Here is a 57,671-nt window from a genome sequence, read left to right on the forward strand (position 1 = left end):
AAAAGAAAGATCCGTAGGAACATCACATGACGGAGGTGCGGCACAAGTTACATTTGCTTCCCATCCATCTCTCTGACTTGAACCATCAGATGACCATACGAAAGTTAAACATCCTGATGTGCTCGTACCGATTAAAGTTTCTAATGTTAAATCACCAGTACCAGATCCATCGTCCCAACACCACTCGTTATCTCCATTTGGTGTTGTAATAATTGGGAAAGTAGCATCTGGACCATCATAGATAGTTAGACCATCGTAACAGCTACCAGAAAAAGAATTATCTTCCATTTGATTAGAAATGAAATCAACATAAACTACATCACCAGCATTATCAGGACAAATATTGTAAGTGATTGTTTCATTATTTTGGTATTGACCTGATGCTCCACCAGAATCTAAAAATAAATCGCCACCACAATAATCTGGCGTGGTAGAAATAGTACCGCATACTTGCATAGACAAATCATTTGCAGCAAGATCACAAACAGCAGTTACACATACTTCATACTCAGTACTTGAAAGTAATGAAGAAATAGTTACACTATTTGTTGTAGGGTTAGGAGTTATGGTTGTAAAAGCCATCGCACCTGTTTCTCTGTACTCCACTATAAACTCTGATGCACTTGCATTATCCGTCCACGTAAAGTCAAAAGAAGAAGAATTGACTGCACTAAAAGAAAGATCCGTAGGAACATCACATGACGGAGGTGCGGCACAAGTTACATTTGCTTCCCATCCATCTCTCTGACTTGAACCATCAGATGACCATACGAAAGTTAAACATCCTGATGTGCTCGTACCGATTAAAGTTTCTAATGTTAAATCACCAGTACCAGATCCATCGTCCCAACACCACTCGTTATCTCCATTTGGTGTTGTAATAATTGGGAAAGTAGCATCTGGACCATCATAGATAGTTAGACCATCGTAACAGCTACCAGAAAAAGAATTATCTTCCATTTGATTAGAAATGAAATCAACATAAACTACATCACCAGCATTATCAGGACAAATATTGTAAGTGATTGTTTCATTATTTTGGTATTGACCTGATGCTCCACCAGAATCTAAAAATAAATCGCCACCACAATAATCTGGCGTGGTAGAAATAGTACCGCATACTTGCATAGACAAATCATTTGCAGCAAGATCACAAACAGCAGTTACACATACTTCATACTCAGTATTTGAAGGTAATGAAGAAATAGTTACACTATTTGTTGTAGGGTTAGGAGTTATGGTTGTAAAAGCCATCGCACCTGTTTCTCTGTACTCCACTATAAACTCTGATGCACTTGCATTATCCGTCCACGTAAAGTCAAAAGAAGAAGAATTGACTGCACTAAAAGTAAGATCCGTAGGTACATCACATGACGGTGGCGCAGCACACGTCACGTTTGCTTCCCATCCATCTCTCTGACCTGAACCATCAGAAGACCATTCAAAAGTTAAACATCCTGATGTGCTCGTACCGATTAAAATTTCTAATGTTAAATCACCAGTACCAGATCCATCGTCCCAACACCATTCCGTGGCTCCATTTGGAGTCGTAATAATAGGAGATGTATTGTCTGGACCATCATAAATAGTTAAACCATCCCAACATCCTGCAAATGAATCTTCCATTTGATTAGAAATGAAATCTACATAAACCACATCACCAGCATTATCAGGACAAATATTATAAGTGATTGTTTCATTATTTTGATACTGACCTGATGCTCCACCAGAATCTAAAAATAAATCTCCTGCACAATAATCTGGTACTGTAGAAAAACTAAAAGGACCTGTGTATAGACTCACATCACCATTTCCACAATTTGCTCTTACATACACCTCGTAAAAAGTACCACTAGATAAGGAAGAAGTGGTGTAAGGGTTTGTAGTTGCCGATTCTGTAGGTGTTCCCGTAGGTGTACTTCCTTGTTCAACAAATTCAACATCCCATAACATTTCTGTACCATTAGATGTCCATGCGATATCTGCAGTTGTAGTGGTAACATTTGTTACATCTATATCTGTCACTTCAAAACAGGTAGGTGGCGCAGCACATGTATAGTTAGCTTCCCATCCATCACCTGTAGTAAAACCATTAGAAATAAATTGTATGGTAAGCGCACCGTCTGGGTTGGTAGCTCTATATAATCCTGTAGCCCTAACATCAGCATCTAAAACAGGTGCTGCTGTGTCTAACCCATCATACACAGAAAGTATATCTGTAGTAGGTAAATCTAAAGCAGTAAATGTCAAGGTCACAACGTCACCAGCATTTTCTGGCAGGTATGTGATAGAATAGTTTTCATTATTGGAAAAGTCTCCAGTAGCACCACCTGTGTCAAACACAACATCGCCACAAGCGGCATCTGTGGTCACAGAAAGAGGACCTATCCACACACTTTCATCTCCAGCAGCACAAACCGCTCTTAAATATAGATCATAAGTAGTGCTTGATGTAAGTCCGGTTACCGTAAATGGATTTGTTGCAGCTGCAACTATCGTTCCTGTTCCTTGAGCTTCACCGGCATCAACATATTCAATCTCCCAAGCAGTTTCTGTACCTCCATTAGTCCAAGATAAATCTAAGGTAGTTGCTGTTGAAGCATCTAGAGTTAAACCTAAAGGTGAAGGGCACGTCGGAGCCTCTGCTATCGTAACGTTATCAATAGCAATATCAGAGGCAAAATCTGCTCCTCTTGTTGCTCTAAATATAATTTGAAAAGTTTCCCCTGCAAATGCATTTAAGGCGATATTTAAATTTACATAAGGGTCTGTATCTAGCACTTGTTGCGTTCCTGTAATAGTCCCAACAACGGTATCCACACCAGATGCTCTCACTATAACTTCTAAAGAACCTATATCAACACCAGCCATGTGGTAGTCAAAACCTACAGATGGGATTGTCAACGAACTTGAATCAAAAAGAGGAGTTATTAGATCAGCAATATCATTTTCCGTACCGTTAGATCCTTCCGCATAAAAATAATTCCCTGTTGTAACTGAAGGGGCTGGACCTGTTCCACCAGAAGCAGTCAGAGTTCCAGGAGCGAGTACCCATGCATAATTTGAGTTATCAGTAGAATAGCAGTTTTCAGAAACAAAAGCATCGGCAGCACCAGGGAAACCAGATGTTGTAGGGGTAAAACCAACTTCAAAATCTTCACTATATGGCGTGGTTTCAGCATCACATTGTGTTATACCACTTATAGGCCCAACAACTGAACTTTCATCACCAGAACCGCAAACTGCGGTAATATAAAAATCATAAGTAGTGTTTTGAGTCAAGCCTGGAACACTAAATGGATTAGTCATTGCATTAACAACTGTCCCGTCACCAGGAAGAAATCCAGTTGCACCATATTCAATATCCCATTCGGTTTCAGTTCCACCAGCTTCCCAAGATAAATCTACAGTAGTAGGTGTAGATCCATCAACAACAACATCAAAAGGTGTTGGACAAGCAGGAGGCGCAGCACAAGTAACATCTGCGATAAAACCAGCTCGTTGACCAGAACCATCAGAATCAAAAACAAAAGTCAAACAACCAGAAGGAAGCTTTCCAATAAGTGTTTCTCCTGTCAAATCTCCCGTACCAGAAGTGACATCCCAGCACCAGCCTTCATCACCACCTGGAGTTAAGATGATTGGAGAATTAGTATCAGGACCATCATAAATAGTTAAATCATCCCAACATCCTGCAAATGAATCTTCCAGAATAAATTCTAAAAATTCTACATAGACTACATCTCCTGTGTTATCAGGACACACTGTATAGGTAACTAGTTCGTTTGCTGAATAATTCCCTGTTGGACCACCACTATCTACTAATTGATCACCGTTACAATAATCTGCTGGTGTCAATACTTCTGCACAAACTGGGGTTGATCTATCTGTAGGTGCACAAACCGCAGTTACACAAATATCATAAGATGTCCCAGACATTAAACCTGTAAGTGTAAAAGGATTAGTGTTAGCGATTACAGTTGTACCTGTACCAGCAGTTAAAGGTGCTGGACCATATTCAATTTCCCATTCAGTTTCTGTTCCTCCATTATCCCATGCGATATCTACAGAGGTCTGATCGATATTACTAAAAACGATATTCTCAATATCTGGACATGATTGTAAAGTTGAGGCTGTGTAAGGACCTGACCAGCTACTAAAATCACTCATACCGCAATCGTACCTAACGTAGAAAGAATATTCAGTATTAGAAGTTAATCCAGTTATCTGTGCAAACGTCCCAAAGAAACCTTGAACAGTTTGACCACCTGCATCTCCTTGATTGAAAGGAGCCACACCATAATTAACTTCATAGTTTGTGCTACTATTACCATTATCATCCCAAATAAATTGAATTTCAGATGCAGTTTCATCTTGAGAAGCAAAGTTAGTAGGTGCCGGACAAGATTCTGTAGTTGTAAAATTAATAGGACCTTGATTACTGCTTATATCGCCCATTCCACAATCTGCTCTTACATAGACATCATATGCTGTTTCTGACATTAATCCATCGATAGTCCATGGATTAGAAGTTGCATTATCCGTAATTCCTGTACCAGGAGTAAATCCTACAGGACCATACTCTACTTCCCAGGCTGATTCTGTACCTGTTGCTGTCCAACCAATATCAGCACCGGTAGCCGTAATATTATTAGTAGTTAACGTAGTAACTGCAAAACAAGTAGGACAAGTTGCAGTACCAACAAAAAGGTCCATCGCAGATGCTTGATTTATAGGAGAAGCATAAACCTCTATACCTTCTGAATCAAGAAGCCTGAAACCAGCGTCACCAGGAAAGAATGTCGCACGATAATCAATTTCAATCGCATCGCCATCATTAACAGTAATGGTATAATTCTCTACAACTGTTGTTGCTGGTGTGTTTGGAGAAGAGTTTAATACTAAATAGGTAGTTACAACTCCGTTTATACTTACATCTACACCTGCATTTGCAGCTAAGTTGTCACCTGAATCCCATTCATTACCGAAATTATCGGTGAGCTCTAGCGTGTAGTCACATTGCGCTATGGACAATGAGGAGACTAAAAACGCTACGATTAGTAGTAATTTTGTTTTCATTTCGTTTTGGATTTAATTTTAAAAGCACCAATATAGGATTATTGTTATAATTAACATTACTTTATAGGTAATATTTACATCTAATCATTACAATTTAACATAATTCGCTTTCGCGAAAGCGAAAAAACAAAAAAGCCTTGTCACAATAACAAGGCTTTAAATTAATTATTATTGATGTATTTGATTAAAACTTTTCAATCACTTCTTGGCTTACGCCGGTATTAGAAAAACCACCATCATGGAAGAGGTTTTGCATAGTGACTTTTTTAGTATAATCAGAAAATAAAGTCATAGTATACTCTGCACAGTCTTGAGCAGTAGCATTCCCCAAAGGACTCATTTTTTCTGCATAATTAATAAAACCATCAAAACCTTTAACACCACTACCAGCAGTTGTAGGCGTAGGAGATTGCGATATGGTATTTACTCTTACTTTTTTATCCTTTCCAAAGAAGTAGCCAAAACTACGTGCGATAGATTCTAAATATGCTTTATTATCTGCCATATCATTATAATCAGGAAAAGTTCTCTGTGCAGCCATATAAGTTAGTGCTACAATACTACCCCATTCATTCATGGCGTCATTTTTATGAAGCGTTTGCATCACCTTATGAAAAGACACTGCACTAACGTCCCAACCCTTTTCTGTGTATTTATAATTTTGATCTGTATAAGCATTTCCTTTACGCACATTAACACTCATACCTATAGAATGCAGTACAAAATCTAATTTACCACCTAAAATCTCTACAGATTTAGTCACTAAGTTTTCAAGATCTTCTACACTAGTTGCATCGGCAGGTATGATCTGACTTCCTGTCTTTTCTGCAAGCTCATTGATTTGCCCCATACGCATCGCTACAGGAGCATTAGTTAATACAAAGGTTGCTCCTTCATCGTGAGCAAGTTGTGCTGTTTTCCAAGCAATAGAATTTTCATCCAACGCGCCAAATATTATACCACGTTTTCCTTTTAATAGATTGTAAGCCATAGTTCTTGATTAGAATAGCAAATATATAAAACTAATTGAGTAGCGCACGTGCATTTTCCCTTGCAGCATCAGAAATTGTTCCACCACTTAACATCTGGGCAATTTCCTCTAGCCTATCGTCTCCATCAAGACGCTGTATAGTACTGTAAGTCATTTTTTCATCGGTTTGCTTTTTCACAATTAAATGATCATCTCCAGCTGCTGCGATTTGTGGTAAGTGCGTTATTGCCATCACTTGCATTTCTTTACTCATTACCGTCATTATATCTGCCATTTTAGTAGCGATAGCACCACTTACTCCAGTGTCAATTTCGTCAAAAATGATAGTTGGTAATTTTTTACATCTAGAAAGTATCGATTTAATAGCTAACATAAGTCTAGAAAGCTCTCCGCCAGAAGCAGCTTTGTCCAGTGGTAATAATTGAGAACCTTTATTTGCTGTAAACGTAAACTGAATTATATCCTTACCAGAATCACCAAAATGATCCAACGGTAGCAACTCAATTTTAAATTGAGCGTTGGGCATACCTAATTCAATTACTACTTGGATTATTTCTTGTTCCAAGGATACTTTATGTTTTATCCTTAAGTCGTGTAGTACCTTACTTATTTTAAGTAATGACTTTTCTGACTCTTGTAATAGCTTTTCTTGTGTTTTAATCTTCTTTTCTAATCCTTGGGAAACAAAAACCTTATCAGCAAGCTCATCTCTCAATTGAATCAATGATGGTACATCAACCGCTTGATGCTTTCTGTATAGATTCTCAAGAATAGTTAATGATGTATTTATTTGCAACAATCTTTCTGGGTCTGCCTCTACTTTGTCAGCTTCTCGTGAAGATTCTTCATAGACATCTTCTAATTCTAATAATACTGAGGATAGCCTCTCTCTTATGGATGTATAATTAGTTGAATAACTACTTATGCTTTGTAACTTATTTTGCAGCTGCCTCAATTGATCCAGGATTCCATGATCATCTTCACTCAACGACGTATTAAATTCTGTAAAAACTTCTGTAATAGTTTCTACATTACTTAATTGCTCATTTTCTTCTTCTAAAGCAGTTTGATCAATTTTATCAAGGTGCACCGATTCTAATTCTTCTAATAAAAAGTTATTATAATCTAGTTCTTTAGACAATAAGGCTTCTTGAGATTGTAATTTTTTAAGCTCTTTTTGAGCATTTTTAAAAACAACCAACTCTCTCTTATAATTATCAAGTATTAATAAAGCAGGTTCTTTAGAATTCTTTGTAGCCTCGATAATATAAGCATTCAAAACCTCTGCTTGAAAAGTATCTTTAGAAAGCTGTAATGTTTGATGTTGAGAATGTATATCTACAAGACGCTTACCTATGTTATTCATAACAGCAAGCGTTACTGGCGTATCGTTTATAAAAGCCCTACTTTTTCCAGAAGGCAAGATCTCTCTTCTTAAAAAACTTACATTTTCATAATCTAGATCAAACTCTTGAAAAAGATCCTTTAAACCTAAGGACGTTATTTCAAATTGAGCTTCTACTATACATTTACGAGATGTATCCCTAATGGCACTTAAATCTGCCCTATTACCCAGAATCAATACTAATGCACCTAATAAAATAGACTTTCCAGCACCGGTTTCACCAGTAATCATGGTCAGATTTTTTTGAAGATCTAATTCTAGTGAATCGATCAATGCAAAATTTTCTATTTGAATTTTTTTAAGCAACTTGTTTCCAGTATTTAAGCAGCAATAAGGCTGCTAGATTATAAAGTATAAAGCTAGGTAAAAACTAGATACAAAAAAAGAAGCTAAACTTTAATATTACGCCATTTTGAGGACTGATTAGGCGCTAATTTTTGCAGAGACGCCTTTAAGTCTCTAATATCTACCGAAGGACCAGACGAATAAATACTCATAATTTCATCTGCCTTAGCATCAAAAAAAGAGCGTTGTAATAAGCTATTAGGCCTACGGTCGTTGAGAGCCTCAAATTGTTGTATATATTTCTTTAGAATAATCTTACCAGATTTTGGGTCCTTTGCAAAAACATCAAGCCCCTTTAAATGATAGGCATACATGATTTCGCGATACTCTTTATAAGTTTCAGAAAGCATGTCGTCGTTAAGTCTAAATCTAGAGATAAGACCATCGCTCGCTTTCCACCCAACAGTTCCCTGAGAGCCTTGAGCCAGGTTCACTATGTTTTGCGCCTCTTCATGAAACTCTTGTCCACCTCTTAGTTCAAAAGTATCTGCGTCGATGCCTAAGATGGTATAGGCATAGAAAGATATGAGAGAAATCAAGTTATTCTCATACTGATTCTCATTGTAAAAAAAAGGAGCAAACTCTACATATTCAAACGCAATGTCATTATCCTTAAAATTAAAGATAGAAGAGGAATAAGAAGAATTAAAAATAGGTCTAGAAGCTGATATTTGAAAATTCCCTCTAAAACGGTCATTATCAAAAGTGGTTACCACAAATACTAAAGACGCATTGATCTTTTCTTCATCCTTAAACTTTTGATCAGTCCATTTTGTATTATTCAAAAATTCTTGCAATGAAGTTTCTAAGGTTTTAAAAATGGTCTGATCCGGTTGCGCAACGTTTTGAGCATTGACTTGAACCGAAAAATTAAATTCTTGAGCGCTTACAACACAAACTGTCAATAGTGCTATTAACAGACTATAAAATCCTTTTGATAATTTCATTAATTATATCTTTTGCTACCTCTGTTTTGGGTTTAGTTTCAAATGTAGAGGTGTTTTTATCCTTATCTATAATCGTAATTTTATTGGTATCAACACCAAAACCAGCACCTTTATCTCGCATAGAATTTAAAATAAGTAAATCGGTCTGTTTTTTCTCTACTTTCGCGAAAGCGTGCTCCAATTCATTATCTGTTTCTAAAGCAAAGCCTACTAAAAACGGCTTCTTTTCCATTGCTCCTACACTTGCTAATATATCGGGATTTTTTACCAACTTTATAGTTAACGTATCTGACTTCTTTTTTATTTTCTGGTCAGCAGGATTTGACGGTCTATAATCTGCAACCGCTGCGCTAAAGATAGCAACATCTACCACATTAATGATTTCATGAACTGCATCATACATTTGCTGTGCACTTTTTATATTGACTCGATCAATCAATTCATGCTGACAAACAACATGGCTGGGACCCATGATTAAATGAACTCTAGCTCCTTGAGTTGCTAACTCCATTGCAATTGCAGCACCCATTTTACCGCTACTATGATTTCCTATAAAACGCACAGGATCAATAGCCTCGTACGTTGGTCCTGCCGTTATGAGACAGGTTTTCCCTCGTAAGGGAAGCTGACTTTCTATATGCTGTTCTATAAATTGAATAATCTCTTCTGGCTCTGCCATACGACCTTTACCAGAAAGCCCACTTGCTAATTCTCCATCTCCTGCAGGAATCATAAGATTGCCGTATGAAGCTAGTTTATCGAAGTTTGCTGTTGTGGATGGATGTTTGTACATGTCTAGGTCCATCGCTGGAGCAAAATAGACAGAACATTTTGCGCTACAATAAGTGGCTAGAAGTAGATTATCAATCGTACCATTCACCATTTTACTGATGGTGTTTGCCGTTGCAGGGGCAATAATTATTAAATCTGCCCAAAGACCTAATTCTACATGATTGTTCCATGTATCATTTTCATCTTCTTCATTAGTGAAATGAGTAAGAACTGGGTGCTTAGAAAGTGTGGATAATGTGAGTGGCGTAACAAAATCCCTTGCAGCAGGAGTCATTACCACTTTAACAGTTGCGCCTGCTTTAATAAGCAGGCGCACAAGATAAGTTGTTTTGTAAGCAGCAATACCACCGGTTACACCTAGCAATATTTTCTTACCACTTAAAACTGATATCATTTTATAAGATTTACTCTTCAGCAGCGCCAGTGTCTCTGAAGTATATTTTACCTTGTAACCATTCTTCAACAGCAATTGCTGCAGGCTTAGGTAAACGCTCGTAAAATTTAGAAACCTCAATTTGCTCTTTGTTCTCAAAAATTTCTTCAAGAGAATCATTATAAGTAGCAAATTCTTCTAGCTTTTCTATAAGCTCTTCTTTAACGTCTGTATTAATTTGCTCAGCACGTTTTGCTATAATAGAAATTGCTTCATACATGTTTCCTGTAGGAGCAGTTAAAGCATCTCTATTATACGTAATAGTCGTGTTAGGAGCTGTAAGATTTTTAGTATCCATTGTTCTTATTTACTTGTATTCTTAGAATTATAATCCTCTATTTTAGCGAGTATGTAGTCTGCATCTTCTTTATATTCACTATTAGGATATCGTTTTGCAAAGGTATCATAATATTCTTTAGCTTTTGCTAGTCTTTCAGCAACTAATTGAGGAAAGCTATTGATACCGTATTCATATTGAGATTCTAATAAATAAAATTGCGCGTCATCTTGATAATCAGATCCTGGATGATCTAAAATAAAGTTCTCAAAGGCACTTATCGCATTAATATATCCACCTCTAAAGTTTCCAAAGTGATGGTATTGTTTTGCAATCTCGTATGACTTTTTATCTAACTTATCTCGCAACTCTTCTACCATTATGTTAGCCTCTGGAGCATAATCCCCAGAAGGGTACACATCAATATATTCTTGTAATTTTGTTAGGGCGATCTTTGTATCTGTTTGATCTTTGGAGTAAATAGGAGACATTTGATAATGACTCTTTGCCGCCATAAACAAAGCTAGCTGTGCATTCTCATTTTGTGGATGCGATTGAATAAATCGCTCATATTGATAGGCACTATTGATATAGCTTTCGTCTTCATACAAAGCTTTAGCATATTTAATTGCCATAGGCGCGGCGCTATCCGTACCTCTATACACAGGTATGATCTGATCAAATAAAGCTAGACTTTTGCCATATTTTCCTTTTTCAAAAAGCGTATCTATCATAGCAACTTTTGTAGCATTATCCTCAGATTTTAAAGCCTTTTGATAAGGACCACAACTTGTAAGGGTAAGAACTAAAATAAATACAATAAGAAGGTTTTTCATAAATAATTGTAATGAAGGGCAAAGGTAACTTTTTCTATGGAAAAAGAAAGAACGTTCACACTGCTTAACGTAAGGATTCTAATTCTCGTATTGATCTATAAAAGTTTTTAATCTATCATTAAGATTATCATCTATCTTTACTAAAGGTAATCTAACTTCATTGCTGCACAAACCTAGATGATTCAACAATGATTTTATTCCTGCAGGATTTCCTTGCTCAAAAATCATATCAATACTCGCAGCAATTTTATAATGCAACTCATACGACTCTCCTACATCGCCATTTAACGCATAACGAATCATATCAGAAAAATCTTGCGCTATCGCTTGACCTATAACTGATATCACTCCGGCTCCACCTGCTAGTGTCATCGCGTTTGCAATCATATCATCTCCCGAAATTACTAGAAAATCCTTTGGAGTGTATTGAATCATTTTCATGGCTTGAACTAAATCACCAGCAGCTTCTTTGATCCCTACTACATTATCAAATGCCGCAAGCCTTACAACGGTTTCAACAGACATATTTGATGCCGTTCTTCCTGGAACATTGTATAGAATCACAGGTAAAGGACTCGCTTCAGAAACTGCTTTAAAATGCTGATAAATTCCTTCTTGAGAAGGTTTGTTATATGAAGGTGAAACAGACAAAATAGCTGTGAAACCAGATAAATCTGATGTTTTAAGCTCATTAACTACTACTGCCGTATCATTCCCGCCTACTCCTATTACCATAGGTAAACGGTCACTGTTAGCTATTTTAATAGTCTGGATGACCTCTTGTTTTTCCTGTTTAGTAAGCGTCACACTTTCTCCAGTCGTACCTAGCACAACTAAATAGTCAATACCATTTTCAACTTGATGGTGCACTACTTTTGTTAACGCATCATGATCAACTACTCCTTGAGCGTTGAAAGGAGTTACCAGAGCAACACCAGTACCGATTAATTCTTGCATTTTATGGATTAAAGATTTTTAAATATTTGGCAATTTCGGAGATAAATAACTCCTGCTTTGTTAATGGAACGTTAACTGCGAGATCGTAAGTGATTTCTTCATGACTAGCATATCCTACCTTAAGATTGCTGTCCATCTTCATCATCACATATTTTATTACCTTACTAGGTTTATCAAGGTAGTTAATTTGTAAATCATACTTTTTTCCCAATATGGCAGATAGCTTTGGATCTTTTAATCCACCAGCCCATCTTATTGAGTGATTATCAAATAAAGTTACACCTTCTATCGCCTTTTTCTTAACATCCTTAGTAAAAGCTACCAACGTCAGACAGTTAAAAGGTATATTTAACTTTTGACACCATTCCTCAAAAATAGTTAGATCTATCCATCGATCTGCATCAAAAATGATTACTAGTGATTTAGGCCAGCATTGTTGATGATCTCTAGAACTATTTTCTAAATTACGAAACTCTTTGCGCAACCATCGCTGCTTTAAAACGTCAAAAATCATGTACTTTTACTACTTAAATGGTTTCACAAAAATAGCACAATAACAAGAGGCTTTATGAAAAAATATACGATAGAAAAAAGGAAAGGCTTTTTGGGTTATTCCGCTTTCGCGAAAGCGGCAGTAATAACAACCATCCTGCTCGTTTCCTGTAATCAAAAAGATTACCGACTAGCTAAGGTTACTGGTAGCAAAACAGAGATAGACACCACTATTCAAAGCATCCACGAAATCGATGAATTTATCGCGCCATTCAAAAAATCATTAGACGTTCAAATGGACGAAGAATTAAGTTTCAATCCTGTTTCCATGAATAAAAACGATTATAAGTACAATACTCCTTTGGGTAACATGCTGGCCGCAATTGTACTCGAACAAGGAGAACCTATTTATACATCTAGAACTGGCAAAAACATAGATGTAGTTTTATTGAACCATGGTGGCATAAGAGCAGGATTGCCTGCTGGACCAGTTACCATGAGAAGAGCTTATGAAATCATGCCGTTTGACAATGAAATTATTATCGTTGAACTTACTGGCGAAAAGATGAATGAATTGATCAATTACCTTATCGATCGTAAAAGTGCTCACCCATTTAACGGTATGCAAATCATTTTAAATGCAGATAACAGCATTAACAAAGTTTCTATACAAAATAAGCCGCTGGATAAAAGTAAAACCTATACCGTAGCAACTAGTGATTATCTATACAGTGGTGGTGATAACATGAGCTTTTTTAAGGAAGCACCGATGGTAAAAATAGATTATAAAATACGTAATGCAACAATCGATTATTTTAAGAAAGTAGATACTATTAGATTTGAACGCGACAACCGATTTGAGGTTCTAGATTAAAAAGCAAGAAAATGGAAAGAAGAAAATTTATACGCAATACAAGTACTGGCATCATGGCTGGTGCGGCTTTATGGTCCAACTATGCTCTCGCTAATGGTATTTTCACTGGACCAGAACTAGCACCTGGAACTAAGAAAATTACCATTTTACATACTAATGACACACACTCACACATCGAACCTATTTCTGGAGGTCGTAATGATGGTCGTGGTGGCGTTGCTCGCAGGGCTGCCATAATTAATAAAGTGCGTTCTGAAAACCCCAGTACTTTATTACTAGATTGTGGCGATATCTTTCAAGGTACACCATATTTTAACTTCTATGGCGGTGAGCTTGAGATTAAATTAATGTCTATGATGGGATATGATGCTGCGACTATAGGAAATCACGATTTTGATAACAGTATAGAAGGCCTGTATAAGCAGTTACCTAATGCAGATTTTGACTTTGTTATATCCAATTATGATTTTTCAAATACAATAATGGATGGACATACTAAGCCTTACAAGGTTATGGTTAAAGATGGTGTACGTATCGGACTTTTTGGTGTAGGAATAAAACTTGATGGATTGGTTGACCCAAAAATGTATAAAGAAACTATTTACAACGATCCAATAGAGGTAGCAAAAGATCAAATTAAAACACTACGGGAGACTGAAAGATGTGATATCGTTATTTGCATGTCACATTTAGGCTATTCCTATAGAAGTGATAAACCATCTGACTTATCGCTTGCGGCAGCAACATCTGGGATAGACCTTATTATAGGTGGGCATACACATACGTTTTTAGATGAACCTGTAATTGTTAAAAACGCCTTGGATAAAGAAGTGATGGTAAATCAAGTAGGTTGCTATGGTATCAACCTAGGTCGTATAGATTTTTACCTTAAAGATGGCAAATTGGATAAAGGTATAGATGTTGTGTATGAAGTTTAACCCATATTTATTAAGGGTGTTTTTTAAATTAAAACACCTAAATAATCAATCAATCCCTATAAAAAATAGGGTTGTTTATAAAATAAATTAGTTTTTTACCGATCATACCCTATATTTGAAAAACAATCAAATAGAATCACAATGGGTAAAAAACTAAACTTTCTTGTTCTCGCTTTTTTAGTATTTATCAGTCTTATTTTTAATTCGCCATACACAGAAAATGGTGATATGAGTGCCATAGATAGTGGTGATACGGCGTGGATGCTTATCGCATCTGCTTTTGTATTGTTGATGACACCAGGACTTGCCTTTTTCTATGGTGGTATGGTGAATAAAAAATCCATGATATCTACTATGTTGCAAAGTTTTGTAGCCCTAGGGGTCGTAAGTATTTTATGGGTAATTGTTGGGTTCTCACTAGCCTTTGGAGAAAGCTATTATGGAATCATTGGAAATCCCATGACTTATTTTAATTTTAAAGATGTAGGTCTTGCTCCTAATCCAGATTTTGCTGGAACGGTACCTTTTTTAGTATTTGCTTTATTTCAATTAAAATTTGCCATCATAACGCCGGCACTGATCTCTGGAAGTTTTGCAGAACGCGTACGTTTTAGAAGTTACATTCTTTTCATGGTTTTATTTACCATATTTATCTACACACCACTTGCCCACATGACCTGGCATCCAGATGGATTGCTACGCAATCTAGGTGTACTAGATTTTGCTGGTGGAACTGTAGTTCATATGAGTGCTGGTTTTGCAGCGCTCGCAGGAGCAGTTTATCTAGGAAAACGTAAAAAAATCACACATGATCCCGCAAATGTTCCTTATATCATTTTAGGAACTGGACTGCTGTGGTTTGGATGGTTCGGTTTTAATGCAGGAAGTGCGCTCGCTGCAAATGCAGATGCCGCTATCGCTTTTGCAAATACTAATATCGCCAGTGCTACCGCCATGATCACTTGGATGTTCTACGAACGATTTAGAAATCGTAAAATGAGCGCATTAGGAGCTTGTATAGGCGCCATTGTGGGATTAGTTGCCATCACGCCAGCTGCTGGGTTTGTAACCATTTCAGAAAGTATATTTATAGGATTTATAGCAGCCATCACTAGTAATCTTGCAATCTCATGGTTTTCTAAAACAGGTATCGATGATACGCTAGATGTGTTCCCTAGTCATGGTGTAGGCGGCATGGTAGGTATGATATTAACCGCTGTTTTTGCAAAAGATGTAGGACTCGTAGCTGGTGAAACAGAAACATTTATGTGGCATATTATTGCGCTAGTTGCGGTAGCCATGTTCACCTTTGGCGGAAGCATACTGTTTTATAAAATCGTAGATGTATTGATTCCTGTTCGAGTGCGACAAGATCAGGAGGAACGTGGTCTGGATGCTAGTCAGCATGGTGAAGAAGTGAATTAACAAAAATATAATTTTCCGCTTTCGCGAAAGCGGAAAATCACGACCCTACCATTAAAATATTATTACAACATTGCTAAAAACTCTTGCTGACTGATCATCGTAACACCCAATTTCTCTGCTTTTTCAAGTTTAGATGGCCCCATTTTATCACCACGGATCAGATAATCTGTTTTACTAGAAATCGAACTCGAAATTTTACCACCGTTATCTTCTACCAGTTTCTTTAAATCATTTCTGGACATTTCAAAAACACCTGAAATCACAAAACTTTTACCAGATAACCTATCGGTCTGGCCTTCTAATTGTTCTTCACTTAAAGCAAATTGTAATCCTGCTTCTTTAAGTCTATGAACCAATCGCATTTGATCTTCACTTTGTATAAACTCCACAATGGATTGTGCGATGCTTATTCCTATTTCTGGAACTGCGGTAAGCTCTTCTATTTTTTTATCTGATGCACTTGTAGTATCAGCAAATAAGTCTAGATTTTCTTTTAGTGGTTCATCAGGCAAGGCTAATAACGCATCTATATTTTTATAATGCTTAGCGAGCTTTTTTGCCACAGTTTCTCCTACGTAACGTATTCCTAGGGCAAACAATACTCTTTCAAAAGGAACATTTTTACTAGCTTCAATGCCTTGCACCATATTTTCAGCACTTTTTTGTGCCATACGCTCTAGCGGTAATACTTGCTCTACGGTAAGATCGTATAAATCTGCATAGTTAGTGATCAATCCTGCTTCTACTAATTGGCCTACAGTTTCTGCTCCTATGCCATCGATATCCATGGCTTTACGAGAAATAAAATGCTCAATTCTACCTTTTACTTGTGGTGGACAGGACATTTCATTAGGACAGTAATGCTTTGCATCTCCTTCTTTTCGTACCAGGGTGGTTTCACATTCTGGACACTGTGTCGCATATACGGTAGGAACAGAATCTGCTGGGCGTTTAGCTAAATCTACAGCAACTATTTTAGGGATGATCTCACCACCTTTTTCTACATAGACCTCATCGCCTACTCTAATGTCTAGTTTTTCTATTTGGTCTGCGTTGTGCAAACTTGCACGGCGCACTGTTGTTCCTGATATCTCTACAGGTTCTAGATTTGCTACCGGCGTTATAGAACCTGTTCTTCCTACTTGATAAGTGATTTCTTCTAATCGTGTGGAAACTTGCTCTGCTGCAAATTTGTATGCCATGGCCCATTTAGGAGCTTTGGCAGTAAAACCTAGTTCCTCTTGCTGTCTTAGAGAATTGACCTTTACCACTACTCCATCAGTTTCATAAGGCAAGTCTTTGCGTGCGGTATCCCAATGATTAATAAACTCAAAAACTTCTTCTATCGAGTTCAATAATTTAGATTCTTTGGGAGCTTTGAAACCCCATTTTCGCGCAAGCGTTAAACTGTCATATTGATTTTTAACTGGTAAATCATCTCCAGCAAGTTGGTATAATAAACAGTCCAGCGGTCTTGTGGCAACAACAGCACTATCTTGTAACTTCAAGCTACCACTAGCTGTATTACGCGGATTGCGATACAATTCGAGTCCTTGCGCAGCGCGTTCTTCATTCATTTTATGAAATCCATCCCATGGCAATACAATCTCACCACGTATTTCAAACTTAGCAGGAATATCATCGCCTTTTAATTGTAATGGCACTGATTTTATAGTGCGCACATTTGCGGTTACATCATCACCTTGATTTCCATCACCACGAGTTACCGCCTGCACAAACTTGCCATTTTCGTAATGGAGTGAGATACTTGCTCCGTCATATTTCAATTCACAGGTATATTGAATATCGCCATCCACTATTTTCTTGATACGCGTTTCCCAATCCTGTAAATCCTCAATAGAATAAGAATTATCAAGCGAGTACATACGGTTGATATGCTTTACCGTATTGAAATTCTTTGTGATCTCACCACCTACACGCACTGATGGACTAGTCGCATCATAAAACTCTGGATGCGCAGCTTCTAAAGATTTTAATTGCTCCAGCTTTTTATCAAATTCAAAATCTGATATCGTGGGATTATCGTTTACGTAGTAATTATAATTATGCTCACGCAATTCATCGCGTAAGGAATTGATTTGGGATTGAACGTCCATTAGTTTTCTTGAAATGGGTTGATGATTTGAAGGCCTTCGATGGATTGACCGTTATTGAGATCTTCTGAGTATAATCGTGAACAGTTATTTTCAATTGCGGTAGCTACTATTAAAGAATCATAAAAAGACAATTGATATCTGAATTTAATTCTGATGGCTTCTTTAATTATATTCTCATTAATAACAGCTACTTCTAGATTAGTTAATCGATTGACATAATCTAATAAGTCATTTTTATCTAGTAGATGCTTTTTTATGCAAACATTTGAAATTTCCTGAATTACCTGTGTTGATATTACTATTCTACTTTCTTTCTGAAGTAATGAAAGTGTTTGTTTTGACTTTTCCGACCTGATATCTTCTGATTTGTTCAGAGTATAAATAAAGATATTTGAATCAATAAAACTTCTATCTTTCATTTGCTTCATCTCTATCAAAATCAAACTTACCTACATATTTACCATGCTCTTCAGCAAAATTGAGAAGCTTATCTACAGAGGATTCGTATTTTTTAGGCTTCCTAACATTGTTTTCTAGAAACTCTCTAATTACTTCGTTAAGAGACTTCCCTTGCTTTTTAGCATATTCTTTACTTGCTTCTATGAGCTGAGCTGATAATCTGATTGTTAAATTTTTTGTTGCCATGATATTATCTTTTATCTCGCGTTTGCTTCTTCTCTATTGAACTTTTTTACACCAAAATATCCAGCATTCTCTTCTGAAAAGGCAGCTATTTTCTCAGAGGTCGTTAAATACTCCTTAGGCTTTCTAACGTTGTTTTCAAGAAACTCTCTAATTACTTCACTTAAGAAGTTCAATTTCACAAATCAAATATACAGTTTGCACAGATGCTGTGCAAACTTGTAAATCTCTTAAATTAGAAACGTTTTAAACAATCAACTTTGTATCTTGAACCCAAATAAACTTCTTTTATGAAATTACGTCTCGCGATACTTTTTCTAAGCCTTATATTCATTATCGGTTGTAAGGAACAAGGAGTTCAACTATTAAGTCCATCTATCATTCCTGCTCCACAATTTTTAAAAGTAGATGCTAGACACTTCAGCATTGATGCAGCTACCATCATCAGTAATGGGGACGATTTCACACATTCTGTAGACTTTTTAAAAGCCTTTTTAGAACAAGGAACTGGTCGTAATTGGGAAACTAATTATACCACTGAAAACATTATCACTTTTGAATATGACGGCGCGATTACTTCAAAAGAAGGTTACACTATAGAAATTAATGAGCAACAAATCCTCATTAAAGCCAGTACCGATACCGGCGCTTTCTATGCCGCTCAATCTCTTATACAATTAATGCCAACAGATTTTTTGGATTCGAAAAACATTTCAGAAATTCACATTCCTGCGGTTACCATAAACGACGAGCCACGTTTTAAATATCGTGGTATGCACCTCGATGTATCGCGACATATGTACGATGTGGATTTCATCAAGAAATACATCAACGCGATGGCGATGTTAAAGATGAACAACTTTCACTGGCATCTTACAGATGATCAAGGCTGGCGTATCGAGATTAAGAAATATCCGCGATTACAAGAAGTAGCCGCTTATCGTGACAGCACTTTATTGGGTCATTACAACGACACACCACATCAATATGACGGTAAAAAGTACGGTGGTTTTTATACACAAGAAGAAATTCGTGAGGTGATCGCTTTCGCGAAAGCGAGACACATCAACGTCATTCCAGAAATAGAACTACCTGGTCACGCACAAGCCGCTATCGCCGCCTATCCAGAATTGGGTTGTACTGGAGAAAATGTCCAAGTTGCCATGAAATGGGGCGTTTTTGAAGACATCTACTGCCCAAGCGAAGAAACTTTTACATTCCTAGAAAATGTACTGGACGAAGTAATGGAATTATTCCCTTCCAAATACATACACATAGGTGGCGATGAAGCGCCTAAAACGCAATGGAAAACCAGTGCTGTCGCGCAACAAGTCATTAAAGAAAATGGATTAACAGATGAGTATGAATTACAATCCTATTTTATCCAGCGCATGGAGCGATACCTCAACTCAAAAGGTCGCCAAATCATAGGTTGGGACGAGATTCTAGAAGGTGGACTGGCGCCTAATGCTACCGTAATGAGCTGGCGTGGTACTCAAGGGGCTGTCGAGGCCGCACAAGCTGGACACGATGTGATTATGACGCCTACGTCGCATGCTTATTTTGACTATTATCAAAGTGAAAATGATGACGAACCACTTGCCATAGGCGGATTTCTACCTTTAGAAAAAGTATATAATTTCAATCCTATTCCACAAGAACTGACCAAAGAAGAATCCAAACATATTCTAGGACCACAAGGAAATGTATGGACAGAATATATGAAGACCAGCGACCAGGTGGAATACATGGCTTTTCCTCGCATGCTAGCCATGAGCGAAGTTGCATGGACTAACGAAGCAAACAAAGATTACTCTGGCTTTTTAAATAGACTTGAGGCTTTTCACAAACGATTAGATGCACTGGATATCAACTATGCAAATCATCTTTATGAAGTGAGCGGCGTTTTAAATGATAGTCTTGCCTACGAATTAAGCACCGTAACCTTAGGAAAAGAAATACGCTACACAACAGATGGGACGATACCTGATGCTACTTCTACCTTATATGAAAGAGCTATTCCATTTAACCAAAACCTAGAAATCAACACCACTGTTTTCAAAGATGGTAAAGCGCTAGGAAAAATGTTTAAACAAGAATTGATCTACCATAAAGGTGTAGGCGCAACCCTAACGATTGATAAAACACCGCACAGCGCTTATGCTGGTAGTGGCGCTACAGGATTGATTAACGGCATTAAAGGAAGTGATTCCCGTTATGGGGACAGTGAATGGTTGGGATTTTGGGGAGAAGACCTTGAAATTGAAATCGAATTTGAGGAACCTATTTTAATCTCAGAAATCGAGCTTAGATTTTACAATGCGCCTGGGCAGTGGATTTATGCGCCGAAACAATTTTCGTTTTACTCAAGATTTGAAAGCGGAGCTCTAGTTGCAGATAAAATTTTACTTAAAAATGAGGCTCAAAGTTCGCTAGTAGATTTTAAGTACGATTTTGGAAAATATAACAAAAGCAATAAGTCAAAAAATATAAAATTCATAATCCCAAACTATGGCTTCATCCCAGAAGGCAAACAAGGCGCAGGAAATAAAGCCTGGACTTTTATTGATGAGATTGTAATTAGGTGATTAGTATCAAATACAAAACCTTTTCCCAGCCCTAAAGGGTGAGGTTTCTAACATTTCGCTTAATATTCCAGTTACAGTTTCAAATTCAGTTTAGATTTAAGTTTAAGTTTAAAAAACGATTATCGTAAATTCAACCATTAAAAATTAAAAATGTTACTAGAAATCTGCGCATCCAATTATCAGAGCGCCATAAACGCTCAAAAAGCTGGCGCACATCGTATAGAATTATGCAGTGAATTAGGCACTGGTGGCATTACACCTAGTTATGGACTACTCAAAAAAGTAATGCAAGAACTGACCATTCCAGTCATGGTATTGATTCGTCCACGATCTGGGAATTTTGTTTACAGCGCTGCCGATTTTGATATCATGAAACGTGATATAGAATTGTGTAAAGAACTAGGTTGTGCAGGAATAGTTTCTGGTGTTTTGACTGCTGATTTTAAAATAGACATCAAGCTTACGAGCGAGTTGATTGAACTATCACGACCATTACCTTTTACCTTTCACAGAGCTTTTGATCATGTGGTTAATCCAGAACAAGCGGTGATGGATTTGGTGAATTTAGGCGCGCAACGTATCCTTACTTCTGGACAGCAACCTAAAGCTATTGATGGACTAGAAAACTTGAAACGCTATCAAGAAATTGCAGGAGAAGAATTAACGATCATGCCTGGTGGTGGCATAAATGCTGGTAATTGTTCTGCTTTCGCGAAAGCGAAATTCAAAGAAATTCACGCCAGTGCAACAGAAATCATTACTCAAACTACTATGGAAAAAGTCCCAATGAATTCACCTAAATTTCTTCAAGAAAACATAGAAATTATTTCTAGTAAAAACAACATCACTACCCTACTCAAAAATTTAAAAAATGAGGATTAGTTTATTTATAATTTTAACTATTCTCATAAGCTCTTGTAAAGAAGAACGTCCTAATAAAGAACGACAGTTTATAGAAAGCAACTGGTCGCTTTATCAAGACGATCATCACATGGTTTCTGATACTTTGACGATTCCTTTAACTGTTCACAGTGCTTACTTACCTCAACTTAATCATCCATTTATAGGTAACAATGAAGACAGTTTGCAATGGATGACTGAATTAGATTGGACTTACGAAACGGTTTTCACAGTTGATAAAGCAACACTTGCCAAAGAATATACTACCTTAAATTTTGAAGGAATAGATACCTATGCTAGCATTGAACTTAATGGTCATGAGATTCTTGAAACAGATAATGCATTTTTACATTGGGAAGTAGATGTAAAGTCTATTTTAAAGAAAGAAAACAAACTAGTAGTAAAAATAAAATCACCTTTAGAAATAGAAGCACAAAAAGCACTTGCAAATCCCTATACCTTACCAGAAGGAAATAGGGTTTACACTCGTAAAGCACAATATCAATACGGTTGGGATTGGGGTCCGAAGCTCAATACCATGGGAATATGGAAACCTGTTTATCTTGAGGCTTACAACGATTTTAAAATCAAAGATATTTATATCAAACAAAATTTTGTACAAGATTCTACAGCAAATCTTACCGCGCAGATTAAGTTATCGCAGCCTCTAGAAGAAAAGGTTACCTATCAAATTAAGGTAAATGACAGCCTATATCCATTTAAGATTACTGACTCTTTATCGGTTTACAATAAAGACGCTACACAAGAAATCCATTTTGAAATCCCGCAAGTGCAACTATGGTGGCCGCACAATATAGGCGATCCTTATTTATATGAAATCGAGGTTTTAGTTTTAAAAGATCAAAAAGTTATTGATTCTAAAAAGTTGAAAAGAGGAATACGCACCATAGAATTAGTGAATGAGCCTGATGAACATGGAACAACCTTCTATTTTATAGTGAACAATGTGCCTGTTTACATGAAAGGCGCTAATTATATTCCGCAAAACTCGATGCAGGATCTGGTTACTGATGATCATTATGAAAAATTGCTGAGTGATGTCAAGGAAGCTAACATGAACATGCTACGTGTTTGGGGCGGCGGCATTTATGAGAACGATATTTTTTATGAGAAGTGCGATGAAAAAGGAATATTGGTTTGGCAAGACTTTATGTTTGCTTGTGCGATGTATCCTGGTGATGCACGCTTTCGCGAAAGCGTAACCAACGAAATCAAACAGCAAATTACCAGATTGCGTAATCATAGTAGTATTGCCTTGTGGTGCGGTAATAATGAAACCAGTGAGGCGTGGCACAATTGGGGCTGGCAAGAAGGAAGATCGCAAGCAGAGCGCGATAGTATCTGGGAAGATTATCGTGCTGTTTTTCAAATCGCTATGCCTAAATATGTGAGCGAACTCACCAAAGAACCCTACTGGGAAAGCTCGCCAGAATACGGTCGTGGCAATCCCAAATATGAGTTTGAAGGCGATGCGCACGACTGGCGCGTGTGGCATGATGCCTATCCGTTTGAGCATTTTGAAGAACATGTACCACGATTTATGAGTGAATTTGGTTTTCAATCGCATCCATCTTATGAGGCGATACGGTATATTAATGAAGACGGAAGAATTAACATCCAGTCAGATGATTATGCCTCGCATCAAAAACACGCTCGTGGAAATGAATTGATACGAGAATATATGGAACATGATTTTCCAGTTCCTACTAGCGATGAAGATTATGTTTATGTAAGTCAACTACTGCAAGCCTATGGAATGTCTAAAGGAATTCAATCACATCGTAGAGCCAGACCGTATAATATGGGAACGCTATACTGGCAACTCAACGATTGCTGGCCTGCAGTAAGCTGGTCCAGTATCGATTATTTCGGTAACTGGAAAGCCTTGCATTATCAAGTGAAACGTGATTTTGAAAATGTGTTGATTAGTAATGTGGTAGAGAATGATATTTTAAAAACTCACATAGTAAACGACAACCAAGAAACCGTTGTGGCAGATTTTAAAATTGAAATTATTGATTTTAAAGGAAAAGTAATTTATCGAGAAATGATTGATAGTAGTGTCGCTTATGTAAAACCAAATTATAGCGAGGTCATTCATTCACTTCAACTGAAAGATCTGGTTTTTAATCGATCAAATGTTTATATCAAAACTAGTTATGGTTCTCTTGAGAAGATTTCATTTTTTAAAAAGCCTAAAGAGCTGAATTTGTTAAAAGTAGACTTAGCAATGAAAAGTTCAAAAACTAAAAACGGTTACAAAATCACATTGAAATCTAATGTTTTTACAAAAGATCTATTTCTATATAGCAATGTGAACGGACATTTTTCAGATAACTTTTTCAACTTAGAACCTAACGTTGAAAAGACACTTTATTTTGAAACTAATAGTGATGAAGGAGCCGTATTAAACATGAAATCATTAAACGAAATGAATTATAAATATGAGCTTATTGAAGATACGGAATACTGCTATTAAATGAATAGCATATTGTCAGTTCAAGCGCAGTCGAGAACGAATTAAAAAAGTTGAGATTGTTAAAGCAGATTCCGCATCGAGTGCGGAATTTCAAGTTCAAGTTCAAGTTCGAGTTCAAGTTCAATTTCTCACGCACTTCATCATTCTATAATTACCGTTCAAATCTTGGAAAATCTCAGAATCAAAACCTAGTCCTTGAGCTAATTTTCTCATTTCTTCTGGCAAATATTGGTTGATTTCAAGATATAGTGTTCCTTCAGGTTTTAACGCTTTTTGAGCTAGTTTTAAAATCTTAGAGTAAAATATTAGTGGATCATGATCTTCTACAAATAATGCAAGGTGTGGTTCATGTTCTAATACATTAGAATGAATTTCTTCTTTCTCCATGTTCCTCACATACGGTGGATTACTTACTATGATCTCATATTTCTCAGGCAATTCATCTAAAGTCAAGACGTCTTGTAAAATAGTTTTTACAGGAGTTTTCAAATGATTTGCATTTGATTGAGCAGTGGCGAGCGCTTCTTCAGAAACATCCATTAGTGTAACGATACAATCAGGCTTTAATGCTTTAAGAGATAATCCAATACAGCCAGTTCCTGTTCCTATGTCGATAATATTCAAATAAGATGCTGCTTTATGATCCTTGATGATCATATCGACCAGTTCTTCTGTTTCTTGTCTCGGTATCAACGTATGTTCATTAACAGTAAACTCGTGTCCGTAGAAATGGGCTTTTCCGGTTATGTATTGAATTGGTTTTGAAGTGCGCAGTTCTTTTAGAGACTTTTGTAAAATTTCTTCTTGAAGATGGGTCAGCTTTTCTCGATCTTTTATTATGAAATCAGATCGTGACCAGTTCAATAAGTCTTCACAAACAATTTGTAGAATGCTGTGGATCTCATTTTCTGGATAGATTGGTGCGAGTTGTTGTTGGTAAAGGGATTTTACTTGATTTAATGTCATTTTGTAAAGTTAAATATGATATCTGGTATAAAAACATAAATTCAATAATAACAGTTATGTTCCTTTTTGCCATTGCCGCAAAAACGAACCAAAAAAGTCTAGGCTGTGGAACACCTGTCTAAAAATTTCAATATGCTTGCTAAAGAAAATACCTAGGTCTATGAATTAATAGTTAAAAGAATAAGAATGATTGCCTGTGAAACTGTTCTCGACTGCGCTCGAACTGACATTGAGATAATTTAAAGCAGATTCCGCATCGAGTGCGGAAATTCAGAATTTTAAAAGCATTTGCACAGGACATGAAAAATGACCTGTATCACCTAAGGGTCCATCGAGTAGTTGAAAACCTACATGTTTATAAAGCCCTTGTGCATCGTACATATTATCCATGGTTTCTAGGTAAACGCTTTCAAATTTTAATTCTTTGGCATTTTTTAGACACGTCATCATCAATTTCTTACCGTATCCTTTACCTCTAACTTCTGGTTTAAAGTACATTTTTTGAAGTTCGCTTACGTTACCATTATAATTGTCTAATGGTGCAATTCCTGCACCACCTAAAACTATTCCATCAATTTCAAGGACATAGTAAGTTCTGCGAGGTTTTTGATACTGCTCATACATGGCTTGCGTCGCTGCATCACTATATGCAGTTCCTATTTTAGGTGCTCCATGCTCCACTATGGAAGCTTGAATAATCTCTTTAATGGCTTGATTATCTTTGGGAAGTATTTTACGAATTTTCATATAACAAAGTTAGATATATGAGATTAGAAATTACACTATGAAAAAAATAAATCTAGGTACAAATCGACTTCGACAAGCTCAGTCTGACATCTAGGTTTGTTTTTGAATTTATTTTTGATTTTGGTTTTAATTAGGTCTTACCTTTGTCCAGATGAGTACTTACAAAACATACATGCAACGTTGCTTGCAATTGGCACAAAATGGTTTAGGAACTACATATCCTAATCCGCTAGTGGGAAGTATGATTGTTTCTGAAAATGACGAAATTCTTGGTGAAGGATGGCATAGGAAATCTGGAGAACCACATGCTGAGGTAAACGCGGTGCTGGATGCAGAAAAAAAAGGTTATGGTGAAGACGCTTTCGCGAAAGCGACACTATACGTCAACCTAGAACCATGCTCACATACTGGAAAAACGCCTCCTTGTGCATCCATGATTGTGCAAAAAGGCTTTAAAAAAGTAGTCATAGGAACGCTAGATCCACATGATAAAGTAGCTGGAAAAGGAGTTGCCTTATTAAAAGAAGCTGGAATTGAAGTTGTAGTAGGTATTTTGAAAACTGAATGTAACGCACTTAACAAACGTTTCTTTACTTTTCACAAAGATCAACGTCCCTATATTATATTAAAATGGGCCAAAACCGCTGATGGGTTTATAGCACCAGCGACTAAAAACAAACAACAACCAGTCTGGATAACCAATAAGTACTCGAGACAATTATCACACCAACTGAGAGCATCAGAAAACGCAATATTAGTAGGCGCTAAAACCATTCTTGATGACAATCCGTCACTTACTTGTCGCGACTGGTCTGGCAATAATCCTACTAGAGTAGTACTAGATTCTAGAAAAAGCATCACAACAGATTATCGTGTAATGGATGATACTGCACCTACACTACATTTTAAAATGAGTTCTCATCAACCATTAGAAATAGTCAACCAGCTTTATAAAAATAATATACAATCTGTTATCATAGAAGGAGGAACTAGAACTATTCAATCATTTATAGATGCTGGTTTATGGGATGAAGCTTATCAATTTACGGGAACTGAAGTATTATTCTTTAAAGGATTAAAAGCACCTATATTAAGTGGCAATTACCATATCGTATCGCGGCAAATCATCGAGAATGATGTGCTTAAAATTTATCGTCATACATGATTTGGCTCGTTTTAAGTATTGTTATTTCCAGTTTTTTGTATGTCATCTTTAAATATTTTCAGGTTTTTAAAGTAAACACCCTACATGCAATCATTGTAAATTACCTCGTTGCTTGCGCGACTGGTTTTATAGCTTATGGTAGCGTTCCTAATTTAGAAAATATAATAGGTGCGTCCTGGTTGTACTATGCGCTTTTTCTAGGAGCTCTTTTCATAACCATATTCAATATTATGGCACTTACTAGTCAGAAAAATGGCTTATCTGTTGCTGCTGTATCGAGTAAGATGTCATTAGTAATACCTGTACTAACTGGTTTTTGGTTGTATAATGAATCGATAGGCTGGATTAAATTTCTAGGTATATTTCTAGCACTATCATCTGTTTACTTAAGTTCGATTAAATCTAAAAATGGTTTAAAACTAGATAAAGGATTATTGATCTTACCGGTTCTGTTATTTTTAGGTAGCGGTATTATTGATACCACCTTAAAATATGCAGAAAAAACTCATGTTCCCAATGGAGATGAACCTCTTTTCAGCGCTATTTGTTTTGCAACGGCTTTCATCATAGGCTTATGCGTTTTAATATATGAAGCTAGTAAAAAACGATTTCTTAACTCTACATCAATTATCGCTGGAGTTGCTTTAGGAATACCAAATTACTTTTCTATATTCTTTATTATTAAAGCACTTAAAAGTGGCATAGAGAGCAGTATTTTGTTTCCTATAAATCATGTAGGAACGGTACTTTTAACAACGGTATTCGGTGTACTTATCTTTAATGAACGACTCATCCCTAAAAACTATTTAGGCATTGCACTAGCCATGATAGCTATTGTTGTAATCGCTTTCGCGAAAGCGTGATAAAAAAAGCCTTTCTAAAAAAGCATTTAAAGACTTTTATTAAAAAGTATTGCTACCACAACTAGATAAAATCATCTAGTTTATTTTTCTTTGTAGCAATCATGAAAGACTCCTATAAAACTATAGTAAAGCCAACGGAGGAAACACTCTACAAAGACCGTGGTAGTAAATTCTATGGATATGCGTTTCCTTTAACAACTGACGAAGAAGTAAATGATCTGATAGCACCTTTGCGCAATATCCACCCTAAGGCTGGTCACCATTGTTATGCCTGGAAACTAGGTCCTGGTGAGGATAATTACAGAGCAAATGACGATGGAGAACCTAGTCATAGCGCTGGAGACCCAATCTTAGGCCAGATCAATTCTTATGAGTTGAGCGATGTTCTTGTAGTAGTTTCAAGGATATTTGGTGGTACTAAATTAGGTGTAGGAGGATTGATATCTGCTTATAGAGAAACGGCTAGAATCGCCCTTAGCAATTCAAAAATTATCACCAGAACTATAACAGCAAGAGTAGAAATTCATTTTGAATATCCACAAATGAGTCAGGTTATGCGCTTTATAGATGAACATAACTTTAGAATAGAGCATCAAGAGTTAACGACCACCTGTTTTATGACCATTGCTGTACCAAAGTCAAGACAAAAAGAAGTTGCAGACCTTATAAACACAATGTATCCCATATCAGCAAAAATACCTGCTTAAGGTACTATCCATTGTCCTTTCCAGTCGTTTTCGATTTTGAAGATAGCACGTAAATGATTAGGACGTTTAAGTCTTAAATACTCTACTGCATGTGGAATAAATCTAAAAGGCTTGAAGTGGTTCTCTTTTCTAGCAACATAATCTACATCATCAGGGTTTTCAATTGCACTACCAGGTGCTTGTAATGTCGTGTAATCTTTAATCGCTTTCTCAGAAACTTTTTGAAATAATCTTTTTATTTCATCAGGGTCATCAATTTGCACTAGAATTCCATCTAGTCTTAATTGCATGAGCTTTTTAGGATGGTAAGCAAGTATACAGGCATTTTCATTTGAATTGACATCAGATACTTTTACAGATCTTGAGTCTGTAAAAATTATACATTCTAGAGATTCTGAAATTTCCCTCAACACCACAGTTCTTGAACGTGGCGTATTTTGTTCATTAACCGTTGATAAAGTCACATATTTAAAAGGGTGCTTTTTCTTATGCATCGCAGCTCTTAATTCAAGTTTTAATTCGCTGAATAATTCTTGTAACATAGTATTGATAATATTTGTTGACACCTCGCTTTCGCGAAAGCGGATGTATAAAATTACCCAAAGTTAAAATAATCGTTGACATGCTTCTACAAATTCTGGAATAGGTTTTCTCGGTCTAAAAGTATGAGCATCTGTAAAAACCAAAGTGAGGTCACAAGTAGCACATATTACATCACAATTGTTAACTATTTCATACTCAAAAATGACTCTTGCTGTAGGTAGTGCCTTTAATCGAACTTTCACCGAGATTACGTCATCAAATTTAATTGGCTTTTTGTACACTATATCGATTTTATAAACCGGTAAAAGAATACCTTCTTTTTCCATTTTTTCATAGGAAAAACCTAGGCTGCTTAACCATGCTAATCTCGCTTGCTCCATGTATATCAAGTAGTTAGAATGATGAATTATACCCATTTGATCTGTTTCTGAGTATCTAGGCGAAATATTAATTTTAAAAAAAGACATAATTTTAGGGTTCAAATATTTGGTTATAAATAAAAGAAAAACATTTGCAACTTTTTTTTAAGAAATCAAACTAAAAATAAATTTTTTTTAAGCTTTTTTATACACATATTTGTGATCTATTAAAAAGAAGTATTCCGACTCTGATTTCCACTTTTTTGATAGTACCAACCTTAACATTCAAAATTAATCTGATTTATGGCAGCTACAGCAGCATCGGTATGGGAAAATTGCCTAGTTTTTATAAAGGATAATATAGCTTTACAAGCATACAAAACCTGGTTCGCTCCAATTAAGCCTGTAAAGCTAACGGATACCGCTCTAAGTATTCAAGTCCCCAGTCGTTTTTTTTACGAATGGTTAGAAGAGCATTATATTAAGTTATTGAAAGCCGCCCTTACTCGTGAGTTAGGTGAAGGTGCAAAATTAATTTATGCGATCAGAATGGAAAACCCTACAAAGGGTATGGAAGCGTTTACTGAAAAAATCCCTAGTAGTAATCGATCTATTAATAATTCACAATCTGTCGACGCACCAGTAAGAAGCAAAAGCCCAGAACTTAAAAATCCATTTATAATTCCTGGAATTAGAAATGTAAAGATAGAATCGCAACTTAATCCTTCTTATAATTTTGAAACTTTTTTAGAAGGAGACTCTAACAGGTTAGCACGTAGTGCAGGAATGGCAGTTGCTAACAAACCTGGTGGCACGTCTTTTAACCCTTTATTGATATTTGGTGGTGTAGGTTTAGGAAAAACACACCTTGCCCACGCCATAGGTGTAGGAATTAAAGAAAATTATCCAGACAAGACCGTACTATATATTAGTGCAGAAAAATTCACACAACAATATATAGAGTCTGTGCGAAAGAATAATAGAAATGATTTTATTCATTTTTATCAAATTGTGGATGTTCTAATTGTAGATGACATTCAATTCTTTGCTGGTAAAGCAAGTACTCAAGATGTTTTCTTTCATATTTTCAATCATTTGCATCAAAACGGTAAGCAAGTTATACTTACCAGTGATAAGAAACCTGTCGACATGCAAGACATCGAGCAGCGCTTGTTATCTCGATTTAAATGGGGTCTAAGTGCAGAGCTTAATCATCCGGATTATGAAACTCGTGTTTCTATAATTCAAAACAAATTATATCGCGATGGTGTAGAAATGGATGAAGATGTCATCCATTACCTTGCTGATAATATTAAAACAAACATTAGAGAACTGGAAGGAGCCATTATTTCATTAATTGCACACTCTTCATTCAATCGCAAGGACATTACCATAGAACTAGCTCGTAAGATTGTAGAAAATTACGTAAAGAATACAAAACGAGAAATCTCTATAGATCAAATCCAGCAAGTAGTAAGTGATTACTTCTCTATGGATGTTGAAACACTGCAGTCTAAAACACGTAAACGCCATATCGTTCAAGCTAGACAACTAGCTATGTACTTTTCTAAAAAGCTCACAAAGGCTTCTCTTGCAAGTATAGGGACGCAAATAGGTAAACGCGATCATGCGACCGTTTTACACGCTTGTAAAACAGTAGATAATCTAGCAGCAACTGATAAACAATTCAATAAATACGTAGAAGACTTGCGTAAAAAACTATCCAACTAGAGGTAAAATGACGAACATATTAATGATATGTTTAGGTAATATTTGTAGATCTCCACTGGCCGAAGGCTTGATGAGATCTAAACTCAATTTTACCAAATTTACAATAGATAGCGCTGGAACAAGTGGCAGTCACAAGGGACAAGCACCTGATAAAAGATCCATTGAAATTGCAAAAAGTAATGGTCTAGATATTTCCCAACAGCAAAGTCGCAAACTAGTAAAAGAAGACTTTCAAAAGTTTGACTTTCTTTATGTCATGGATGAATCTAACTATAGGGACGTGCTGGAAATGGCAACAACAGAAGAAGAAAAGAATAAAGTTGTTAAAATACTTGACGAGCCTTTTCCTGGAGAACATCTAGATGTGCCAGATCCTTATTATGGCGGTTCAAAAGGCTTTGAAAATGTTTATAAAATGCTAGACACAGCAACTGATGTAATTGCCAAAAAGTTAGGTAATTAATTTTGAATCGAATTCTGTAAAAATAAAGAATCCCATTAAATCGATGATTTTAATGGGATTCTTTATTTGATATAATCAAGGAAGATTAAATAACTAACGATTTTCAGAGAATATTTTTTCTAAGGTTGTGCGTTTATCAATCTTACCAGTATGTGTTAAGTTAAATTGATTCACAAAGTAAATTTCTTTAGGGACTTCAAATTTCCCTAATTTTTTAAATGCATGTTGTATCTCTTTTTCTTCTCCTTCAATAACTAAAATTACTTTTTGACCTAATTCTTCATCTGCTTTGCTTGAAACAAAGAAAGACTCTGTAATATGTTGGGCTAATTTTTCTTCTACTTGAACCGGATGAACTTTTACAGATCCCGTGTTGATCACATCATCTACTCTACCTAATACTCTAAATTGATTATGATCGATAATTTCAACTAGGTCATTAGTCGTTAAGGAAGTGTAAGCAAAATCTGGGGCATGAACGATCAGTTTACCTTCTTCATCTTGTTCAATAGTCACGTTCTCAACAGTAGAATAAAACTCTTCGTAGGTTGGATACAGTTCTCTAACTGCAATATGAGAAGCTGTCTCAGTCATTCCATAGGTATGATAAGCTCTTGTATGTTTACCATTAAGGTCGTTCACTAGTTTTTGAGAAACAGCGCCACCACCTATAATTACTTTTCTAGTTTTATAAATATTATCTAGTGATTTAGCCAATTGTAATGGAGACATTGCTGTAAAGTCATAACGCTTTGTTGCCTTTTCTAATGGCGTCGTGCTAGGCTTTACTAAATCAAGTTGCCATCCTAAGGTCATCGCACGCACCAGCATCATTTTACCAGCTATGTAGCTTAAAGGTAAACAACAAAGGACGTCTTTTTCTGCGTCTATATCAAAACGCTTACCTGTCATTACAGCACTATTAATCATGTGCTGTTTATTCAATTTGTACTCTTTAGGAACACCAGTAGAACCACTCGTTCTAACTGTTACCACATCAAAGTTATCTAACCAGCTTAGAAGGAAATCACCTATTTGTTTTTCCCATTCTTCACCTTCTTTGATATAACTATAAGCAATAATCATGACACCTTCATGATTCAAAGAGTGACCATTTAATTTAAAAGTCGGATGTATTTTTGGAATCATAATTTCTTAATTTTCAAATTCATTATAAGTATCAAGTCCATCAAGCTTAAAAAATTCTTCTTTACTTAGAACTTTACCCAATAATTTTTCTTTCCAATTTTTCCATTTATAAATTTTTCCTAAAATGATTAGCAAAATAGGATAGCCAATAAAAATAGGAAGCGTATCCATTATTCCAAATTCAGGAATAGGAGATGTATCCAAGTAAACTGAATCTGTTTGGATTGCAGTCCATGTTGCCGTCATCAATAATGCGCCTATAATATTATTTGCAGCATGAAAACCGAGTGCAAGTTCTAACCCTTCGTCTAACAATGTCATAGCACCAAGAACTAATCCTGTTCCAATGTAAAATATCATAACAGTAAATCCTAATTTTTCTACTTCTGGATTTGCTGCGTGCATCAAACCAAAAAGTACAGACGTAACGATCCAAGAAATTGCTCTACTTTTAGTAGCGATACCTAAACCTTGAAGCAACTGACCTCTAAACAAGTATTCTTCAAAACTTGTTTGAAAAGGAAACATTAATAATGAAATAACAAGCAAAGGAAGAAACTTTGTCCAATTAAATTGTAATTCATAATTCTCTGGAACAGCATATACAGTAATCATCGTAGTTGCGGCAGAAAATGTTCCCCATAGCAAAAACATGAATCCAATCCTTTTCCAATCAATATTCTGACGTGATGTTGTAAAACTAGTTAGCGATTGCTGGTGAATATATTTTACCCATAAGAAAACAACTAACAAACCAAAAACAAATATGATCAAGTTGACCGCGAGAAAAACATTTTTCCCCATTTGCTCAATCATTTGATTCATCATAGCTTCCATAGACTGATCACTCTCTGAAATCATTGCTTTAGTTGCAACATAATTAAACAGCATGAAAAGAATAAACAGTCCTGGAATCACAAAAAAGTTCCAAGTTCCTAATTTACCTTTATAACCTTGTTCTATGTACATATTTATAAATTTAAATCATTAGTAGTCCAGCCGGCAGATGTGTTACACCACAAATGACCCTTTTTAATTTCTAAAGGTGCGTCTATATTATTAGTGTAAAGCGATCCTGTTCCTAGTCCTTGAGGCATTTTATTACCTAAAGTATAAGTAAACTGTGCAATTGCATTTAAGCCTACATTAGATTCCAATGCACTGGTAATCCACCAATTGATACTTCTCTCTGTTGCCAGATTGACCCATTCTCTACTACTTTGAAAACCACCTACTAAAGCTGGCTTCAAAATAATATATTGCGGTTTTATAGTCTCAAGACATTTCATTTTTTCTTCTCTATCATAAAGACCTATCAATTCTTCATCAAGAGCAATATCTAGCGGTGTTTGCTCACAAAGTGCTGCCATTTCTTGCCATTGACCTTGTTTAATAGGTTGCTCGATGCTATGCACTTGGTATTTTGATATTTCCTCTAGCTTTTGCATTGCATTGTCTGGAGTAAAAGCGCCATTTGCATCTACTCTTATCGTGATTTCGCTTTCGCGAAAGCGAGAACGTATCAGTTTTAACAGACTTATTTCTGCATCAAAATCAATCGCGCCTATCTTCATTTTAATACAGTCAAAACCAGCTTTCAGTTTCTCTTCTAGTTGCTGTATCATAAACTCTTGATCGCCCATCCATACCAACCCATTGATAGAAATAGAATCCTGACCTTCTGTAAACATAGAAGGAAATAAAGTAAAAGGATCACTAGATTGTAAGGATTTAATTGCCATTTCATAACCAAATAATATGGATGGCCATTCTTTCAATTCTTGCATCATTTCTGCAGGTGAAATGGAAATGTAATTACAAGTCCACTGAAGCTTTTCTTCAAAACCAGGTCGGTCATCGATGGAAAGACCTTGAAACATATTGATCTCTCCTATTCCTTTTTTCACACCGTTGTCAAGAATCAAGAACCACGTGTTTTTAGTTTTAAGTACACCTCTTGAGGTTCCTGCAGGTTGCTTGAAATTAAGGACGTATTTCTGTATCATTGCTTTCATGAGGTGAAGATAATTACTGAATTGTAAATTATTTAGATATTAACAAAGTTTACGATAGAACTAACAGGTCCCTGAGAAATTTGGAACCTATTCATTTCATTGATTAAAATTCTCGAACCAAATTTTCAGAAGTGAGACTGTTCAGTTGACAAACTTGTAGATAGTTTCTAAGAGATTCCAGATGATTTGCTTAGGCAAATTTCTGGAATTAAAAACTACCCTTTCCTCTTCACTGTCCATTCAAACTGCAACTCGCTTACTTGCTCGCCTTCTTCATTTACTCCATTTGATGTCATCCACAAGGTTTGTCCTTCTCCAGTGTCGATTGTTTTCCTTATGGCTTCTTTTATAGCAAGTCCATCATGGCATTTAAAAGTAATAAGTCCAGTAGCTTTTTTTGTAAAAGTTGCTTTATTATTTACCACGAGCATAGATACTTTGGCATCACTTTTTTCTATGTAAGACATGACTAATGCACCTGTAGAAAGTTCTGCAGCCATGGCTTGTACCGCAAAATACATGCTGTTAAATGGATTTTGATTGAACCATTTATGTTTTACAGTTACTGTACAGTTTTTATCATCAATTTGTTGACATCTTACACCTGTCCACCAACAACTTGGTAACTTTAAAAAGGTAAAAGCATTGATTTTTTTAGGTGTGATCATAAAATTAAAATTTATTTTCAAAATATTTTGAGATATACAAAAGTAGTGAAAAGGCTTGTATTTATTGCGCTTTCGCGAAAGCGAAACTATCTAACAACTGGAGTCAAATAAAAATATTTAGTACTTTGTATTGCATAATACTATCTTTTAAATATATATTTGCATAAGAAAATAATAGGCTATGGAATCAACAAATCAAAATAATCACCATAATATCGCTACTGGTATTCATTTACTGACCTTCGGTAAATGGCTTTTTCCTTTAGGGAATTTTGTGCTGCCCATTCTTTTATGGATGATCAATTCTAAAAAATCTGACTTTATAGATAGACATGGTAAGCAAGCGATTAACTTTCAAATAAGTATGACACTTTACACCATCATTCTCGCTTTTATAGGCGGTGGAATAATAGTAGGCTCTATGATTTCTGGTGGTCCTAGTCTTTGGGAAGCGATGGATCATGGCGGTGGTTTTCCATTTTGGAATGATATGGGAATATTTAGCACCATTATCGCCAGTGGAGTCGTTTGTGGTACATTAATATTTGCTCTAGGAGTTATAGATCTAGTTTGTACCATTAAAGCGGCAATAAAAGCTCATGATGGTGAGGATTATGATTACCCTTTAACGATAAATTTCATACCTCATCACCATGAGGTAGAAACGTCAAATACAAAATAACATGAAGATAGAAAACACAAAAGCGCAAATGCGCAAAGGCGTACTGGAGTACTGCATTCTATCCATCTTAAAAGAAGAAGATGCTTATGTAGCAGAGATTCTAGACACTTTAAAAGGTGCAAAAATGTTGGTAGTAGAAGGTACGATTTATCCTTTACTCACCAGACTTAAAAATGCTGGCCTTCTCAATTACCGATGGGAAGAAAGTACTGGTGGACCACCACGTAAATATTACGGACTTACTGAAACAGGTAAAATTTTCTTGACCGAACTTACGACTACCTGGGACGATCTTAAAAACGCAGTTAACCTAGTGACCAAATCAAAAACAACAAAATCATGAACAAGACCATCAATATAAACCTAGCTGGGCTGTTCTTCCATATAGATGAAGATGCCTATCAACGACTGCAACGTTATCTAGCGGCGGTGCGTAAATCATTTGCCGGTACGAGCGGTGCTGACGAGATCATGAGCGATATAGAATCACGTATAGCCGAGCTTTTTCTTGAAAAAAGAGCTAACGATCAACAGGTTATTTCTATAAAGCATGTTGAGGAAGTGATCAGTATAATGGGGCAGCCTGAAGACTATGAAGTAAATGAAGAGATCTTTGAGGAACAAACCTCTAGAAAAGCTTATCGACCTAATGGAAAAAACAAGCAATTATTTAGAGATACACAAAACGGTTATGTAGGCGGTGTTTCTAGTGGTTTAGGCTACTATTTAGGCATAGACACTATTTGGGTGCGTGTAATATGGGTCCTATTAGTGCTTTTTAGTGTGGGATGGGTGATACCTGTTTACATCCTATTATGGATTCTCGTACCTGATGCTGTTACTACAAATCAGCGTCTCACAATGATGGGTAAAGAGGTGAATATCTCTAACATAGAAGAGAACTTTAAGCAGGGTTTTGAAACTGTGGTTGATGGGCAGACCGACGCCAGCCACCATATAGTAGGTCAAAAAGGAAAGCGTGGTTCTATAAAGTTCTTCAGCTTTTTAGGAAGATTGATAAAAGGCTTTTTTAAAGCTTTGATTAAAATAATTGGACTAGTTGTTTTTCTTGCTGCCACCACTGGACTTATAGGTTTACTAGTATCTATGATTACAGCAAGCTTTATCAATGTGGATGGTCAGAATTTGATTCATATCTTTGATCTGGTCGTGCCGCATCATGAAGCTTCATGGATTTTATTAACTGCTATCATATTAGCAGCTGGAATTCCTTTATTCTTACTTGCTATTCTAGGTCTTAAGTTGTTAGTCAACAATTTAAAATCAATTGGGGTTCCTGCAAAAATTGTTCTTGTAGTACTCTGGATCATATCCGTTATAGTAATTAGCATATCTATAGCTAGAATAGCAGCAAGTCAGGCTTATGACGGAAATGTTATTGAGGTACAAGACTTTGAAATAGAGGAAGAAAAAGTATTTGAATTGGAATTATTAGATGTTTATGATCTAAATGACCAAGTTTTTGTAAAAACAAATGGTGTTAAATTTATTGATTATAATGGTGAGAAAGCTATTAGAATGAATGAAGTGCGCGTTGCGATTGCTGAGAGCAGAGACAATAAAGCTCATGTAAACCTTAATTTCAAGGCAAAAGGTGACTCTTTTGAAACCGCTAAAATTAATGCAGAATCCTTGATTTATGAATATAAAATTACTGACTCTACTTTTATAGCACCGGACTATGTTATTGCTCCAAAGGGCTCTGGACTTTTTAATCAAAAAGTAATTGTTACTATTTATTTACCTAAAGGCACAAAAGTGAAAATGAATAAACGATTTGAAAAACGATATACGACTTGGTATTCTGATGATGCATTACATATGAATGGCAGTTATGATAATACGTACCAATTGAAAAGTGGCAAAGTAGTATGTTTAGATTGTCCTGTTCCTGAACAAAATAAATCTGACGATATAGATAATAAAGCCCCTGATTCCACCACAACTACAGATGGTAAATGGAAATATTCTGAATCGCAGTACAAAAAAGAAGCAGTAACGAAATCTAAAGTCGGACCAGTAACGATCACTAAGACTATTAAAACGGAGCCTAAAAGAGTTCCAATAAAATAGGCATTCAACAAGATTGATTTTCAAGTTGACGTTCTACCCTTGTGATTGAGAAGTAGAACTCTTAGCCGCTCCATTTCATGATGGAGCGGTTTTTGCTTTACATTTGTAAACTAAATTATTACAATGAAAAAGATATTACTTTTTGTTTTTGCATTGACAATTACAATAACAAGCGCACAGGATTTAATTAAGGTAAAGGGAAATCGCGAGGTAACAACAGAGATCAGTCCTATTGATTCTTTTGAAACACTAGAGATAAGTGAAGATTATGAAATCACACTTGTACCTGGATCTTCCTCACAAGTAGAAATCACTACAGATTCTAATTTGCATCAATATCTTGCCGTTTCTGTAGTAGGCGGCAAACTAGTAGTAACAACAACCGCAAGAATACGTTCTAAAAAAGAAATGAAATTTAGAATCGTTTACGGACCTGAATTAAAGAAAATTACCGTTAAAGGAGATGCACAGCTATCTTCTTTAACAAGTCTTGCCTTCGAAGATCTAGAACTAAATATAGAAGAAGATGCAAAGGTCTTTATAACGGCAAACGTAACTAGATTAATTCTAAACGCTGAAAGAAGTACAACGTCAGAATTAAATCTTTCTGGTAAGAAAGCGGTTATAAATTTAAAAGACAATGCAGACGTAGCAGCATTGATCAAGTATGACTATTTAGAGTTAAGCATGAAAGATCGTGTTGATGCTAAAATTGAAGGTGATATTAACAATGGTCAACTTAATTTATCTAGTCGTGCAAATATTGAAGGTAAAAATCTTGTTTTTGATGATTTAGATCTGACTATCAAAAACTATGCAACTGCAGAGATTAATGTGAAAGGAAAACTTACACTTCACTCTAGTGACGAAGGTGATGTTACACTACACAATACTCCTAAAATAGATATGAAAAACTTTTCTGGAAAATCAGTTTTAGAAAAGCAATAAAACATTTATCTGAAAATAACGCATTAAAAAATCCTCTATGAATTTCATAGAGGATTTTTAATTGGAATAAATTCTATTAGAGAAAATAATCTGATTTAATCTATATGATAATCTCCAGCTTTTACCTCTTCTACTTCTCCTATATCTGCAAGGTAGCGCTCTGCATCTAGAGCTGCCATACACCCAGTACCTGCAGCGGTAACTGCCTGTCTATAAATTTTATCTTGCACATCTCCAGAAGCAAAAACACCAGGAAGATTTGTTTTTGTAGATCCTGGAATCGTTTTTAAATATCCATCATCGCCCATGTCTAATTGACCTTTGAAAATATCTGTATTAGGCTTGTGACCTATTGCGATAAAGATACCTGTGATTTCAATCTCGTGCTTTTCTTGAGTTTGATTGTTTACAATACGCAAACCTTCTACCACTTGATCACCTAAAACTTCATCCACTTCAGAGTTATATAACACCTTTATGTTGTCAAGGCTGTTTACTCTGTGTTGCATCGCCTTAGAAGCACGCATATGATCTTTACGCACTAACATCGTTACACTTTTACAAATTTTGGCCAGGTAGGAAGCTTCTTCAGCGGCAGTATCTCCTGCTCCTACTATGGCGACATCTTGGTTCTTGTAAAAGAAACCGTCACAAACTGCACAAGCACTCACACCACCACCACGTAAACGTTGTTCACTAGGAATGTTCAAATATTTTGCAGATGCTCCTGTAGAAATAATTACCGTATTAGCCTCAACTTTTGTTTTGCCGTCTATAATAGCAGTATGAATACCACCTTTTTCTTTAGCGAGATGTACTTCAGTAACCATACCTATGCGCACTTGTGTACCAAAACGCTCTGCTTGCTTCTGTAAATCTACCATCATTGCTGGTCCATCAATTCCATCTGCATAACCTGGAAAGTTATCTACCTCGGTAGTAGTAGTTAGCTGTCCACCTGGCTCCATTCCTGTATATACGACAGGTTTCATGTCTGCACGAGCCGCATAAATAGCTGCTGTATAACCTGCAGGTCCTGAACCTATAATCAAACATTTTATTCTTTCTATATTCTCTGACATAATTCTAAAACTTTGTATGATTCTATCTGTAAATTTATTTCTCACAAATCTTACACAAATGTAAGAGTATGAAATAGGAAAATCTCATTCTTATGATCACTATTTATTATCTGTTTATTAAGGTTTTCCATAAGCAGCAATTATCTTTGAAAAATGCCTCAAGTTTATATAAATCCTATTACAAAAGAAAAAGCTACTATCCTTAAAACAAGTGAGCAAACTAATGGTACGTATACCTTAATTGAAGTAAAACTGCAACCAGGCGGCGGTAATCCCATTCATTTTCATGAGCAGTTTACAGAGCATTTTTTTCCACAAGAAGGCATTTTAGGTGTTCACTATTTAGGAAAAGAGATTTTGTTAAAACCCAATGAAGATTTTAAAGTACCACTCTTAGACGTGCATCGTTTTTATAATCCTAATGATCAACCGATTATTTTTAGAGCCAAATTAGAACCAGGACAACCTGATTTTGAAAACTTCATGGCCGTGCTTTTTGGTCTTGTACGCGATGGAAAAACATTTAGCAAAAATCAAATTCCCTATAATCCATTTCATGCATTCCTTTTATTTGATTGGGGCGACACACAAGTAGATCATTTTATATTTAGATTATTTAAACCTTTGATTTCATTGTTAGTAACGCTTTCGCGAAAGCTAGGATATGAAAAACGTCTTCTACAGAAATATAAAAATCAGTAATAATATATTTTTTACAAAGACTTACAAGTAATGTGCGGAAGGCACTTTATAACAGGATTCTAATGTTGATATTTTTTAAACTAATTCGACACTTTTACCTTATTAATGAGTAGATTGATTGTTCGGCTTTCGCAAAAGCGACATAATAACAATTGTTTTTAACAAAAATACCACTGAATTCCAGTTCTGGCTTGGAACTCAAATTTCAAAATCGTAACATTACAGTTCACCAATTATATTTATGGAAAGCCAAAATATCAATCAAGAAGACGAAAAAATTATTGAAAATCAAGAACTGAATATTTGGGAAGCGTTGATTCCTGTTATAGCATTGATAGGAATGCTTGCTTACAATGTTTTTATTTTTGGAGATAGCGCATTAGGAGGAACGAATCAATTTATCCTAATTCTGGGTGGTGCAATCGCTGCAATTGTCGGTTTTAAAAACAAGGTTTCTTATCAATCCATGGTTGAGGAAGTTGCACAAAATCTAAAATCCACCACTGGCGCAATATTAATACTCTTAATGGTAGGAGCACTTGCAGGAACGTGGCTGGTGAGCGGTATCATTCCTACTATGATTTATTATGGACTGGACATTCTCAATCCGACTATATTTCTTGCTGCATGCGTTATCATTTGTGCAGTTATATCTGTCGCCACTGGAAGTAGCTGGACGACTAGTGCGACTGTAGGTATTGCGTTAATAGGAATTGCAGGAGCCTTAGGCATTAGTGCAGGAATGACGGCTGGTGCGGTATTGAGTGGTGCTTATTTTGGTGATAAATTGAGCCCTTTAAGTGATACCACTAACCTCGCTCCTGCTATGGCTGGAACAGATTTATTTACACATATCAAGTACATGACGTACACAACCGTACCTACTGTTGCCGTGACTTTGATTGTATTTGTGATATTAGGATTTACAAATGATACCACTGGCGCTGCTGATGTTTCTCAATATCAAAATGCTATAGACGCTACATTTAATACGAGTCCATGGTTGTTTGTTGTGCCAGTAGCAGTGATTGCTATGATCGTTAAAAAAGTATCCCCTTTAATCGCTTTATTAATAGGTACATTACTCGCTGGAATTTTTGCTCTTATTTTCCAGCCAGATATCGTACTAGCTATTTCAGGAGTGAAAGAGTGGAGTTTTGAAGCGGCTTATAAAGGTATTATGAACTCTATTACCATAAAGACAACAGTAAACCCTATATCTGATAATCCCAAAATAGTAGAAGAGCTAGCAGGCCTTTTTGAAGGAAAAGGAATGGAATCTATGTTGGGAACCATCTGGCTGATTATTTGCGCGATGGTTTTTGGCGGTGTGATGGATGCCATAGGCGCTTTAAGCCGTATTTCTCGCAGTTTACTAGATTTATTTAGTAGCACTTTTGGATTGTTCTTTAGTACCGTTGCCAGTTGTCTTGCTATTAATGTAACTGCAAGTGATCAATACCTAGCACTAGTAGTGCCTGGTAAAATGTATGAAAAAGCCTATCGTGAAAAAGGTCTTGCTCCAGAAAATCTATCTAGAACACTAGAAGATTCTGGTACAGTAACTTCGGTTCTAATTCCATGGAATACCTGTGGCGCTTATCATAGTAGTACTTTAAGTGTAAGTGTAGCAGATTATGCACTCTATGCTATTTTCAGCTGGCTTTCTCCTATTATGACCTTAATTTTTGCTGCTTTCAGTATCAAAATAAAACAACTCGTCACTAAACAACCTACCATGAGCACAATAGGTGAAGATCCATCACAATTATAAAAGAGATCTTTTTGATACACTAGTATTCTAAATTTACTTTCAAATTAAACAAAATGAAAAGATACTATTTTACTATTCTCTTACTATTACTAGGTATACTAGCCGTTGCTCAAGACAGATTTGAAAATGTAGAAATAACAACTACAAAATTAACAGATCGAGTTTTTATGTTACAAGGAGAAGGTGGAAATATTTTGATACAGGTTTCTGAAAATCAGGTAGTCATGATCGATTCACAATTTGCTCCCTTAAGTGATAAAATTAAAAAAGCGATTGCTACCATAACTGATTTACCTATCTCTTTTTTAATAAACACACATCATCATGCAGATCACACAGGTGGAAATAAGAATTTTAACAGTGAAGATGTAACAGTAATTGCTCATAAAAATGTTTTTGTACGACTTGAAAAAGATGGAAAAAAAGAAGTCTTTCTACCAGAAAAAATCATTGAAGAAGACTATAAACTTTCCTTACCAGATGACAACAATTTAATCATTCATGTACATAACGCTCATACAGATGGTGATAGCTTCATTTACATGACAAAAAGTAATGTAGTGCATATGGGTGATGTGTTTTTCAATGGACGCTATCCATACATTGATATAGCATCTGGCGGATCTATTACTGGATACATAAATGCTCAAGAAAAGATATTATCTACTATAAATGAGGAAACAAAAATAGTGCCTGGGCATGGTGCTCTAGCCAGTTATGAAGATCTAGCCAGCTATATTCCTATGCTTAAAGATTTAAAGAACCAAATAGAAAAAGCTTTAACTAATGGTAAGTCTCGTGAAGAAGTAGAAAAAGATAAACGAATAACAAAAGTGTACGACAAAAATGGTTTTGGAGAAGGTTTTATAAGTTCAGAAAAAATAAGAACTACTATTTACGACAGCCTTTTGTTAGAAGCAAAAAGTAAATAATACGACTATGAGAGCGCTTGTTATTTCTGGCGGTGGCAGCAAAGGAGCTTTTGGTGGTGGCGTGGCTCAATATCTTAAAGAAGAATTAGGACATAAGTACGATTTATATATAGGTACATCTACAGGCAGTTTATTGATTTCACATCTCGCTTTAGATAGAATAGAAAAAATAAAGGAAGTGTATACCAGTGTCAACCAATCTTCTATTTTTAGTCGTAGACCATTTTTAGTAAAAACAGATAAATATGGACAGGATCAAATAAGTATTAATCATTTTAAAGTGTTGCGCAATTTCTTTAGAGGATCTAAAACCTTTGGTGAAAGTAAAAACTTAAGAAAGCTGATGAAGAAAACGCTTTCTTTAGAAGAATTCAACAAGCTTAAGAATAGTAACATAGATGTCGTGGTTACGGTTTCTAATATTTCTATGAATGAAACCGAATACAAATCTATTAAGGATTTTGATTATGAAGATTTCCTTGATTGGATCTGGATTTCTTGTAATTACATACCTTTTATGAGCCTAGTTAGAAAAAACGGTTGTGAATATGCAGACGGTGGTTTTGGTAGTATGGTACCGATTAAAGAAGCTATAGATCGAGGCGCTACAGTAGTAGATGTCATTATTTTAGAAACAGAAGTTGCTTTTTATAATAAAATGCCTTCTAAAAATGTGTTTTCGCTTTTATCTAACTTGCATGAGTTCATGATGGATCGTATTGAAAAACAAAACATAACCATAGGGAAATATGTAGCAAATAATCACGATGCTATAATCAACTTGTACTATACTCCTACTGTTCTCACGACAAATTCTTTGGTATTTAAAAAAGAAAAAATGGCACAATGGTGGGAAAGCGGTTATCAATATGCCGCAAGTAAAAATGTAGAGCTCAATGAGATTAAACCAGAAGAATAAAAGAGCTCTAATTGAAAAATATTTATACCAATTAGAACGATGGCGCAAAAGAATTTAAAACCTGTAATCTTAAGCTTTGATTAAAGACGATCTCTTTACGAGAAACAAAAATCTCCCTAACAGATCGGTTATTTATCATAGAAGACCAACTGTAAAACAAATCTTTCTCATCCTAATACAGCAGTTAAAATTATTTTAAACCACTCAATTATCAGGACAACCTATCCTTAAAGCTTTATTAAATAAGTAAAAACTATTGTGATATTTACTAATGAGATTGAAAATATTCCGCTTTCGCGAAAGCGGTCACTACTTTTACAACTTGAAAAACAGATTAATTTTTAAATAAAAAAACATGGCCATAGTAGGTAAACAATTTCCAAATCTAGATGTAGATGCAATGAATGAAATGGGAGATACATTTAAATTAAATGTATTTGAAGAAGCTAAGAATAAAGGAAAGAAAGTTCTTTTATTTTGGTACCCAAAGGATTTCACTTTTGTATGTCCTACAGAATTACATGCTTTTCAAGAAGCTCTAGGTGAGTTTGAAAAAAGAAATACTATCGTAATAGGTGCTTCTTGTGATACTCCAGAAGTACACTTTGCCTGGTTAAATACTCCTAAAGATAATGGAGGAATTGAAGGTGTGACTTATGATATTCTTGCAGATTCTAACCGCAATCTTTCTGGAACACTTGATATTCTAGATATAGAAGTAGAATATAATGATGAGATCGAAGACAACATCCTAGTAGGTGATAACGTATCTTATAGAGCAACTTACTTAATCGATGAAGAAGGAGTAGTATTTCATGAAGGTGTCAACCACATGCCAGTAGGTAGAAACGTAAATGAATTCTTAAGAATGATCGACGCATATACTCACGTACAGAAAAATGGTGAAGTATGTCCTGCAAACTGGGAAGAAGGAAAAGAAGCAATGAGTGCAAATCGCAACGCTACTGCAGAGTATCTTTCTAAAAACTAATTAGAAACATAATAAATTTAAAGAGGAAAGTAGAGAGATATTTCTTTCCAACTTTCCTCTTTTTTTTCACTAAAAATTATACAATGCAAACATTAGATCAAGATAATTTACAAGAAATCGTTGCTGGAAATGAAACGGTTGTTGTACAATATATGGCATCATGGTGCGGTAACTGCCGTGTAATGAAGCCTAAGTTTAAAAAACTAGCTTCAGAAAATGAGAATACGGTTTTCATACTTGCTGATGCGGAGAAATTTCCAGAATCACGCAAACTAGCGACTGTAGATAATTTACCAACGTTTGCCACTTTTAAAAATGGCGCGTTTGTTAATCAAGTACAGACTAATAAATTTGAAAACTTAAAAGACCTAGTACATGAAGTTACCAGTAATTAGACATTTACAAAAAAACGCTAGTCCTGAGTCTCTAGAAGCAACTCTTGAAGTACTAGAAAGCTTTACTGAACACAGATCTGTAACAGATGAAGAAATGGATGTGGTAGGTGAGTTAATAACAAATATATGTGGTGCGCTAGAAGTTCACCAGAATGTTGCACAAGGAATGAGTGGTGTAGAAGCTGCTAACGCTTTTGCACAAAAAGTAATGGGGTCTATAGATCAATAAAAACAGCCCATTTTAATAAAAAAGCCTTTACTCTTTATAGATTAAAGGCTTTTTTATGCGCTACTATTAAGATTATTGAATAAAATTCTTGAAAATTGAGGATTTAATAGATGCTGTGATATATTTTTACGATATAACTAAACTCCTTTTTATGAAATATCAAATTACTTTATTACTAGTTTTTTTAGGTTTTGGAATAGCATCTGCACAAAACTATCTGGATCTAGCACGTTTAAATTTTGGTAATACCACTTTAGAAGATGAAGATGGAAATCAAGAAACAGACATTACCAATGTTAATCTTGAATTTCTTTATCCAACTCCTATCAATGATAAAACGGTTTTGATTACTGGTTTTACAGCAGAAAATACAAGTATAGATTTTGGTGGTCTAGCTGGGATTACAAATGAAAACCTTACCATGACGCGTTTAAACCTAGGAGCAAAGATTAGCCACTCTAGAAAATGGACAGGAACTTACTTACTGCTTCCTAAAATAGCGTCTAACTTTGATGATTTAGGTGGCGCTGATTTTCAATTTGGTGCTATTGCTTTGTTAGAATACCGTCACAAAAATAGATTTAGAACTAAATACGGTTTGTACAGCTCTTCTGAAGAATTTGGTGCCATTATTACTCCGTTATTAGGAGTTTATTATAGAACACCTAACAGCAAATTCTATATTGATGCAGCATTTCCTATAAGAATGGAAGCAAATTATAGCATTACAAAACAATTCAGTTTTGGTGCTGATTTAAGAACTTCTATAAAATCTTATAACCTAGGTGGTGTAGATACTTATATACAAGAAGAGTCTATAAGATTTGCTCTTTACGCTGGTTACTCTTTTATGAAAGATCAATTGATCGTAAGAGGAAAAGCAGGTCTAGACACTACTGATTATGGTCTGTACCAAAGCGGCGATACGGTAGGTGCACAAGTACTTACGGTTGCCTTAGGTGGCGATGATAGAACTAGATTGAATAACGAGTATGCAAGTGCATTATTTGTAGGCTTTGATGTTATTTATAGGTTAGATCTATAGAATTACCTTTTATAAAATTTGAAATGCCAATTAGATAATGACTTTATCTTGTTGGCATTTTTTTGTTTTAGGTAAATGGAATTATGACAGTAGATTAAAGTATTTATGGTTCCGCTTTCGCGAAAGCGAATTATATAAAAAACAGGTTAATAAAATCACCTATATCTGAGTGTAAAAGTACTGACACACCATAGCCTTATAGTTTTATAGAGAAATATTCAAATAGGTTTTAAGTTATCAGATCATATTTCTAACAGGCTGAATCTTTCTCTTTCAAATTAAACGATAAATTGCTATACATAATCATTAATCGCTAAAATAGGTCGTTGCAGGACGATCGTCGCTAATTCTCATGTAAGTAGCAACTACAGTTTCTTCATCTTGGCCTGTATCGTTTTCTAAAAACATGGTATTACTAGACCAACCTTGCGCTAACAACAAATCTCCATTTGCATCATTACCCAAAATCGTCTTTTTACTCAGTTTTGAAGTAAGAACAATAAGTGTAAAGAAATGGCTTCCCTTTCTTATTCTAAAATAATGATCTTTAGGTTTTCCTGGTAGCGTCATGGTATCTATTAGTCGGCCAAATTGATACAGCTCTGCAATCACCTTATCATCTTCAGTGTATTGCAAAAACACTTGATTTCCTTCATTAACGTCATGAACTTTTTTAGGAAAATGAAGACACAAGTCATTCCATAGACTATTTTCCAAATCATCAGGAACTCGATTCTCATAAAGTCCGGTTAGTAAGGTTTTAGTTAATACCACAGGCTTAGACTCTACTCTATTAGCGAGGCTTTGTGTCGTATAACAGCTGGATAATAAAAAAGAAATAGCAAGAAATAAAAAGAACTGTTTCATAGGTCACTAGTTTATAGCATTGATGAATCAAATTTAATACCTATATCATCGTATGCAACATTCTTTTTATAGTATCATTTTCTTATACCTTTGGTACAAATATATCCCTATGAAAAAGATAACAATAATACTTGTTACTATGATTACTTTAAGTAGCTGCGGTAGTTTGCAGGAAATAGTAAACAACCTACCACAAGGTGGTGGAGCACTTTCTCAACTAGACATCGGTAATGGGTTAAGACAGGCTTTAGATCAAGGTATCCATAAAGAGGTAACAAAATTAATGGGAGAAAACGGCTTTTATAAAAATGAACTTGTAAAAATATTACTTCCAGAAGAGTTACAAAAAGTAGATAGCGGTTTAAGAAAAATAGGCCTGAGCAGTGTTGCAGATGAAGGATTGAAATTATTAAACCGTGCAGCAGAAGATGCTACAAAAGAAGCACTTCCTATTTTTGTAAATGCTGTGAAGGATATCACTTTTGATGACGCAAAAAATATTCTTCTAGGTGATCAACGTGCTGCTACTTCATATTTAGAGACGAGAACACAACAAGAACTTTATTCTAAATTCTCTCCAGTAATACAGAACAGTCTTGGTAAAGTAGGCGCTACCGATTTATGGGGTAAGGCAATTACAAAATATAATACGATACCTTTTACCAATTCAGTAAATCCAGATTTAACGGATTATGTAACACAAAAAGCACTCGAAGGCGTTTTTAAAATGATTTCTCAGGAAGAAATAGAAATAAGAAATAAAGTTGGTGCAAGAAGTACAGATCTTTTAAAGAGAGTTTTTGCTTTACAGGATAATTAAACCTTACTTCAAATTCAACTAATTGAATTTGAAAACTCAAAAACGACTGTAAGAATTTGTTTATGAATCTAAAAGCTACCGACAGAAATTGTCGGTAGCTTTTTTTATAATATTAGAGAGTGATAAATTTATTTCCTGCGAGCGCCATGGCTACGCTATTCAAATGGATATATTTAATAGATTTTTAACCTAACAACTTTAAAGGTTAACAATTTGATAGGAGTAGTAAACGCAGGACTAGAATATTTTTGTATTCTGATTTAAGTGATATTACCATGAATTACGAATATTTATCCTACGATGTAGCCTTAGAGAAACTCTATAGACTTGAGAAGCTATACAGTTCTCTAATGAAACAATCCTTTGATGCTGCGGTAAAGAATAGATTGTATAGCGATAAGCTTAATGAGAAAGCTTTAAACGTAAAAAAGGAAATCAGTAATATTCGTTCTGGAAAGCTAACGATGGCATAGAATAATTATCTATTACCAGATTGTTTTTGCTGTATCTTCATAAGATCCAGTATTTTTTATGTCTTTTTCTCGCAAATGATTGACAAGAAATGTATCCAGCCTATTAATTCTAATGATATGTAGAATTTCTTTTTTAATGTAGAAATCAGATAAAAATTTAGCATCTATTTCAAGTGTTTCTCCATTAATCTTCAACTTGAACTGATCTTTTTTAGCCCAGAAAAAAGCATTTTTTCTAGTCATTTGAAAAATCAAATAAACAAAAGTTAGTAGGTATAAAAATATCATAATATGCGATATAAAACCGTAATCATCAGAATATCTAAAGAATACTTCTAAGATTCCAACGGTAAAAACTACAACCACTAGACCTGATACCCATTTAGGATATTTCCTAAAGTAGTCATTAAAAAAATATATTTTTTTATTACCGTTCATTATAACAATCCTCTTGCTTTTATTTCTAGGTATTTATTAATCGTGTTTACTGTCAGGTGTTTTGGTTCTGTAAGAATAGTTTGAATACCGTATTTATTTAATTCATTAACGATCAATTTTTTCTCATAGATAAATTTCTCAGCAATCGTTTTTTGATAAATTTCTTGTGTGGACACCGCAGGTTGTTTTACAAGCTCCTGAAGTTCTGTATTATCAAAAAATATGACCACTAGCAAATGATTTTTGGCAATCGCTTGAAGATATGGAAGCTGTCTATGCAGTGCATCCATTGTCTCAAAATTAGTATATAGCAACAACAAACTGCGTTGTGTGATCGATCGTTTAATGTCTATATACAATCTTCCAAAATCGCTTTCTTTAAAGTCTGTATCCAGATTATATAAAGTCTCTAAAATCAAGTTCATTTGAGAAGCTCGTTTTTGAGCCATTACCTGATTAGAAACTTTATCTGAAAAGCTAAACATTCCTGCTTTGTCTCCTTTTTTAAGAGCGATATTAGAAATAACTAGTGTAGAATTAATCGCATAATCTACCAACTTTAGTTCTTCAAAAGGCATTTTCATTACACGACCTTTATCAATTACTGAATATACTGGTTGTGATTTCTCATCCTGAAATTGATTGATCATCAACTGGTTGCGTTTGGCACTTGCTTTCCAGTTGATGTTGCGCACATCATCACCTTGAACATAATCTTTGATCTGTTCAAATTCCATGGTATGGCCTATTCTTCTTATTTTTTTAAGTCCATAATCTTTTAGTTTATTGGTAAAAGCCATCAACTCATACTTGCGCAATTGTAAAAAAGATGGATAATTAGGTACCATGGCGTCTTGATCCACAGAGAATTTACGCTGAGCAAAGCCCAAAACTGTGCTCACAAAAATTTGCAAACCACCAAAATGATATTCACCTCTTTCTGTAGGTCTTACAGAGTAAGGAAAAGCCTTAGATGCGCCACTTTTGATAGTATCATTAATTTCAAAATTACGCTCTTGAAATTGTATAGGCAGCTCGTCGATAATTTTTACGTCTATAGAAGAATTGTAGCGATTTGACACCAGAATCTCTACTGGATTTTGATCACCGTTAGATAACTTATCAGGAAGATTACGACTTGCTTTGATCGCATTTTTAGAACGATACAACAGTAAAATGTCAAATATGAGCAAACCTATCACTACAAAAAATCCTATTTTGAGGTAATCTACTATACGCTCAAAAAAGAACGCAAAGACAAATAACACCACTAGAATTCCTAGTGCTATAAAGAAGCGTTGTTGCAGGTATAGACTTTTAAAGAATTTCTTCACTATCTAGGAATCTCTATGTTTTCTAAAATTTGTGCGACTGCACGATCTGCTGTTAGTCCTTCCATTTCTCTTTCTGGAGTTAATATAATTCTATGACTCATGACCGCAGTTGCGATATATTTAATGTCATCTGGTGTAACAAAATCACGTCCCATAATAGCTGCATATGCTTTAGAACCGTTCATAATAGCAATAGATGCACGTGGTGATGCTCCTAAATAAAGATTAGGGTTGTTACGTGTATCTAAAATTATCTTTGCGATGTACTTGATCAAATTGTTTTCTATCACAATCTCTTTAACCGTTTTCTGATATTTTGCAATCTCAGTGGCATTCATGATGGCATTAACAGTCGATTCTGCATCGGCGTTTTTACGATCATGATGATCGGTAAGAATCTGGATTTCTTCTTCCAGATTAGGATAACCTACATTAATTTTAAATAAGAAACGGTCTAATTGCGCTTCTGGCAATCTATATGTTCCTTCTTGTTCTACTGGGTTTTGAGTAGCAAATACTAAAAACGGAGCATTTAACTCGTATTCCTTACCATCGATGGTTACTTGACGTTCTGCCATAGCTTCAAAAAGAGCTGCTTGCGTTTTTGCCGGTGCTCTATTAATCTCATCGATCAAAATGATATTTGAAAATATAGGTCCTGGTTTGAATTCGAACTCGTTGTTTTTCATAGAGAAAACAGATGTTCCCAATATGTCTGATGGCATCAAATCTGGAGTAAATTGTATACGTGAGAAGTCTACCTGGATTGTTTTTGCAAGCAACTTTGCAGTAATTGTTTTTGCAACTCCAGGAACTCCTTCAATCAAAGAATGACCGTTTGCTAGTATGGAAACGATCAATAAATCGATCATTTCTTCCTGGCCTACGATTACTTTACGCAATTCAGTCTTTATTTTATAAACCGCCGCACTTAAATGATTCAAATCCAGTCTGTTTTGAAATTGTAAAGATGTAGCTTTATCTTCTACTTGTGGCTGGTCTTGGGGTGGTATTGTTGATGGTTGTTCCGCTTTCGCGAAAGCGTTATCAATACCAACCTCTTCACTGTTTTGAACAAATTGATCTTGTGCTGGCTCTTGTGGTGGCTGGCTATTAGATGGATCTTGAGGATTGTTCAAATCGTTATTAGTTTCTTCCATTTCTTAATCTTTAAAAAAGGCTTCTATCCTTTTATTGAGTTGTTTTAATTCGTGTTCACTATGCACAGGTTTCTTGCGCAGGTGATTGATATATTCTATAGTTTCCTTAGTCTGATCTTGAGAGACACCAGCTTTAACAGCAAGACGCTTGATAAAAACCTCATCCATTCTCTCTGTATCTACAAAGTATTTAGATCGCAATTTTTGTTGAAAAAAGCTGATCTTCTTATTGATTAATCCAGAAACGTCCCCATTTTGAAAATATAAATTACCGATGGTCTTAGTAAATTCTACCGTGCTGTTAGCTAATGGTTTTCTTACAGGAATGGCTCTTTGTTCTCGTTTTGCCTTGAAAATAAAATAAAGGAGTATGGCTAGTAAAGTAATGTACCACGACCATTTAAGAGCACTATTATTAAGCACAAATCGAATAGGAGATGCCACAACACGTCTTCCTGATTTACCATAATCATCAAAGAAAACTGGGCCATCATTAAGGTAAGAAAAAACTTCACTCACATATTGCTCTTTACCTTCTTGTAGTAAATAATAATTAGTAAATGCTATGGGATTAAGGTGAAAATATATAGCGCCTTCTCCTACTTTAATCTCTACAAAGTTAGCCTGTGGCACTTGCCTAGACTTAGATTTCTCAATCGCTTTTTCTACAATGCTTTTTGTAGAATCATTTGCCGACTCCAGATTCTCTCCAAAAACATTTTTAATATAACCTTTTAAAGGTTCAAAGGGTAAGACTTCACCTAAAACGGTAGTTCTTGTGGTATCATAACTGGTAAAATGACGGTAGCTACTTCCTTTTTTATAGATATAACTGCGGTTTTCAAAAACCGGATTGTTAAGTCGTACTCTTACCGTATCTTCCTCATAATAGGTATACTGTTTATTTGAAGCTAACTTTAACGTATCGCCAGCTGCACCAGTAACACTTTGTGTGGATACAAAAACTTTATTACCTCGCTCTGCAAATTCCAGCATATAATCCAGTTCTGTTTTATCAAAACCTAAATAATTATTAATGAAGATATAATTTGCGTTGGTATCTTCTTTATGCTTTTTTAAAAAGCTAACAGGATCTTCTTTGATACTTTCTACTTTTTGATCAAAAAGATCGTCCAGTTGATCATAGAGAACAAAGGCGCCGTAAGGAATCTTGTCACCGCTAGTATAACTTTCTTCCCAGCTTAATGGTTGTGGTGTGATGACTTCTAGAAAAAGCATCAATGCTACCACTCCAAAAATTAAATACAGATATATTTTAGATTTCTTATCCATTAGGCTGCTTTAGATTTTATGGATTTGAACTCTTGTACTGCATCCCTGTAAGAGCTTTCATCAATGGAGAATTCACCATACCAGACATGATCGTATAAATAAGATACTTTTTTAAATTGCTCCTTTGTATCTGGGTTTTTAAGTTCTCTGTAATAATCACTATTGGTTTTTTGGAAGTCCCATTCGATTAATTTTCGAGCACTTAAACTTTTAAGCATGGACAGATATTGAAAACGAATAGCGTTTCTATAATTACCTTCTTTTTCATTATTTTGAATCAAATTAGTAAAATCAATTTCTTCAATGTGAGTATCTTCAATAGTAACGCTACTTTTTTCTTTAGAAGTTCTACCAAAAAGTTTTGAAGCGCTTTCATTTCCTACCAGTTTTACGATCATAAAAACAACCACTGCTCCTATCAGAAAATAGAATAAATAAGTAAGTATTTTTATGGTAAATGGTGATAGCGTAAAACCAAAAATATCCTGAATACCTTCTAAAATCCAACTTAAGAATCTACTGAACAAGTTCTGACTGCTAGTCTGTGAACGTTCATAATTAAACTCGCCACTAGAGTATTCTTCATTTAAATCCTGATCAAATTTGCGCACTGTTAGCTCTCTTGTATCATAATTTCTACCTAGCGTATCCACTATTTCAACTGGTTGATCTTCAATTTGCTCAATTAAACCTTGCACATCTTGTGCTTTTCCAATGTTTGAAAAAGCTACTAACATCATAAGAAAGAGTATGAAATTCTTATTCTGCATCTTCTACTCCTAATTTTGAAATGCGATTTCTTAAAAAGACATTGTATTTAGTTTCATGTAGATTGAAATAGAGAAATCCCATAACTAACATGATCAAAAAGAATGCAAAGATACCAGTGATGCTATTGATCGCATAAAAGAAAAATTCTACAGCTTTGATAAAAATATTGTCTTGCAACTCTAAATTATCTTCTGGGCTATTGAACGCATAAAAACCAATAATTAGTCCAGGAACTAACTGAAATAAGATAGAAGTTAAATAAATCAATATCGTACTTACAAAAGATACTCCTATGGCTTTCCAATATTTTGAAAACAACATTTCCCATCCTTTTCCTAAAGCTGCAACTGCATCAAGATTTTCATCATAAGCATAAGAAAACATACTCATTCCTAACCAGGTGAAATAAGAAATCATGATAATAGGGAAAACAAACAAGATCCCTATGATAGGTATAATAGCAGCTATTACAGATACAATAGTTACCGGTATCAGGGCGATTCCTCCTATAAATAAGATTAAAAACATTCCACCTAATTTATTTTTGGCAAAATAAAATACCTCTTTAGAGTTGGGATTATTAGAGCGATCCCTTTCATACAATCGTAAATAAACGCCTGCAAGACTGGCGTTAAGAAGAATTACTAATAAATTCACAATAGCGCTTATAATACTTGCCGCCAGACTAGTTTCTAAAGATCCAGCCATTGCTTGATCCATATAAGTGCCGCTAGAAAGTGCTACTAATGCATCGAGACCAGAACTGGATAAATAGTTCGTTAAAAACAAAATGATGATGAAAATAAAATTATAAGTGATAAACACCTTAAAAATATTTTTATGGTCTCCTTTTAAAAAATCAAAATAGGCGGTAATTACACCGCCAAAATCCCTACGCAATCGAGGCTCTATGTATTTGCTCATATTTGTTTTTAACTATTCTAGGGTATATTCCATAATACCAAATGATCAATGCTGCGCTTCCTATTACAATAATCCAGTTCACGATTGCTGGCATAAAGGCGTATCTAGTAACAAAACCTTCTATAAAACCTGCAATAATGAATAAAGGTATGGTGCTCACCATTACTTTTAAGCCTGCTTTGGCACTTTTTATTAAAGAGTATTTACGTTCATAAGTCTTAGGAAATAGCAATCCATTACCTAAAATAATTCCTGCTGCACCACAAACTACAATTATAGAAAGTTCGATAGTACCATGCAGCATGATCACACGCCATGCTTCAATCGTTACTCTTTCATTATAAAACATGGTAAAAAACGCACCTACCATAACGCCGTTACTAAAAATCACGTATAAAGAACCAATAGATGTTAACATTCCTAATGCAAAACATAACATCCCAACTCTTATGTTATTAATAGTAATACCTAAAAACATGCCGCCTTCTCCACTTTGTTGATAAACCGCTGTAGGATTTCCAGCAGCGATATTATCTAAAGTCATATTCACATAAGCATCACCTAGAATAAGTCTTACAAAACTATCATCATAAAGTGTACTAATAGTACCGATGAATATAGCTACAAAAAATGCGAGAATAGCAAACAAAAATTCTTTTTGATATCCAGAAAAAAACAATGGAAAATCTGTTCTAAAGAATCCTACAATGCTATTTTTGCTTTCTTTCTTGTTAACATATATCTTTTGATGTGCCTGACTAGCGAGCGAATTCAAATACTTAAGAGTATTTGAATTTCTATAATAAGTTTGTGCATAAGCAAGATCGTTAGTAAGATGAATGTACAAATCAGATAAATGATCTGGATTGATCTTTACATTTGCATCTAATGCTCTTTCAAAAGCTATCCATTTTTCCTTATTTTGCTTCACAAAAGCAGCTTCGCGCATGGGCATTTTTTTTTAATAAAGATATAAACTTACAACCGTATGTCAAATACTGCAATTAACACGGCACAAAATGTAAATATTGAATATGAGTTTGCTGGTGTAGGAAAGCGCATGATTGCTTTTTTACTCGATTTTGTAGTGCTAGCCATTTATATAATAGTGATGAGTTTAACTGTTTACAAAGCCGTTGGACTCTTTGATAGTAATAATGTCTTAGGAATTAAAGAGTTATCTCTTCTACCCATTTTTTGTTATTCATTAACTCTACATCTTATTTTTAATGGTCGCACAGTAGGTAAATTCATAATGGGTATCAAAGTAGTTAAGGAAGATGGATCGCCTGCAAACCTATCTGATTTTCTTGTTAGATGGATATTGAGATTGATTGATATTGTATTGTTTTTTGGAACCGTAGGCGTTGTCACCATTTTATTTTCTGAAAAAAAGCAACGTTTAGGAGATATTGCTGCAAAAACAATTGTTATCAATACTAAAAAAAGCACTAAAATTTCTTATACCATCCTAGAAGAGCTTGATCCCAATTATCAACCTCAATTTCAAAATGCCTACATCCTATCTGACGCTGTAGTTAATGAGATCAAAGATATCTATCGTCTAGCTGGCGAAAGTCGCGATTACATGACTCTTAGAGAATTGCGCAATAGAGTAGAGCAACTATTAAACACTCAATCAGATTTACGAGATGGCGCATTTATACGCACAGTTCTTAAAGATTACACTTATTTAACTCAAGGACGATGAATTTCATTGAAATTATTGATGTTTTAGGTACTATTGCCTTTGCGATTTCTGGTGCTCTTGCAGCTTTTTCAAAAAAATTAGATCCATTTGGTATTATAATAATTGCGTTTGTTACTGCTATAGGCGGCGGTACTTTGAGAGATATTTTAATAGGTGTTGATCCTGTTTCATGG

The 57,671-nt window shown here is 35.3% G+C and carries 57 protein-coding genes (1 of these 57 running past the window's edge); 27 read left to right on the forward strand and 30 right to left on the reverse strand.

The features are described 5' to 3' along the window. From ACTF54_RS02430 to ACTF54_RS02470, 9 genes are all read right to left on the reverse strand, one after another. Positions 1–5,079, reverse strand: a 5,079-nt coding sequence (locus tag ACTF54_RS02430) for a fibronectin type III domain-containing protein (protein ID WP_438968664.1), incomplete at its 3' end; no start/stop codon positions are given. Between the two features lie 184 nt (positions 5,080–5,263). Next, entirely contained in the window at positions 5,264–6,070 is an 807-nt protein-coding gene (locus ACTF54_RS02435; RefSeq protein ID WP_347195480.1) for an enoyl-ACP reductase FabI, read from the reverse strand. Positions 6,071–6,101: 31 nt separating this feature from the next. Then, the gene (gene recN, locus ACTF54_RS02440) at positions 6,102–7,781 is read right to left on the reverse strand and encodes a DNA repair protein RecN (protein WP_438968665.1); all 1,680 of its coding nucleotides are present in this window, start codon (positions 7,779–7,781) and stop codon (positions 6,102–6,104) included. Positions 7,782–7,864: 83 nt separating this feature from the next. Next, positions 7,865–8,767: a DUF4835 family protein gene (locus ACTF54_RS02445; protein ID WP_347195482.1), complete on the reverse strand. Its 903-nt coding sequence runs from the start codon at positions 8,765–8,767 to the stop codon at positions 7,865–7,867. Continuing rightward, positions 8,742–9,950 carry a bifunctional phosphopantothenoylcysteine decarboxylase/phosphopantothenate--cysteine ligase CoaBC gene (gene coaBC / locus ACTF54_RS02450; RefSeq protein WP_347195548.1) on the reverse strand — a complete coding sequence of 403 codons (1,209 nt, stop codon included), beginning with the start codon at positions 9,948–9,950 and terminating at the stop codon, positions 8,742–8,744. The genes ACTF54_RS02445 and coaBC overlap by 26 nt, the downstream gene beginning before the upstream one ends. Positions 9,951–9,963: 13 nt before the next feature. Continuing rightward, complete coding sequence (locus tag ACTF54_RS02455; protein WP_347195483.1) at positions 9,964–10,290, reverse strand: DNA-directed RNA polymerase subunit omega; 327 nt, start codon at positions 10,288–10,290, stop codon at positions 9,964–9,966. Between the two features lie 5 nt (positions 10,291–10,295). Then, positions 10,296–11,105: an outer membrane protein assembly factor BamD gene (locus ACTF54_RS02460; protein WP_347195484.1), complete on the reverse strand. Its 810-nt coding sequence runs from the start codon at positions 11,103–11,105 to the stop codon at positions 10,296–10,298. Positions 11,106–11,183: 78 nt separating this feature from the next. Beyond that, complete coding sequence (dapA, locus tag ACTF54_RS02465) at positions 11,184–12,062, reverse strand: 4-hydroxy-tetrahydrodipicolinate synthase (protein ID WP_347195485.1); 879 nt, start codon at positions 12,060–12,062, stop codon at positions 11,184–11,186. A 1-nt stretch (position 12,063) separates the two neighbouring features. Further along, complete coding sequence (locus ACTF54_RS02470) at positions 12,064–12,576, reverse strand: DUF6913 domain-containing protein (protein WP_438968666.1); 513 nt, start codon at positions 12,574–12,576, stop codon at positions 12,064–12,066. A gap of 54 nt (positions 12,577–12,630) precedes the next feature. Here ACTF54_RS02470 and ACTF54_RS02475 point away from each other — a divergent pair, with 54 nt between their 5' ends. The 3 genes from ACTF54_RS02475 (at position 12,631) to ACTF54_RS02485 (ending at position 15,791) form a co-directional block, all read left to right on the forward strand. Then, the gene (locus ACTF54_RS02475) at positions 12,631–13,428 is read left to right on the forward strand and encodes a 5'-nucleotidase (protein WP_347195487.1); all 798 of its coding nucleotides are present in this window, start codon (positions 12,631–12,633) and stop codon (positions 13,426–13,428) included. Positions 13,429–13,439: 11 nt separating this feature from the next. After that, entirely contained in the window at positions 13,440–14,366 is a 927-nt protein-coding gene (locus ACTF54_RS02480; protein WP_438968667.1) for a bifunctional metallophosphatase/5'-nucleotidase, read from the forward strand. A 141-nt stretch (positions 14,367–14,507) separates the two neighbouring features. Then, positions 14,508–15,791: an ammonium transporter gene (locus ACTF54_RS02485; RefSeq protein ID WP_347195489.1), complete on the forward strand. Its 1,284-nt coding sequence runs from the start codon at positions 14,508–14,510 to the stop codon at positions 15,789–15,791. A gap of 62 nt (positions 15,792–15,853) precedes the next feature. Here the strand turns inward: ACTF54_RS02485 and ligA are convergent, their stop codons facing one another. From ligA to ACTF54_RS02505, 4 genes are read right to left on the reverse strand one after another with little or no spacing between them, the layout of a single operon-like run. Continuing rightward, positions 15,854–17,908, reverse strand: coding sequence for an NAD-dependent DNA ligase LigA (gene ligA / locus ACTF54_RS02490; RefSeq protein ID WP_438968668.1), 2,055 nt, complete (start codon positions 17,906–17,908; stop codon positions 15,854–15,856). Further along, positions 17,908–18,327, reverse strand: a complete 420-nt coding sequence (locus tag ACTF54_RS02495; RefSeq protein WP_347195491.1) for a PIN domain-containing protein — start codon at positions 18,325–18,327, stop codon at positions 17,908–17,910. The genes ligA and ACTF54_RS02495 overlap by 1 nt, the downstream gene beginning before the upstream one ends. Next, positions 18,317–18,553: a DUF6364 family protein gene (locus ACTF54_RS02500; RefSeq protein ID WP_438968669.1), complete on the reverse strand. Its 237-nt coding sequence runs from the start codon at positions 18,551–18,553 to the stop codon at positions 18,317–18,319. Before ACTF54_RS02500 ends, ACTF54_RS02495 begins: the two co-directional genes overlap by 11 nt. An 11-nt stretch (positions 18,554–18,564) precedes the next feature. Beyond that, positions 18,565–18,732, reverse strand: coding sequence for a hypothetical protein (locus tag ACTF54_RS02505; protein WP_347195493.1), 168 nt, complete (start codon positions 18,730–18,732; stop codon positions 18,565–18,567). 108 nt (positions 18,733–18,840) lie between these two features. Here ACTF54_RS02505 and ACTF54_RS02510 point away from each other — a divergent pair, with 108 nt between their 5' ends. From ACTF54_RS02510 to ACTF54_RS02520, 3 genes are all read left to right on the forward strand, one after another. Then, entirely contained in the window at positions 18,841–21,138 is a 2,298-nt protein-coding gene (locus ACTF54_RS02510; protein WP_438968670.1) for a beta-N-acetylhexosaminidase, read from the forward strand. 150 nt (positions 21,139–21,288) lie between these two features. After that, the gene (locus ACTF54_RS02515) at positions 21,289–22,020 is read left to right on the forward strand and encodes a copper homeostasis protein CutC (protein ID WP_347195495.1); all 732 of its coding nucleotides are present in this window, start codon (positions 21,289–21,291) and stop codon (positions 22,018–22,020) included. After that, positions 22,010–24,538, forward strand: coding sequence for a glycosyl hydrolase 2 galactose-binding domain-containing protein (locus ACTF54_RS02520; RefSeq protein ID WP_438968671.1), 2,529 nt, complete (start codon positions 22,010–22,012; stop codon positions 24,536–24,538). Before ACTF54_RS02515 ends, ACTF54_RS02520 begins: the two co-directional genes overlap by 11 nt. Positions 24,539–24,658: 120 nt before the next feature. Here ACTF54_RS02520 and prmC read toward each other — a convergent pair whose 3' ends face one another. Both prmC and ACTF54_RS02530 read right to left on the reverse strand, forming a co-directional pair. Continuing rightward, on the reverse strand, positions 24,659–25,504 hold the full coding sequence (gene prmC, locus ACTF54_RS02525) for a peptide chain release factor N(5)-glutamine methyltransferase (RefSeq protein WP_347195497.1): 846 nt from the start codon (positions 25,502–25,504) through the stop codon (positions 24,659–24,661). A gap of 270 nt (positions 25,505–25,774) precedes the next feature. Next, positions 25,775–26,251: a GNAT family N-acetyltransferase gene (locus tag ACTF54_RS02530; protein WP_438968672.1), complete on the reverse strand. Its 477-nt coding sequence runs from the start codon at positions 26,249–26,251 to the stop codon at positions 25,775–25,777. 151 nt (positions 26,252–26,402) lie between these two features. Here ACTF54_RS02530 and ribD point away from each other — a divergent pair, with 151 nt between their 5' ends. The 3 genes from ribD to ACTF54_RS02545 all read left to right on the forward strand — a co-directional run bounded on the left by ribD (position 26,403) and on the right by ACTF54_RS02545 (position 28,986). Continuing rightward, entirely contained in the window at positions 26,403–27,416 is a 1,014-nt protein-coding gene (ribD, locus tag ACTF54_RS02535; protein WP_438968673.1) for a bifunctional diaminohydroxyphosphoribosylaminopyrimidine deaminase/5-amino-6-(5-phosphoribosylamino)uracil reductase RibD, read from the forward strand. Beyond that, a complete protein-coding gene (locus ACTF54_RS02540; RefSeq protein ID WP_347195500.1) occupies positions 27,413–28,279 on the forward strand; it encodes an EamA/RhaT family transporter in 867 nt (288 codons plus the stop codon). Before ribD ends, ACTF54_RS02540 begins: the two co-directional genes overlap by 4 nt. A gap of 101 nt (positions 28,280–28,380) precedes the next feature. Next, positions 28,381–28,986: an IMPACT family protein gene (locus ACTF54_RS02545; protein ID WP_347202423.1), complete on the forward strand. Its 606-nt coding sequence runs from the start codon at positions 28,381–28,383 to the stop codon at positions 28,984–28,986. On the opposite strand, the gene ACTF54_RS02550 is transcribed toward ACTF54_RS02545, so the two are convergent. Together ACTF54_RS02550 and ACTF54_RS02555 are read right to left on the reverse strand one after the other, a co-directional pair. Then, entirely contained in the window at positions 28,983–29,552 is a 570-nt protein-coding gene (locus tag ACTF54_RS02550; protein WP_438968674.1) for a pyridoxamine 5'-phosphate oxidase family protein, read from the reverse strand. The two genes, ACTF54_RS02545 and ACTF54_RS02550, sit on opposite strands and share 4 nt — an antisense overlap. A gap of 39 nt (positions 29,553–29,591) precedes the next feature. Then, complete coding sequence (locus ACTF54_RS02555) at positions 29,592–29,996, reverse strand: acyl-CoA thioesterase (RefSeq protein WP_438968675.1); 405 nt, start codon at positions 29,994–29,996, stop codon at positions 29,592–29,594. Between the two features lie 195 nt (positions 29,997–30,191). Here ACTF54_RS02555 and dnaA point away from each other — a divergent pair, with 195 nt between their 5' ends. Next, positions 30,192–31,619, forward strand: a complete 1,428-nt coding sequence (dnaA, locus tag ACTF54_RS02560; protein WP_347195504.1) for a chromosomal replication initiator protein DnaA — start codon at positions 30,192–30,194, stop codon at positions 31,617–31,619. Positions 31,620–31,626: 7 nt separating this feature from the next. Next, entirely contained in the window at positions 31,627–32,082 is a 456-nt protein-coding gene (locus ACTF54_RS02565; protein WP_347195505.1) for a low molecular weight protein-tyrosine-phosphatase, read from the forward strand. Positions 32,083–32,175: 93 nt separating this feature from the next. Here ACTF54_RS02565 and ACTF54_RS02570 read toward each other — a convergent pair whose 3' ends face one another. The 4 genes from ACTF54_RS02570 to ACTF54_RS02585 all read right to left on the reverse strand — a co-directional run bounded on the left by ACTF54_RS02570 (position 32,176) and on the right by ACTF54_RS02585 (position 35,914). After that, complete coding sequence (locus ACTF54_RS02570) at positions 32,176–33,231, reverse strand: AMP-binding protein (RefSeq protein WP_438968676.1); 1,056 nt, start codon at positions 33,229–33,231, stop codon at positions 32,176–32,178. A 6-nt stretch (positions 33,232–33,237) separates the two neighbouring features. Continuing rightward, positions 33,238–34,200, reverse strand: coding sequence for a lysostaphin resistance A-like protein (locus ACTF54_RS02575; RefSeq protein WP_438968677.1), 963 nt, complete (start codon positions 34,198–34,200; stop codon positions 33,238–33,240). A 2-nt stretch (positions 34,201–34,202) separates the two neighbouring features. After that, positions 34,203–35,246 carry an o-succinylbenzoate synthase gene (locus ACTF54_RS02580; protein ID WP_438968678.1) on the reverse strand — a complete coding sequence of 348 codons (1,044 nt, stop codon included), beginning with the start codon at positions 35,244–35,246 and terminating at the stop codon, positions 34,203–34,205. A 215-nt stretch (positions 35,247–35,461) separates the two neighbouring features. Next, the gene (locus ACTF54_RS02585) at positions 35,462–35,914 is read right to left on the reverse strand and encodes a DUF4442 domain-containing protein (RefSeq protein ID WP_438968679.1); all 453 of its coding nucleotides are present in this window, start codon (positions 35,912–35,914) and stop codon (positions 35,462–35,464) included. Between the two features lie 181 nt (positions 35,915–36,095). On the opposite strand from ACTF54_RS02585, the gene ACTF54_RS02590 reads away from it, so the two are divergent. The 4 genes from ACTF54_RS02590 to ACTF54_RS02605 all read left to right on the forward strand — a co-directional run bounded on the left by ACTF54_RS02590 (position 36,096) and on the right by ACTF54_RS02605 (position 39,638). Continuing rightward, complete coding sequence (locus tag ACTF54_RS02590; protein ID WP_347195510.1) at positions 36,096–36,596, forward strand: DUF4870 domain-containing protein; 501 nt, start codon at positions 36,096–36,098, stop codon at positions 36,594–36,596. A gap of 1 nt (position 36,597) precedes the next feature. Further along, positions 36,598–36,939, forward strand: a complete 342-nt coding sequence (locus tag ACTF54_RS02595) for a PadR family transcriptional regulator (RefSeq protein ID WP_347195511.1) — start codon at positions 36,598–36,600, stop codon at positions 36,937–36,939. After that, positions 36,936–38,690 carry a PspC domain-containing protein gene (locus ACTF54_RS02600; RefSeq protein ID WP_347195512.1) on the forward strand — a complete coding sequence of 585 codons (1,755 nt, stop codon included), beginning with the start codon at positions 36,936–36,938 and terminating at the stop codon, positions 38,688–38,690. Before ACTF54_RS02595 ends, ACTF54_RS02600 begins: the two co-directional genes overlap by 4 nt. Before the next feature lie 123 nt (positions 38,691–38,813). After that, positions 38,814–39,638: a GIN domain-containing protein gene (locus ACTF54_RS02605; RefSeq protein WP_438968680.1), complete on the forward strand. Its 825-nt coding sequence runs from the start codon at positions 38,814–38,816 to the stop codon at positions 39,636–39,638. Between the two features lie 95 nt (positions 39,639–39,733). On the opposite strand, the gene trxB is transcribed toward ACTF54_RS02605, so the two are convergent. Continuing rightward, positions 39,734–40,720, reverse strand: a complete 987-nt coding sequence (gene trxB / locus ACTF54_RS02610; protein WP_347195514.1) for a thioredoxin-disulfide reductase — start codon at positions 40,718–40,720, stop codon at positions 39,734–39,736. 153 nt (positions 40,721–40,873) lie between these two features. On the opposite strand from trxB, the gene ACTF54_RS02615 reads away from it, so the two are divergent. From ACTF54_RS02615 to ACTF54_RS02650, 8 genes are all read left to right on the forward strand, one after another. Continuing rightward, the gene (locus ACTF54_RS02615) at positions 40,874–41,422 is read left to right on the forward strand and encodes a cupin domain-containing protein (protein WP_347195515.1); all 549 of its coding nucleotides are present in this window, start codon (positions 40,874–40,876) and stop codon (positions 41,420–41,422) included. 241 nt (positions 41,423–41,663) lie between these two features. Then, entirely contained in the window at positions 41,664–43,196 is a 1,533-nt protein-coding gene (nhaC, locus tag ACTF54_RS02620) for a Na+/H+ antiporter NhaC (RefSeq protein WP_347195516.1), read from the forward strand. A gap of 53 nt (positions 43,197–43,249) precedes the next feature. Continuing rightward, positions 43,250–44,128 carry an MBL fold metallo-hydrolase gene (locus ACTF54_RS02625; protein WP_438968681.1) on the forward strand — a complete coding sequence of 293 codons (879 nt, stop codon included), beginning with the start codon at positions 43,250–43,252 and terminating at the stop codon, positions 44,126–44,128. 7 nt (positions 44,129–44,135) lie between these two features. Beyond that, entirely contained in the window at positions 44,136–45,047 is a 912-nt protein-coding gene (locus ACTF54_RS02630; RefSeq protein ID WP_347195518.1) for a patatin-like phospholipase family protein, read from the forward strand. 355 nt (positions 45,048–45,402) lie between these two features. Next, positions 45,403–46,038: a peroxiredoxin gene (locus ACTF54_RS02635; RefSeq protein WP_347195519.1), complete on the forward strand. Its 636-nt coding sequence runs from the start codon at positions 45,403–45,405 to the stop codon at positions 46,036–46,038. Positions 46,039–46,121: 83 nt separating this feature from the next. After that, complete coding sequence (locus tag ACTF54_RS02640) at positions 46,122–46,433, forward strand: thioredoxin family protein (protein WP_347195520.1); 312 nt, start codon at positions 46,122–46,124, stop codon at positions 46,431–46,433. Next, complete coding sequence (locus ACTF54_RS02645) at positions 46,414–46,662, forward strand: DUF6952 family protein (protein ID WP_347195521.1); 249 nt, start codon at positions 46,414–46,416, stop codon at positions 46,660–46,662. Before ACTF54_RS02640 ends, ACTF54_RS02645 begins: the two co-directional genes overlap by 20 nt. A gap of 151 nt (positions 46,663–46,813) precedes the next feature. Beyond that, a complete protein-coding gene (locus ACTF54_RS02650) occupies positions 46,814–47,707 on the forward strand; it encodes a hypothetical protein (protein WP_347195522.1) in 894 nt (297 codons plus the stop codon). A gap of 306 nt (positions 47,708–48,013) precedes the next feature. Here the strand turns inward: ACTF54_RS02650 and ACTF54_RS02655 are convergent, their stop codons facing one another. Beyond that, on the reverse strand, positions 48,014–48,574 hold the full coding sequence (locus tag ACTF54_RS02655; RefSeq protein ID WP_347195523.1) for a hypothetical protein: 561 nt from the start codon (positions 48,572–48,574) through the stop codon (positions 48,014–48,016). Positions 48,575–48,683: 109 nt separating this feature from the next. Between ACTF54_RS02655 and ACTF54_RS02660 the strand changes: the two genes are divergently transcribed. Both ACTF54_RS02660 and ACTF54_RS02665 read left to right on the forward strand, forming a co-directional pair. Then, a complete protein-coding gene (locus ACTF54_RS02660; protein ID WP_347195524.1) occupies positions 48,684–49,394 on the forward strand; it encodes a DUF4197 domain-containing protein in 711 nt (236 codons plus the stop codon). A gap of 275 nt (positions 49,395–49,669) precedes the next feature. After that, a complete protein-coding gene (locus ACTF54_RS02665; RefSeq protein WP_347195525.1) occupies positions 49,670–49,867 on the forward strand; it encodes a hypothetical protein in 198 nt (65 codons plus the stop codon). 12 nt (positions 49,868–49,879) lie between these two features. On the opposite strand, the gene ACTF54_RS02670 is transcribed toward ACTF54_RS02665, so the two are convergent. Genes ACTF54_RS02670 through ACTF54_RS02700 form a run of 7 tightly spaced genes read right to left on the reverse strand, consistent with a single transcriptional unit; the run spans position 49,880 to position 56,736 of the window. After that, positions 49,880–50,305 carry a hypothetical protein gene (locus ACTF54_RS02670; protein ID WP_438968682.1) on the reverse strand — a complete coding sequence of 142 codons (426 nt, stop codon included), beginning with the start codon at positions 50,303–50,305 and terminating at the stop codon, positions 49,880–49,882. Then, the gene (locus tag ACTF54_RS02675) at positions 50,305–51,639 is read right to left on the reverse strand and encodes a DUF58 domain-containing protein (RefSeq protein ID WP_438968683.1); all 1,335 of its coding nucleotides are present in this window, start codon (positions 51,637–51,639) and stop codon (positions 50,305–50,307) included. Before ACTF54_RS02675 ends, ACTF54_RS02670 begins: the two co-directional genes overlap by 1 nt. Further along, a complete protein-coding gene (locus ACTF54_RS02680) occupies positions 51,639–52,799 on the reverse strand; it encodes an AAA family ATPase (RefSeq protein WP_438968684.1) in 1,161 nt (386 codons plus the stop codon). The genes ACTF54_RS02675 and ACTF54_RS02680 overlap by 1 nt, the downstream gene beginning before the upstream one ends. A 3-nt stretch (positions 52,800–52,802) precedes the next feature. Continuing rightward, complete coding sequence (locus tag ACTF54_RS02685) at positions 52,803–54,092, reverse strand: DUF4350 domain-containing protein (RefSeq protein ID WP_438968685.1); 1,290 nt, start codon at positions 54,090–54,092, stop codon at positions 52,803–52,805. Next, positions 54,092–54,832, reverse strand: coding sequence for a DUF4129 domain-containing protein (locus ACTF54_RS02690; protein ID WP_438968686.1), 741 nt, complete (start codon positions 54,830–54,832; stop codon positions 54,092–54,094). Before ACTF54_RS02690 ends, ACTF54_RS02685 begins: the two co-directional genes overlap by 1 nt. A gap of 19 nt (positions 54,833–54,851) precedes the next feature. Then, positions 54,852–55,787, reverse strand: coding sequence for a hypothetical protein (locus ACTF54_RS02695; protein WP_347195531.1), 936 nt, complete (start codon positions 55,785–55,787; stop codon positions 54,852–54,854). Beyond that, positions 55,756–56,736 carry a stage II sporulation protein M gene (locus ACTF54_RS02700; protein WP_347195532.1) on the reverse strand — a complete coding sequence of 327 codons (981 nt, stop codon included), beginning with the start codon at positions 56,734–56,736 and terminating at the stop codon, positions 55,756–55,758. Before ACTF54_RS02700 ends, ACTF54_RS02695 begins: the two co-directional genes overlap by 32 nt. Positions 56,737–56,775: 39 nt before the next feature. On the opposite strand from ACTF54_RS02700, the gene ACTF54_RS02705 reads away from it, so the two are divergent. Both ACTF54_RS02705 and ACTF54_RS02710 read left to right on the forward strand, forming a co-directional pair. Continuing rightward, positions 56,776–57,498, forward strand: a complete 723-nt coding sequence (locus tag ACTF54_RS02705; protein ID WP_438968687.1) for an RDD family protein — start codon at positions 56,776–56,778, stop codon at positions 57,496–57,498. Beyond that, positions 57,495–57,671, forward strand: partial view of a trimeric intracellular cation channel family protein gene (locus ACTF54_RS02710; protein ID WP_347195534.1) — the beginning only. The gene runs 447 nt beyond the window's last position; the window shows 177 of its 624 coding nt (coding positions 1–177); the start codon lies at positions 57,495–57,497; its stop codon lies off the right edge, out of view. The genes ACTF54_RS02705 and ACTF54_RS02710 overlap by 4 nt, the downstream gene beginning before the upstream one ends.

It is taken from the genome of Nonlabens sp., assembly GCF_965657255.1.
GTDB lineage: Bacteria > Bacteroidota > Bacteroidia > Flavobacteriales > Flavobacteriaceae > Nonlabens.

Coding starts and splice junctions, on each gene's coding strand:
- ACTF54_RS02650 (WP_347195522.1), top strand. CDS start 46,814: ATGAAATATCAAATTACTTTATTACTAGTTTTTTTAGGTTTTGGAATA.
- dnaA (WP_347195504.1), top strand. CDS start 30,192: ATGGCAGCTACAGCAGCATCGGTATGGGAAAATTGCCTAGTTTTTATA.
- ACTF54_RS02595 (WP_347195511.1), top strand. CDS start 36,598: ATGAAGATAGAAAACACAAAAGCGCAAATGCGCAAAGGCGTACTGGAG.
- ACTF54_RS02615 (WP_347195515.1), top strand. CDS start 40,874: ATGCCTCAAGTTTATATAAATCCTATTACAAAAGAAAAAGCTACTATC.
- ACTF54_RS02520 (WP_438968671.1), top strand. CDS start 22,010: ATGAGGATTAGTTTATTTATAATTTTAACTATTCTCATAAGCTCTTGT.
- nhaC (WP_347195516.1), top strand. CDS start 41,664: ATGGAAAGCCAAAATATCAATCAAGAAGACGAAAAAATTATTGAAAAT.
- ACTF54_RS02605 (WP_438968680.1), top strand. CDS start 38,814: ATGAAAAAGATATTACTTTTTGTTTTTGCATTGACAATTACAATAACA.
- ACTF54_RS02510 (WP_438968670.1), top strand. CDS start 18,841: ATGAAATTACGTCTCGCGATACTTTTTCTAAGCCTTATATTCATTATC.
- trxB (WP_347195514.1), bottom strand. CDS start 40,720: ATGTCAGAGAATATAGAAAGAATAAAATGTTTGATTATAGGTTCAGGA.
- ACTF54_RS02460 (WP_347195484.1), bottom strand. CDS start 11,105: ATGAAAAACCTTCTTATTGTATTTATTTTAGTTCTTACCCTTACAAGT.
- ACTF54_RS02570 (WP_438968676.1), bottom strand. CDS start 33,231: ATGATTCCAAAAATACATCCGACTTTTAAATTAAATGGTCACTCTTTG.
- ACTF54_RS02555 (WP_438968675.1), bottom strand. CDS start 29,996: ATGTCTTTTTTTAAAATTAATATTTCGCCTAGATACTCAGAAACAGAT.
- ACTF54_RS02545 (WP_347202423.1), top strand. CDS start 28,381: ATGAAAGACTCCTATAAAACTATAGTAAAGCCAACGGAGGAAACACTC.
- ACTF54_RS02660 (WP_347195524.1), top strand. CDS start 48,684: ATGAAAAAGATAACAATAATACTTGTTACTATGATTACTTTAAGTAGC.
- ACTF54_RS02565 (WP_347195505.1), top strand. CDS start 31,627: ATGACGAACATATTAATGATATGTTTAGGTAATATTTGTAGATCTCCA.
- ACTF54_RS02655 (WP_347195523.1), bottom strand. CDS start 48,574: ATGAAACAGTTCTTTTTATTTCTTGCTATTTCTTTTTTATTATCCAGC.
- ACTF54_RS02575 (WP_438968677.1), bottom strand. CDS start 34,200: ATGTACATAGAACAAGGTTATAAAGGTAAATTAGGAACTTGGAACTTT.
- ACTF54_RS02685 (WP_438968685.1), bottom strand. CDS start 54,092: ATGGATAAGAAATCTAAAATATATCTGTATTTAATTTTTGGAGTGGTA.
- ACTF54_RS02445 (WP_347195482.1), bottom strand. CDS start 8,767: ATGAAATTATCAAAAGGATTTTATAGTCTGTTAATAGCACTATTGACA.
- ACTF54_RS02635 (WP_347195519.1), top strand. CDS start 45,403: ATGGCCATAGTAGGTAAACAATTTCCAAATCTAGATGTAGATGCAATG.
- ACTF54_RS02455 (WP_347195483.1), bottom strand. CDS start 10,290: ATGGATACTAAAAATCTTACAGCTCCTAACACGACTATTACGTATAAT.
- ACTF54_RS02705 (WP_438968687.1), top strand. CDS start 56,776: ATGTCAAATACTGCAATTAACACGGCACAAAATGTAAATATTGAATAT.
- ACTF54_RS02485 (WP_347195489.1), top strand. CDS start 14,508: ATGGGTAAAAAACTAAACTTTCTTGTTCTCGCTTTTTTAGTATTTATC.
- ACTF54_RS02630 (WP_347195518.1), top strand. CDS start 44,136: ATGAGAGCGCTTGTTATTTCTGGCGGTGGCAGCAAAGGAGCTTTTGGT.
- ACTF54_RS02540 (WP_347195500.1), top strand. CDS start 27,413: ATGATTTGGCTCGTTTTAAGTATTGTTATTTCCAGTTTTTTGTATGTC.
- ligA (WP_438968668.1), bottom strand. CDS start 17,908: ATGGACGTTCAATCCCAAATCAATTCCTTACGCGATGAATTGCGTGAG.
- ACTF54_RS02435 (WP_347195480.1), bottom strand. CDS start 6,070: ATGGCTTACAATCTATTAAAAGGAAAACGTGGTATAATATTTGGCGCG.
- ACTF54_RS02480 (WP_438968667.1), top strand. CDS start 13,440: ATGGAAAGAAGAAAATTTATACGCAATACAAGTACTGGCATCATGGCT.
- ACTF54_RS02500 (WP_438968669.1), bottom strand. CDS start 18,553: ATGGCAACAAAAAATTTAACAATCAGATTATCAGCTCAGCTCATAGAA.
- ACTF54_RS02475 (WP_347195487.1), top strand. CDS start 12,631: ATGAAAAAATATACGATAGAAAAAAGGAAAGGCTTTTTGGGTTATTCC.
- ACTF54_RS02585 (WP_438968679.1), bottom strand. CDS start 35,914: ATGATCACACCTAAAAAAATCAATGCTTTTACCTTTTTAAAGTTACCA.
- ACTF54_RS02590 (WP_347195510.1), top strand. CDS start 36,096: ATGGAATCAACAAATCAAAATAATCACCATAATATCGCTACTGGTATT.
- prmC (WP_347195497.1), bottom strand. CDS start 25,504: ATGACATTAAATCAAGTAAAATCCCTTTACCAACAACAACTCGCACCA.
- ribD (WP_438968673.1), top strand. CDS start 26,403: ATGAGTACTTACAAAACATACATGCAACGTTGCTTGCAATTGGCACAA.
- ACTF54_RS02645 (WP_347195521.1), top strand. CDS start 46,414: ATGAAGTTACCAGTAATTAGACATTTACAAAAAAACGCTAGTCCTGAG.
- ACTF54_RS02600 (WP_347195512.1), top strand. CDS start 36,936: ATGAACAAGACCATCAATATAAACCTAGCTGGGCTGTTCTTCCATATA.
- ACTF54_RS02670 (WP_438968682.1), bottom strand. CDS start 50,305: ATGAACGGTAATAAAAAAATATATTTTTTTAATGACTACTTTAGGAAA.
- ACTF54_RS02530 (WP_438968672.1), bottom strand. CDS start 26,251: ATGAAAATTCGTAAAATACTTCCCAAAGATAATCAAGCCATTAAAGAG.
- dapA (WP_347195485.1), bottom strand. CDS start 12,062: ATGCAAGAATTAATCGGTACTGGTGTTGCTCTGGTAACTCCTTTCAAC.
- ACTF54_RS02495 (WP_347195491.1), bottom strand. CDS start 18,327: ATGAAAGATAGAAGTTTTATTGATTCAAATATCTTTATTTATACTCTG.
- ACTF54_RS02665 (WP_347195525.1), top strand. CDS start 49,670: ATGAATTACGAATATTTATCCTACGATGTAGCCTTAGAGAAACTCTAT.
- ACTF54_RS02690 (WP_438968686.1), bottom strand. CDS start 54,832: ATGATGTTAGTAGCTTTTTCAAACATTGGAAAAGCACAAGATGTGCAA.
- ACTF54_RS02625 (WP_438968681.1), top strand. CDS start 43,250: ATGAAAAGATACTATTTTACTATTCTCTTACTATTACTAGGTATACTA.
- ACTF54_RS02695 (WP_347195531.1), bottom strand. CDS start 55,787: ATGAGCAAATACATAGAGCCTCGATTGCGTAGGGATTTTGGCGGTGTA.
- ACTF54_RS02640 (WP_347195520.1), top strand. CDS start 46,122: ATGCAAACATTAGATCAAGATAATTTACAAGAAATCGTTGCTGGAAAT.
- ACTF54_RS02515 (WP_347195495.1), top strand. CDS start 21,289: ATGTTACTAGAAATCTGCGCATCCAATTATCAGAGCGCCATAAACGCT.
- ACTF54_RS02470 (WP_438968666.1), bottom strand. CDS start 12,576: ATGATTTTTGACGTTTTAAAGCAGCGATGGTTGCGCAAAGAGTTTCGT.
- ACTF54_RS02580 (WP_438968678.1), bottom strand. CDS start 35,246: ATGAAAGCAATGATACAGAAATACGTCCTTAATTTCAAGCAACCTGCA.
- ACTF54_RS02680 (WP_438968684.1), bottom strand. CDS start 52,799: ATGGAAGAAACTAATAACGATTTGAACAATCCTCAAGATCCATCTAAT.
- ACTF54_RS02700 (WP_347195532.1), bottom strand. CDS start 56,736: ATGCGCGAAGCTGCTTTTGTGAAGCAAAATAAGGAAAAATGGATAGCT.